Consider the following 54,971-nt stretch of genomic DNA (forward strand, 5'->3'; position numbering starts at 1 on the left):
CGGTCTCGTGCTGTACTACGTCGTGAACAACGTGCTGTCGATCGCGCAGCAGTACTACATCACGCGGATGATGGGCGCGGCGAAGAAGAAGCCGGCCTGACGCGACAGCCGTGGCCAGCGGGTAGACGGTGCGCCGTCTGCCTATTGCGACGGTTGAGCGCAGCAACAAACAAAAAGCCGCCCGGTTTGCGCCGGGCGGCTTTTTGTTTGCGTGTTCAGTTTCGGTGTTGTTGGAGACGGCGTGATCGAGTGGGAACCGGGTAGAGGGAGGTCGGCGGCTACGTCTTCGACAAACTTAGCGATCGGCCCCGTCGCCGTAGAACTGCTCGATCAGCTCTTGAACCAGGTAGCGGTGATGCGGCGATAGCGCTTCGATCTTCGATGCCAGCTCGATCGTCTCCTGCGTCAGCGGATACTTTTCGTCACGTGGGAGCGGCTTGGGCGTCGTGCGAGCTGCGGCGCTCGGCGGCGGGCCGTAGTGCAGCCAGTGCAGATCGACGCGCAGCCAATCGGCGAGCGTCGCGAGCTTGTCGGCGGTCGGGATCGTGCGGGCCGTCAGCCACTTGTGCGCGGTCTGCGGGGAGATCGGGTTCTCGCCGTGATGGCGCAGATTGAAGTGCAAGGCAAGCTCAGTCCCGCCCGAGACTTTCTCGGGGCTACGCAGCAGGGCGAACTTGAGGCGCTCGGAGAACGCCATTTTTTCATCGACGGTTGGCATCACAAAATTGTGCAGGTCAGCCAGCACCAATGAGACAACCAGTTAGGCTACATTTAACCAACGTAAGCGCGGTTTTAGCTGAGATACGCCGCATGAGATCGCTTTCTTTGATAGTCGTGAGGTAGCGCAAGTCCTTACCCATCAGGCATAGTTGGCCAACCGATGTCTCAATATCAAGCGCCACGCTTAAGAATGATCTTATCCCAATCAAGATAAATAGCCCACCCGTCAGATAACCGTTCTCCCCTGCTTGGCACATCGAAGCTGCACAACCGGCGCGCTACAATGCGCTGCGTTTTCAGCAAGCAAGCACGCAAGCTTTCGCCTACCTCCTCGTCCACTGCCGTCCTTCTCCGCCATGCTCGCTACCGATTCCGATCCGATCGTCGCCATTGCCACCGCCCCCGGACGGGGAGGCATCGGCGTCGTGCGGGTGTCGTTTGGGCGCGCCGGGGAGGCGGCCGCCCAAGCGTTGATCCAGGCCCTCTGCGGCCAGCCGCTCGCGCCGCGCCACGCGAGCTATGTGCCGTTTCTCGACGGCAGCGGCAACGCACTCGACCGCGGCATCGCGTTGTACTTTCCGGCGCCGCACTCGTACACGGGCGAGCACGTGCTGGAGCTACAGGGCCACGGCGGACCGATCGTCATGCAGTTGCTGCTGCAGCGCTGCGTCGGCGCTGGACGCTCCTTCGACCTGCGGCTCGCCGAGCCCGGCGAATTCACGCGCCGCGCGTTTCTGAACGACAAGCTCGATCTCGCGCAAGCCGAAGCCGTCGCCGATCTGATCGAAGCGAGCACGGAAGCTGCCGCGCGCTCAGCCGGGCGCTCCCTCGAAGGCGCGTTTTCGCGCGATATCCATGCACTCGTCGAAGACGTGATCACGCTGCGGATGCTCGTCGAAGCGACGCTCGATTTTCCCGAAGAAGAGATCGACTTTCTCGAAGCCGCCGACGCGCGCGGCAAGCTCGCCCATATCCGCGAGCGGCTCGAACACGTGCTCGGCGACGCGCGGCAGGGGGCGTTGCTGCGCGAGGGGTTGTCGGTGGTGCTCGCGGGGCAGCCGAACGTCGGCAAGTCATCGCTGTTGAACGCGCTGGCGGGCGCCGAGCTGGCGATCGTCACGCCGATCGCCGGCACGACGCGCGACAAGGTCTCGCAAACCATCCAGATCGAAGGCATTCCGCTGCACGTGATCGATACGGCCGGTCTGCGCGAAACCGAAGACGAGGTCGAGAAGATCGGCATCGCACGCACGTGGAGCGAGATCGAGCGAGCGGATGTGGTGCTGCATCTGCTCGATGCGCGCATTGGCTCGACGGTCGAGGATGGTGTGATCGCGGCGCGTTTTCCATCGGGCGTGCCCGTCGTGCGCGTGCTGAACAAGACCGATTTGACCGAACTAGCGCCATCGGTCGCGCGTATTTCCGATACGAACGACGACGATGTCTGCGAAGTGCGTTTGTCGGCAAAGAAGGGCGAAGGTATCGAGCTGCTGCGCGAGCAACTGCTGCGGATCGCCGGATGGCAAGCGGGCGCCGAAAGCGTCTATCTTGCACGCGAGAGGCACCTGATTGCGCTGCGCGCCGCGCAGGATCACCTCGCGCTCGCCGCTCAGCACGCGAATCAGAACGCGCAAGCGCTCGATTTATTCGCTGAGGAATTGCGGCTCGCCCAAGAGCAATTGAATTCAATTACGGGTGAATTCACGTCGGACGATTTGCTTGGCGTGATCTTCAGCCGGTTCTGTATTGGGAAATAACCGGCGCTCGGAGCCAGTCATCGCGTTTGCGTTTGCGTCGGCGCATTGCGCGGCCCGGGGCTTCTGCACCACCATAGCGGGGCATAGCCACTGAGCATAACCGAATGCCGATCAACTACCTTCGCGGTTTCACCACGCCAGAACGCACCGAGGCCACCAATCGCCGCCTCGGGCGCTCACTGGCCTTTGTCGCCGGCGCCGCCAATGCGGGCGGATTTCTCGCCGTCGGGCAGTACACGTCCCATATGTCCGGAATCGTGTCGTCGCTGGCCGACAATCTCGCGCTGGGCGAGTTGGGTTTGGTCGTTGCGGGATTTAGCGCGCTGCTGTCGTTCCTCGTCGGCGCCGCCACCTCGGCGATCCTGATCAACTGGGGCCGCCGGCGCCGCTTGCGCAGCCTTTACGCGACGCCGCTCGCGATCGAGGCCGTCCTCCTGCTTTGCTTCGGCCTGCTCGGTTCGCAGCTCGAGCAGCACCGGCTGCTGTTCCTGCCTGCCACCGTCTGCCTGCTGTGCTTCGTCATGGGCCTGCAGAACGCGATGATCACCAAGATCTCGCGCGCGGAAATCCGCACGACCCATGTCACCGGCCTCGTCACGGACATCGGCATCGAACTCGGCAAGCTGTTTTACTGGAATGGAAATGCGCGGATGACTTCGGAGCTTGGCGTCGTTCGGGCCGATCGCCAGCGGCTCGCGCTGCTCGGTTCGCTGCTCCTAGCGTTCCTGGCGGGAGGATTGGCAGGCGCAGCCGGCTTCAAGCACTTGGGCTACATATCGACCCTGCCGCTTGCGATCGTGCTGCTCGTGTTGGCTGCCGTGCCGCTTTTCGATGACATGCGCGGACGCCGTGCGTGACGGCAACTGGGCGCTCGCCACCCTGTGCCATTGTTGTGTTTCGGATAAAAGTGAATTCGGGATCCAGGTATTCACCCCAATCTCTTGTCCTCCTAGACTGTCGTCACTGGCTACACACCACGGTGTTCGTAGCTCTGAGCAAAACAATCTTTGGAGGTGGTCGTCATGAAATCGCTGATCAAGGCTGTCGCAATCGCCCTCGTTCTCTCCGCACCGGTCGTCTCCTTCGCACAGTCGAACGAGCCGGTCACCCGCGCGCAAGTTCGCGCCGATCTCGTCCAGGTCGAAAAGGCGGGCTACAACCCGCTCGATTGGATGCACTATCCGGAGAATATTCAGGCAGCGGAAGCGCGCGTAGCGGCGCAGAAAGGCGCTGCCGCCGAGACCACGGGCTACGGTCCGTCCGCGATCGCTGCATCGCAGTCTGGTCAACGTGGTGAAGTGACGATGAGCTCGTATTCGGCCCCGGTGTACGTCGGCCACTAAGTCGCGATTGCCGCGACGCTCGAGGCACGATTAGCTAGGCGTCCGTCGGCAAGACAGTTCAAAAAAACAGGCCCACGCTCCAAGGAGTCGTGGGCCTGTTTCGTTGTATTCGATGTAGCGCCAGGTCTTCTTCGGCGCTCGGCGGCCCGCTCCTGCTAAGGTCGGCTGCCGGCCGTTCCTTCTAATTCTTTCCGCGACTGAGCTAGCGCCGACCGCTAGTCCGGTAACGCGGCGATCGCGCTCAGCAGATCGCACACGAGCGATTCCTCCGCCGCGAGAAACTCCGGGGAATCTGGCTCGAATTCTTCGTGACACGGTTTGCCCTGCGCCTTGCGGATGGCTCTTACGCTCATCGCGACGGCGCGCGCCTTGCGGTACAGCGCATGATCCCATGCCAGCAGAGGTTCGTTTTCGCTTTCCATATTGCGGTTGTCGGCAACCGCAAGCAAAGCTTTAGCGCACCGCCGCAAATTGGAGGGGGGCGCCTAGGTGGGGGCGCATAACTCTCGAACGCACAGCGATAGATATCCCGCCGTCGGCGCCCAAGGTAAAAAAACGTTAACCCCGTCGAAGCGGGAAAGACAAGCGCGCTTCCTATCCTAGTCAAACAGTCTCCGTCGCCTTTTGCGTTTCGCTTTCGTTTATTACGTACTGCGATGGAATCTGCTCGACCGTAACGCCATATGACACATTGCATGGAGGAAGACATCATGACGACCCGTCTCAAGCTCGCGTTGCCGATTGCCTTGATGATGGCAAGCGCCGGAGCCATCGCGGCGAACCGGCTCACGCCGCAGCAGTGCAACGCCTATCCGTTCCAGCCGACGCACGGCGCGCTCACGCAGGACGACCTGGCGCGCGAGCTGGCCGAACTCGAATCGGTCGGCTATCGACCGAGTCTCGACAACTACTCGCTCGATATCAGCGACGCCCGCGCGCGGCTAAACGCCGAGTACGCCAGGGATTGTTTGCCGAAGGGGTCCACTGCCAGCCTGCCATCGACGAGCGGCTAAAGCAGGACGCGTCTATCGCCATCGACAACGCCGACCCGAAAAGCAAATAGCCCGGCCGAAGCCGGGCACTTCGCCCGACCCGCGTATCGCCGATCGAAACTCATGTGGGCCGCGCTCGCACCGCTGTCGATCGTTTCAGATTTGAAACCTGAGCTCGATCTAAGCGACGCGTCCCGATCCGTTTATCCACAGAATCCGTGCACAGAACTGTGGATAACCTCGGGAGCTTTCATTCAACTCATTGGGGCAAAAGCCATTTTTCGTTTTGCATAGCGCTATACAGCGAGCGCCAATCACGCTGGCGCTTTGAAGCGGGCCACATGACGCGCGTTAGCTTTTCCATTTGGCCCCGAGCTTATCGAGGTCCGCTTTCTGAAGATCGTCGAGCGTCATCGCGATCTGAACCTGGCACGTCGCGTCGAGCTTGAGAAACCAGGGTTCGGCGAGACGGGGAATATCGCTCGCGGTCGGAACCTCAAAGACGGCAATTGCGCCTCGGGCCCCGTCCTGCTCGGTGAAATAGATCGCCTCAGGCTGGCATTCCTCCATGATTCTTCCGATCACATCGCCCGCGGTCCCTTCTAGGACGAGCGTGTTAAACGGTTGATTCGGAATCCTGATGTTGAAAATCATACGCATGACGTGTCTCCTTTTCGGCTGCGCATTGGTTCACGACAAGACGCCCTAACGCTGGCCCATCCAGCATAGGAGTTATTCGAGTGGAAAAAAGACAGACCCTAGAAATTAGCGCCGGCGGCGAGTGAATATTGCAGGCTGGCGCGCTTCCCCTTGAAGTGCGCAGCGCGCCGCAATGCCCACGAAGAGCCTCGCTCTCAATCGGCACGAGCCTTGCTGCTTTGCTTGTATCGGCAAAGGCTAAGCAATAAGGGGACAGTCATGCAACGACTCAGGCAAATCGGAATGTTCGGCGCAATCGCCATGCTGGTGCTGTTCGGCGGCTGCACGCTCGGTGGGGCTGCCGTGGGCGGTGTCGCCGGCAATGAACTCACGCACCACAGCACCGCAGGCACGATCGGCGGCGCGGTTGTGGGCGGTGTGGTGGGTTACGAATTGGGCAAATGACGGCTGGCGCCGTCATGTATCGAACGATATAGCGCGGGATAAAGCCTATACGGCGTAACGAAAGCGCTTCGAGGAAATTGGCGAAGACGTGTGATCAGCGTTTCGACCGAGTGAAGTCATATAGCCGATGCCCGTGCAGGCTGTCGACGATACGGCTGCGCATCCGTTCGCGACGATAGTGCCCTGCAATGAAGATGGCCGCCAAGACCAAGACCGAGATTCCTATTGCCATGCCGACCACTGTCTCGTCCATGGTTGCTCCCTCGTTACGTCATGCTATGCGCATGAGAATACTTCGTTCGGGAGCATCCTGATAGGGTTAACGAGCGCCAATTTCTGCTGTCACGCTTTAGCATCGGCACTTTTTTTCAACGGCAACTTTGCGTAGGCTCGAGTAAGCGCTCTGCATGGGCCGGCTAAAAAAAGAAGCCCGCTCGCGGCGGGCTAATCGGTCCTCCCACATGCGCTGACCGAGGTCCGGTTCGCGCATGAAGACATCGTGCGCGGGTCCCTTCAAAGCGAATGTGCGACGAGAGACTTAGCGTCGAACATTCGTCTACATACAAACCCGCTGTCGATACCTAGGCGATGTTCGTATGCACTGCTTTGCGGTTTGGTTGTGTCGACTCGCCCCATCCGCCATCAAGCCGTCCACATCGGCCACATTGGGTGAAACCTCGTCCATTGATTCTCGCCATGCGGGAATTTGACTTTGTTTTGTCGGGAATAGTGGGGCATGCTTAGCGCCATCGAAAGTGGATGGACGCCAGCCCATGCAGGACAAATCGAACACAGGCGCCGAGCGGATTCTTCACGTGCTCGCATCGCTCGCACATCACGGGCGCCCGATGTCCGTGAAGGAGCTCGTCGCGCACACCGGCCTCGCGCAGAGCACGCTCTACCGGCAGATCGCGATGCTCAAGCGCTGGGGCTTCGTCTCCGAAGACGCCGGCCGCTATGCGCCCGGCCCCGTCAGCCTCCAACTCGCGCTGAGCTTCGATCTCGGCTCGCACCTCGTCGAAGCGAGTCGCGAAGCCATGCAAAAGCTCGCGCGGCTTTCGCAGGAAAGCGTCGGCCTCGTGGTTGCGGTCAAGGATCAGGCGGTGTGCCTCGACATGGTCGAGAGTTCGCAATCGCTGCGCTGCTCGTTCGAGAAGGGCCGCGCAGTGCCATTGAAAGCGGGCGCGTCGGCGAAATCGCTGCTTGCGTTCATGGGCGAGCGCCGTCGCAGCGACATTCTCGACAACGCCTACGCAGGCGACCCCGCTGGCCGCGCCGCGGCGGACACGCAACTCGAGCGCATCCGCGTCGACGGCTACGTCGTGAGCGATGGCGAAGTCGACCCGGGTGTGTGGGGTGTCAGCGCGCCCGTCCTTCATCGCTCGACGCGCGCAAGCCCAGACGCCGCGACGATCACGCTGATGGCGCCGTCGACGCGCGCCATCGGGCGCGAAGCGCAACTCATCGACGCCACGCGCCGCGCCGCTCGGGAAATCTCCGAGCGGCTTCAATCCCACTGATTAATGAGGGGCCGCCTGCGAGCGGCTCGCGGGCGAGGGGCCCGCCGGCGAGGGGGTCACCGGCTGATAGGAACCTGCAGCGCTGTTCCACCGCTTCGAACCGATGGCTGCGGGCGACCGCGGTCAATCCAGCCTGACCTCAGTGACGGTGCAGCAGACTGCGTAACGGATGACGCCAATCGATTCGCCGCGCATCCTCGCTTTGCGCTTGCTGTCGGTGTTCCTGCCACAGCTCGTCCGAAAACAGGAACGCGACGATCAATAAGGGCAGGACAAGAAACGCGCCAAGTATCAGGTGCTCGATCACGATGGCCTCCGCATCGCCGGACTACAGAAAACGTCGTTTTATTTTAGGCTCGCTCCGCCGCCGATAGTTTGCGATTCCGCTATGGGCGCGTGGGCTCGACCTCACTTCCGTTTATGCCCTGACTCCGTGCAAGCGGCGGGCCTGCGGCAATCAGCCACGCGAGCACCCGCACTCCCGCGCGGCGCCTGGCTCGACGCCCGGCCCTCCGCAGCGTGCCGAGCGTCTCAAAAAGAACTCGGACGAGTCTAGCCTGACTAAACGATGCTTGCTGAATACGGATGCATCGCTTTTTAACGGAGGTCGATTCGTTTCAAGCTCAGCACCTGGGGCCTGTTCACACGAATAGCGAGCCCTCGGAAAATCCGAAACTCAACGCCAAAGGAGAACCAAAATGGTCGTCGAACGAAACCACGCGCTGACAATTCGGCCACTGGAGCGCCACGATTTGCGCTTTGTCCACGAACTGAACAACGACGCGAAAATCATGCGTTACTGGTTCGAGGAACCCTACGAAACCTTTTCGGAGCTGTCGCAGCTTTACGACCAGCACGTGCACGACCAACGCGAGCGGCGCTTCGTCGTGATCGACGCCGTCGGCGAAACGGTCGGGCTCGTCGAGCTGATCGAGCTCGACTACATTCACCGGCGCGGTGAATTCCAGATCATCATCGCGCCAAGCGCGCAAGGCCGTGGCTACGCGACGATCGCGACGCGCCTCGCCGTCGATTACGCGTTCTCGGTGCTGAATCTGCGCAAGATCTATCTGATCGTCGACAAATCCAACGTGGCCGCGATTCACGTCTACGAGAAATGCGGCTTTAGCCATGAGGCGGAGCTGATCGAGGAGTTCTTCGGCAACGGCGCGTATCACAACGCGCTGCGCATGTGCATGTTCCAGAACGACTTCTTCGCGCGCCGCGCCGAAGCGGCAAGCCGCTGATTACGCCGCAGCCTTTTTCCACGCCGCGGCAAACACCGCCGCGCAAATCAGCAACGTCCCGCCGCCTCGATTTACCGCGCGTTGCACGTTCGTGCTGCGAATCGCGCGCCGCGCGCTCGACGCAAGCAGCGCGTAACCGAATGCGTTGAGCGTCGCGAGCACGATGAAGGTCGCCTCGAAAATCACGATCTGAGGCCAGACGGCGATGTGCGTGTCGATGAACTGCGGCACGAAGGCGACGAAGAAAATGATGCTCTTGGGGTTCAACGTCGTCACTGCATAGGCATGCGCGAAGATGCGGCGCGTGCGCGTCTCGGAGATATCGGCCGCGCCGGGGTCGCCGACGGGCGCGCGCCAGAGCTTGATGCCCAGATAGATAAGATAGACGGCGCCGACCCATTTGAGCGCCGTGAACCAGGCCGCAGACGCCGCGAGGATCACGCCGAGGCCCAGCATCGACGCGGTCATCGCCGTCAGGTCGCCGAGCGCGACGCCCGCCGTGGTCGCGAACGCGTAGCGGCGGCCGTGGCCGAGCGCATAGGAAACGACCAGCAGCACCGTGGGACCGGGAATGGCAACCAGAATCGCCGATGCAATCGCAAACGGCAGCCAATGAGCGAATGTCATAGAGAGTCTCCGAGGAACAGTCGGATTTATCCACGAAGCGCCGGGCGATGCAACGCGATTTTTCTTGCACGGGCTATCGGCTTTTGCCAATCCTCGGGCTGCCGAAGCTTCGCTCGCCGATATTCGTCTGCATAAATTGCCCCGGCGGGGGCATGTTAAGTGCTCAATAGTTGCTATAAGGCGCGCACGGCGAAAACCGTTGCACAAGCAGGCATCCTTTTTACTCTGTATTCAGCCCCTTATATCGCGGTGAGTGCAGAAGACTGGAAGTGACTTTATGTGCGGCGCGTCAAAATGGATTTCTCGAATTATTTGGCGGCTTAATTGTTGGTGAGTGTTTTCCCTAGCGATCCTAAAAGCCTTATCTGGTGGGCCATTCAGGCCGGCTTATTGAATTCGATGCGGTGCTGATCTGCGAAATTCGGAGGCTCGGAGGCTCAGGCTGGCCCCGCGCACAGGGTGCGACAATTCGCCACTATTGCGAGCGCACACAAGATGTGCTTGTTGTTTCTCGTGTTTGATCTAGATTAAAAGACGCGGGTTTTCTATTGCAGTTAAATACATAGCTAACCTGAGTAAACCCGCATGGAGGCAGACCATGATGAAGCGCGCAGGGATTCTCTTCTCACTCGTCGGTTTGTTTGCAGCCGCCTCGGTGGCGCAAGCACAAGACACGGTCATCAAGCCGGCACAGACCTTCCAGTTCAGGCCGAATTCCTACGGGTGCTTGTCCAAAGACAAACTCGATTCCGCCTATCAGCATGGTCAAGCTGGCGAGCAGCAGCAAATGCAGCAGTACTTCTCAGGCTACGAGTGCCTATCGACACCTGAGCACTCCGATTTCCGCGTCGTGCGCGTGGTTGGCCATGATGTCGAATTCGTGAATGCCAGCAACGGCGACACGCAAGGTCTCTGGACGAACGACCGCTTCATCAAGCAGTGACCCGGCGCCGCCTCGCGCGGCGCGATTGCGATTTGCTCGAGCGCTAGCAGCGTGAAGCCGGCGGCTCTTGTACGCGGTCCAAAAAGAACGGCTTGGCTTACTACGCCAAGCCGTTTTCCGTTTCTTCAGCTTCTCGGCCTCATTCTCGAGCTGCGCTGATGGCACGCGCCGCTGCCAATCGCCGACCCCATACCGTTCCGTTCAATTTCCCGCGCCGAACTCGTTCATTCGGTATCATCACGCGCCAACCCTAAACGCTGGCGCAACGCGCCGCACCGGCACGCGGCGTGCTTCATTCCACACCCGGCCTCCGTTCTCCTGACTCGCATGCGAGCGAGTCGTATCTGGTGCTGCATGGCTCTCAAATCGACGATCTACAAAGCAGAACTGCAAATTGCCGACATGGATCGGCATTACTACGGCGATCACGCGCTGACGATTGCGCGTCATCCATCGGAAACTGATGAGCGGATGATGGTGCGCGTCGCCGCGTTCGCGCTTTTCGCGCACGAGCGGCTCGAGTTCTGCAAGGGGCTGTCGGATACCGACGAGCCCGACCTCTGGCAAAAGGATCTGACCGGCGCGATCGAGAGCTGGATCGAAGTCGGCCAGCCCGACGAGCGGCGCATTTCGAAGGCGAGCGGCCGCTCCAATGAGGTCGTCGTGATCGCCTACGGTGGCAAGACGTCGGATATCTGGTGGCAGGGCGTGCGCAGCAAGGTCGAGCGGTTGTCGAACGTCACGGTGTGGTCGCTCGGCGATGGCGTCGCCGAAGCGCTCGGCCGGCTTGCGGCACGCACGATGCGCCTGCAGATGACGGTGCAGGACCACGCGGCTTGGCTCGGCAGCGCCGACGCCGATCCGGTGGCGATCGAATGGACCGTGTTGAAGGCGCCGGCGCAGGCGTGACGCGCGAAAAAGCGCTGCACTCTGGTGGATCGGCATCAACCGCGCCGCGCCACGCCTCCCGTCGCGGCGACTAGACTGCGCGCGCCGCCTCCGGCGGCCCTTTCAGCTCGACCATGTTGTGCTCCGGATCGAACAGATAGAGCGACGGGCCGTAGCCGTCGGCGCCGTAGCGGCGCCCGAGTTCGCCTAGTTCGACGCCTTGCGCGGAAAGATGCGCGCGCAGCGCGTCACCATCGAACGGATCGATGCGCAAGCAAAGGTGATCCATGTTGCGGCCGGCGCCGGGAGCGCCGCTGTCGGCACGATCGATCGGACCGCCGATTGCGAGCAGATCGATAAGCGAGCGGCCGGCACGAAGCTGAATCAGCCCGATGTCACGCTGTTCTTTTTCGACCTTGCAGCCAAGCACGCTGCAGTAAAAGTGAGTCATCGCTTCGAGATCGGCGGCACGAATCACGACGTGATCGATCTCGCGAATAGTGAACTTCATGTGGGGTGTCTCCTTCGTGGAAAGGCATTCGAAGTTTACCGCCAGCGTGTAACGTTCCGATGCACGTCGAAGGACGCGGAATGTACAGACGAAAAAAAGCCCGTTCACAAGGAACGGGCTTAATCCATATCAGGAGGAGACATGGAGGAGACAGGAACCACTATACACAATCGGATGGTGCGACGCAATAAAATTTGCGTTAAAAGTTGTTAAATGGACAAACTGTCGCGTTTTAGCACCTCGTAACTTCGTCACCGAGCCGTCACAAAGTGCACCGGACAAGTGCGTCGAATGACAGAGCAAGAACTGGGGCGTAGTGTGGTGAGATGAAGCCTACAGTCACATCGTCTACCTGTGATTCGAGGACGAGAGGGACGAGATGAAAACCGCATATTCGACCGATGCCGAACGCTGGAGCGCTGTCGCGAAGCACGACGCGCAAGCCGACGGCGAATTCTTCTACGCCGTGAAAACGACGGGCGTGTTCTGCCGGCCGTCGTGTGCGTCGCGCCAGCCGCGACGCGAGAACGTCGATTTCTTCGCTACCGTGGACGAGGCGCGCGCCGCCGGCTATCGCGACTGCAAGCGCTGCCAGCCTGGCGGCCTGCCGCGCGAGCTGGCGATCGTGAACCGCGCGTGCGCCGCGCTCGATGCCGATCCGCAGCAGCGTCTCACGCTCGCGCAATTGAGCGATGCCGTCCACGTGAGCCCGTTCCATCTGCAGCGGCTCTTCAAGCGCGTGGTGGGCGTGTCGCCACGGCAGTACCAGGCGGCACGGCGCGGCGCGGCGTTGCGCGACGCTTTGCAGCGGGGCGACGGCGTGACGCGCGCCGCCGTCGACGCCGGCTACAACTCGGCGTCGAGGCTCTACGACACCGCCGCGACTGAACTCGGCATGGCGCCGTCGACTTACCGGCGCAAAGGCGCGGGCTTGCGCGTGTACTACGCGAGCGCGCCGACGACGCTCGGCTTCGTGTTGGTCGCCGCTACGGCCAAGGGGATCTGCAAGATCGCGTTCGGCGACGACGCGCACGCACTGAGCGACGAGCTGCAAAGCACGTTCGCCAACGCGGAGCTGATCGAGGACCCCGCGCGCATCGCGCCGTTCATCACGCAGATCGACGCGTATCTGCGCGGCACGCGGCAATCGTTCGATTTGCCGCTCGATGTCCCATCGACGGCATTCCGGCAGCGAGTGTGGGACGCGCTGCAGCGCATTCCGTACGGACAGACGCGCAGCTACACGCAGATCGCCGAGGCGCTCGGCTCGCCGAACGCGGTGCGGGCCGTGGCGAGCGCGTGCGCGTCGAATCCGGTCGCGCTCGCGATACCGTGCCATCGCGTCGTTCAAAAGGGCGGTGCGCTCGCCGGCTATCGCTGGGGGCTGCCGCGCAAGGCGGCATTGCTCGAAGCCGAAGCGCAGCACGCGCGCGAGGCAGTCGCAAGCGTTGACCTGGATGACGCCGCTTGAGCGCCACCGCCCGACCCGCCACGGCGGACGCCGCCGCATCGGCCACGCTCGAGCTGCCGTTCAAAGCGCCGTATGACTGGCCGCGCGTCCTGCGCTTTTTCGCGGGACGCGCGAGCCCCGGCGTCGAAGCGGTGGAAGACGGCGCCTACCGCCGCGCGATCGAATGGCAGGGCGCGGCGGGCACGCTGACGGTGAAGCGCCACGCGCGCAAGCATTGTCTCGTTGCAACCATCGAAGGCGCCGCGAGCCAGCATGCCAATACCCTCGCGCCGCATCTCGCGAAAATGTTCGATCTTGGCGCGAACCCGGCCGAAATCAGCGGACACCTCGCGCGCGATCCGTGGCTCAAGCCGCTCGTCGAGGCCGTGCCCGGCCTGCGTGTGCCCGGCGCGTGGTCGGGTTTCGAGCTGGTGGTGCGGGCCATCGTCGGCCAGCAGGTGAGCGTGAAGGCCGCGACGACGATCATCGGCCGCCTCGTCACGCGCGCCGGCCAGCGCATCGACGATCATCCGCACGAAGGCACCGCGTGGCGCTTCCCAACGCCCGCCGCGCTCGCGGGCGCGGATCTGGAAAAGATCGGCATGCCGGGCAAGCGCGTGGCCGCGCTGCAGGGATTCGCGCAAGCGGTCGCATCGGGCGCGGTGCCGCTCGACGCAGCGAGCGCCGCGCCCGCCGATCCCACGGCGTTGCGCACGGCGTTGCTGGCGCTGCCGGGCATCGGCCCGTGGACCGTCGAATACGTCGCGATGCGCGCGTGGCGTGACGCCGACGCGTGGCCGCATGCCGACCTCGTCCTGATGCAATCGATCGTCGCGCGCGACGCCGCGCTCACACGGCCCGCTGCCCAACGCGCACGCACGGAAGCGTGGCGTCCGTGGCGCGCGTATGCGGCGATGCACTTCTGGAACGAGGTGACGGACCGCGCGAACGGCGCACGCGGCGGCTGACGGACACGCGCCGGAACGACGGCCGAAACCATCCCGAAAACACGCTGAATTCCCCGCAAACCCTTGCTGGCATTGGGTTCAAGCGAGCCTGTCGGGTAAATGTTAAAGTGCCCGCTACCCAAAAATTTCGGCCAGGCGCTTGCGTTAGTGCAGGGTGCCCGTCTCCGTCCGGTTCGCATCGATGTCCAATACCAAACCACCTCACCATTCCGCTGCACTGTCCCACCGGTTGTCCGTGCTGACTTCCGGCGCGGCGCGCGACGTGCTGGCGCAGGGCCTGCGCGGCATCGAGAAGGAGAGTCTGCGTGTCACGCGCGACGGCGCGCTCGCAATGACGCCGCATCCGCACGCGCTCGGCTCGGCACTCACGCATCCGTCGCTGACGACCGACTACTCGGAAGCGCTGATCGAGCTGATCACGCCGGCCGAGCGCGATCCCGCGACGACGCTCGAACGGCTCGACGATCTACATCGCTTCGTCTACAGCCAGCTTGGCGACGAATTGCTATGGAATCTGTCGATGCCGGGCCAGTTGCCGGAGGACGACGAAATCCCGATCGCCCAGTACGGCACATCGAACATCGGACGTCTCAAGACCGTCTACCGGCAAGGCCTCGCGCTGCGCTACGGCCGCACGATGCAGTGCATCGCGGGCATCCACTACAACTACTCGCTCGCCGACGACGTGTGGCGTCTGCTGCACACGGACCAGCATTCGACGGCAAGCGCCGTTGATTTCCAGTCCGAACGATATCTGGCGCTGATCCGCAACTTCCGCCGCACAAGCTGGCTCTTGATGTATCTGTTCGGCGCGTCGCCCGCGCTCGATCGCCACTTCCTGCGCGGCAAGCCGCACAAGCTCGAAACCTTCGACGCCGACACGCTCTACCGCCCCTACGCGACGAGCCTGCGCATGAGCGATCTCGGCTACTCGAACACGACGGCGCAAGCCGCACTGCAGGCCGACTACAACACGCTGCCGGGCTACCTCGATGCGCTCGCGAAGGCGGTGAGCCAACCGTATCCGCCCTACGAAGCGATCGGCACGCATCGCGACGGCGAATGGGTGCAGATCAACACAAACGTGCTGCAAATCGAGAATGAGTTCTACTCGACGATCCGGCCCAAGCGCGTGACGTATCCGGGCGAGCGGCCGCTGCATGCGCTTGCCGCGCGCGGCGTGCAGTACGTCGAAGTGCGCTGTCTCGACATCGACCCGTTCGAGCCGACCGGTATCGCGATCGATACCGCTCGTTTTCTCGACGCCTACCTGCTCGTCTGCGCGCTCGACGACAGCCCGCTCCTGCCGCCCGATGCCTACGCCGAAGCGAATGCGAATTTCGGCCGCATCACGCTCGAGGGCCGCAAGCCGGGTCTCGAACTGACGCGCGACGGGCAAACCGTGGCGATGCAGGATTGGGCGGCCGAGCTGCTGTCGAAGATCGATCTCGCCGCACAGGCGCTCGATGTGCTGCGCGGCGACGATGCACATACGCGCTCCGTCGCGGCGCAGCGCGACAAGCTCGCCGACGCATCGAAAACGCCGTCGGCCCGCGTGCTGCAAACGATGCGTGACAAGCAGCAAAGCTTCCTCGCATTCGGCCGCGCGCAAAGCGAAGCGCACGCGGCGTACTTCCGCGCTCACCCGCTCCCGGCGGACGCCGCGCGCGAAGCCGCTGGCCTCGCCGCACGTTCACTCGACGAGCAAGCCGAGCTGGAGCGCAGCGAAGTCGGCTCGTTCGACGCGTTCGTGGCCGCCTATCGCGCTTACACGCTGAACCGCTTCAGCGTTTGAGGCACGGAGTCAGCAGCCCTTACGATCACGCGCGAAACGCGCGTAGCCGCTGACGGTCCAACCTTGTGACATCGCATAAAGCGCGGCGCGACTATCGCGCCCGCGCTCACTCGATTTGTCCGCGATTCGCCGGACAAAAGGAGGGGAGTCCCGATGAAACGAGTGCTTTTGATCGCGCTGCTGGCGCTGCTCTCCGGTTGTTCGTCGACAGGTCAGGTCAGCCCCGACACGATGCAGACCGCCACCGAACCGCTCACGTGCCAGACGCCATCGGAATGCGCCGCTTGGTGGCAGCGGGCGCGAACATGGGTCGCGAATCACGCGAGCTACGCGCTGCAAACGTCCAATGATTCGCTGATTCAGACGGCGGGACCGGCCGGCGGTAGCCGGTCGCTCGCCTATGAAATCACGCTGACGCCGAATCACGACGGCACGGCGACAATCGGCTTCGCAGCGCATTGCGACAGCGGTTTCGGCTGCGATCCGAATCCGTGGCAGGCGGGCGCGGACTTCAAGCGCTACGTGAGAGCGGGATCGAGCGCGCCGGCCGCCGCACCGGCGAACCAGCCGGGCGGGCCCGGCAGCTTCGCACCGCCGCAATCGCGACCAACGCAGTTGCGCACGGATCGGTCCGCACGACTCAGTGCCCCATCGCCGGACCGGCGCCCTTGCGTGGCTTCGTGACCCAGACCAGCAAGGCGAGCGCAACGAAGCCGACGCACGAGATCCGGAAGAAATCGTTGGTCGCCATCATGTAGCCCTGGGTCGTGACGATCTGGTTGAGCTGGGCCGTGAGACTGCCCCCGGCAAAACCGAGATTCGAGAGGGCGCTGCTGAAATCGTTGGTGTTCTGCGAATACGTGCTCACCGATTCGGCCAGCACCGCGTGGTGATAGATCGCGTCGTTTTCCCAATACGTCGTGCTGACCGCGGTGCCGATCGCGCCCGACAGCGTCCGCAGAAAATTCGACAAACCCGACGCGCTCGCGAGCCGCTCGTCGGAGACGCTGGAGAGCGTGATCGTCGTCATCGGCACGAAGAAGCACGCGACGCCGATGCCCTGCATGAGCCGCGGCAGAATCACGTGGTTGAACGGCACATCGAGCGTGAACGTCGAGTTCCAGTACGACACGACCGCGAACACGACGAACGCGAAGCTCGCCACCATCCGCAAATCGAGCCGATGCATGTTGCGCCCGATCATCGGCGACAGCACGAGCGCGAGCAGTCCGACGGGCGCGGTCGCAAGGCCGGCGAGCCCGGCCGTGTAGCCCATCACGGTCTGCAGCCACAGCGGAAAGATCACGACCGAGCCGAAGAAAGCCATGAAGCCGAACGAGATGATCATCGCGCCGAGCGCGAAGTTGCGGTCCTTGAACAGCGACAAGTCGACGACCGGCTCTTTCTCGGTCGCCTCCCACGCGATCATGAACGCGAGCGACACGGCCGCGATGATCGCGAGCGCCAGGATGAAGTTCGAGTTGAACCAGTCGCGGTCCTTGCCGAGGTCGAGCATCATCTGCAGGCACGACACGCCGATCACGAGGAGCGCGAGGCCGATCGCGTCGATGCGCTGTTTGGTGGTCTTCGTCTCGCGCCCGCGCAGCAGGAAGTACGCGCAGACGGCCGAGAACAAGCCGATCGGCACATTGATGTAGAAGATCCACGGCCACGTGTAGTTGTCGGTGATCCAGCCGCCCATGACCGGCCCGAAGATAGGCGCGACGATCACCGTCATCGCCCAGAGCCCGAGCGCCAGACCGCGTTTGGCGGGTGGATAGCTGCGCATCAGGATCGTCTGCGAAAGCGGCACCATCGGGCCCGAGACGAGCCCCTGCAACAGCCGGAATGCGATCAGCGACTCGAAGTTCTGCGCGAAGCCGCACAGGGCCGAAGCGATCGTGAAGAGCAGCACGGAAATCGTGAAAAGCCGCACTTCGCCCACGCGGCGCGCGAGCCAGCCGGTCAGCGGCACGGCGATGGCCGATGCGACCGAATACGACGAAATCACCCAGGTGCCTTGGCTCGACGCGACCCCGAGACTGCCCGAGATCGTCGGCACCGCGACGTTCGCGATCGACGTATCGAGCACCTCCATGAACGTGCCGAGCGCGAGCCCGACGGTCAGAAGCGCGAGCGTGCCGCCTTGCAAGGGGGCCAAACCGGGCTCGGCGCCCGGCGATGCGTCAGGCGCCGGGGCGTCGGAAGCTGCGGTGCTGGTCATTCGAGTTACCTCCGTCCGTGCAAAGGAAACGTTGTCCTTGCACTTATTTCCCGAGCCTAAGAGGCTCAATTTTCGTGCCGCCGCATTAACTGCCCAGACAGCTAAGTACCTGACAGCGGCCCATAGTTCAGACGATACTTCGACGCCCGCAGCCCGTATATCGAGCGAATCGCCTACGCGCTGCGGCCGAAAGTGAACGCTGCGCGGGCCTCGCCTCTACGCCGGGTTCTGCTTGGCGTTCCCCGCTTGCGGCCCATCCTCGGCATCCGCCCGATCGCTCAGACACGACGCGGTCGAACCGTCCGGACCGTTAGCGATGAAACGCGCCAGCAGGCCGATCATCGTTCCCAGCTCATCCGCCGAAAAACCGCGCAACTGCTCGTTCAGCGCTGCGGCGCCCAATCGCGGCAACTGCCGCGAGGCGGCAAGCCCTTGTTCCGTCAGCGCGAGACACACCACACGCCGGTCGGCGGCGCTCCGGTTCCGCTCGATCAACCCCTTCTTCTCGAGACGATCGAGCATGCGCGTCATCGACCCGCTGTCATACGACAGCGTGCGAGAGAGTTCCTGCGAGGTCCGCGCGCGGCCGTTCGCAAGCAGCAGCACGACGCCGACCTGCTGCGAAGTCAGATCGAGCGGCTCGAGCGCGCGGTCCATCCGGTCCATCAGCACGTTGCGCGCCTTGGTCAGGTAGTAGCCGAGACTCGATTCGAGCTGGATCTCGTCGGGATCGTAGAGGTCGTCACTCATGGGACTCGTAATCCGGTGGCGGGAAGGCGGCGAGAAGTTTACCTGCCTAGACAGCAAACCCATTACCCGACGTGCCGATTAGCAACACTTCACAAATGCAGTGTGCGAAGTATCTTGAGATTTACTTGCATAGTCAATATTATTCTATGCAACCAGTTACGCGCGACACAGCGCCACAGAGACAATGTTCTAACCGCCTCACCGCGCGGCATCCCGCGCCGATGCACACAAGGATTTCCCATGCAGTACTTGAAGAACGCCCTGAACGGCCTTGGCCGCCACCTCCACGATTCGGCACTCCACGCCTTCCAAGGCCCGCATCGCTGGTGGAAGCTCGCGTTCTTCGCGGCGATGTTCGTGCTGCCGGGCGGGTCGGTCTTGGTTGCGCTCGTCGCGTGGTTCGATCATCGGCGCCACCAGCAAAGCCAAGCACAAAGCCAGGCTAAGGCCCGCCAGCCGCGCCTCGACGCTCCCGCGTCGTACACCCAAGCCCCGCTTCGGTCGTAACGCCTCGTAACCCGCCTCGCCGGCCCGTAACCGATCCGTAACACACGGCTCAGGGCTGGCACATTACCCTCTAGCTTTCGCTTGCCCCCGACCGCTCGGGGCCGCGCGTCTCTCAAGGAAATCGCCGGGCCGCCCCAAGATTTCCTTGCCCCCTCGGGGGGCCTGGCGCACGGCGCCAGGTCTGGGGGCACTCGTAAGTTACCATTCGTGGCTTTACCGTCCGTTGCCGCCCCAGCCGTGTTAAGCGTGCGGGCGCCGGCAAACTCGGCGGCAGCTGTCGTCGCTCATCCGCGTACTCGTCAGGCACATATCGGGCGACGGCCGAATCGACAGGAATCCATTGCATGCAGCGTCATCGAATCCCGCACTCGCGCGCGGGCATCCCGCGTGTCTTGACCCTCGCCATCGCGGCGGCAGCGGCGATCGCGTTCGCGGGCTGCGCCGTCGGTCCGAACTATCAGCGTCCCGCGGCGGCAGTGCCCGCCTCGTACAAGGAAACGCCCGAAGGCTGGAAGGTCGCGCAGCCGTCCGATCAGGCCGATCGCGGCGACTGGTGGAAGGTCTATGACGACCCGCAGCTGAACGCGCTGATCGACAAGCTCAACGCCGCCAACCAGACCGTCGCACAGTACGCGGCGGCCTACCGGCAGGCGCGCGCTCTCGTCACCGAAGCGCGCGCGGCGTACTTCCCGACCGTCGGGCTCGCGGCAAGCGGCTCGCGCTCCGGCCAGCCGTCGAGGTTCCAGGGCAGCACGCAGGTCGGCAGCGGGAACTCGTCATCGACGATCACCAACAACTACAGCGTTTCGCTCGATGCGTCGTGGGAGCCGGACCTGTGGGGCAAGGTGAGCCGTCAAGTCGGCGCGCAGAAGGCCGGGCAGCAAAGCGCCGCCGCCGATCTCGCGAACGCGCGCCTGTCCGCTCAGGCGACGCTCGCGCAAACCTACTTCTCGCTGCGCGCGCTCGATTCGCAGCAGAAGCTTCTCGACGACACCGTCGCCTCCTACCAGCAAGCGCTCAAGCTCACGCAGAATCAGTACGCTGTCGGCGTGGCCGCGCGCTCGGACGTGATCACTGCGCAAACGCAGCTCCAATCGGCGCAGGCCGCCGCGCTCGACAATGGCGTCGCCCGCGCGCAGGACGAGCACGCGATCGCGGTGCTGGTCGGCGAACCGGCGTCGACGTTCTCGATCCCGCCCTCGCCGCTCGCCGCCGTGCCGCCCGACATGCCGATGCAGCTCCCGTCCGCGCTGCTCGAGCGCCGTCCGGATATCGCATCGGCCGAGCGCAAGGCCGCCGAGGCGAACGAGCAGATCGGCGTCGCGATCGCGGCGTTCTTCCCGACGCTCACGCTGTCCGCGCAAGGCGGCCTCGAAAGCTCCGCGTGGTCGCAGTTGTTGACGCTGCCGTCGCGCTTCTGGACCGTCGGGCCGCAGCTTGCCGCGACGCTCTTCGACGCCGGCTTGCGCAGCGCGCAGACCGAAGCGGCCCGCGCCGCCTACGATCAGCAAGTCGCCGTCTACCGGCAGACCGTGCTCGCGGCGTTTCAGGACGTCGAGGACAACCTCGCATCGCAGCGCATTCTCGCGAATGAGGTGGTCGTGCAGAAGCAGGCCGTCGACTCGGCGCAACAGGCGCTCGCGATCACGACCAATGAGTACAAAGCGGGTACGGTCGCTTACGTGAGCGTGCTGACAGCACAGACCACCGCGTTTTCGGCCGAGCAGAAGCTCGTCACGCTGGGGGGCCAGCGGATGGTGTCGTCGGTGGGACTCGTGAAGGCGCTCGGCGGCGGCTGGGACACCGCGCAGTTGGATCGCGAAACGGGCGACGTGGCCGCGCCGGTGCCGGTCGCGCAGAAGTAGAAACAGGGACCGGGCGAAAGAGAACGGCCGTCATTGCGACGGCCGTTTTGCTTGATGGGTGAGCTTGATAGATGAGCCAGCCCGCGGCCCTAGTGCACAAATGTCAGCGCCACGGTGCCCGTGCCCGTCGGCCGTCCGAGCAAATTGAGCAGGCCCGCTAGATTGTCGCGCTGATCGGGCGTGGTGCTTGCCTCACCCTGAAACTGCGTCATCCCGCCTGCCATCGTGCCATGGCCCTGCAATTGCAACGGGCCTTTGAGCGTCGACAGATCGAGCGTCGACGATACCCCTTCGGCCTGAAACACCATCTTGTAGGACCCGAGCGGCTTCACGCGCGAAACGCGCGACGACATATCGGTGAGCGTAACGATCAGTTGACCGAACGGCTTATGCCCGAGAACCCGCCATTCGGACCAGGTCAAGTCCACGCCGCCTTGCAGGTCGAGCGTGTTGAACGGCGCGCCGAGTCCGGCCAGGAGCGCCGCCGGCACGGCGAGACTACCGCCCGACAGCCCCGCGCTATTGGATGTCGCCTCGACTGTCACCGCGTCCGGCATCGCGTCCGACTGCTTCATGCGCATCTGCAAACGGCCTGTCAACAACGGCCAAAACGACGTATGCCATTCGATGCGCCCCGGCAACAGCGTAGCCGTGCTCGAATCCGAGCCGGCCGCGAGCATCAGCGCGGCCGAGCCGTGCCAGAGCGAGCCGGACGGCTCGATCAAATTCACGTGCCCCTGCGTCTCTTTCGCGAACTGCGGCGTGATCCACGCCGCGGGCAGCATCACGATCAGCGTAATTCCGCACGACACGACGGCGATCGCCAGCCAGGGCGCCAACACCCGCAGACGCCACATCCATAACTTCATTGGTGATCCTTATCGGCGCTCGGTCATCGGGGCGAGCCGGAACCGGCCGCCGGCTGCAGCGACGCGGTCAGGTCCACCTGGCCGTCGGCCTTGAGCGCCGTGATGTGCGCTTCCAATACCTGCACTTTGTATTGCTTGCGCACGTCGTCGAGCCACATCGTCCAGGTCGGGAACGACGCGTTCTTCAATTGGACCTGGACGGCGTTGCCGGCCATTTCGACCTGCGTCGCATTCAACCCGTGATCGGTCAGCGACGCGGCCAACGCGCTCTTCAGCGCGCCGCCCGTCGGCGCCACGCCCTGCGCAGCGACGGCGAGCGCGCGCGCCTCGTCGGCCTGCGCCGTCATCGCCGCGACCTTGCGCTGCATCTCCGGCAACGTCTCGCGCAAGTGCGCGCGCCCGGCCTGCGCCGGCGCCCACAACACCGAATACGCGAGCGCGACGGCGAGCACCGCGCCGCCCCACGTGATGAGCGTCTTTTCGCGCGCGTTGCGCGCGTCCCAAAACGTTGCCCAGCTATCCGCAAATGCTGTCTTCATGGTGCGTTCCTGATCGTCCATTTGCCGGTGCTGCTGTCGATTTCGCCCGAGAGGCCGTTGCGCGCGAGGCGCTGGGTGAAGTCGGGATCGACCTTGGTTTCAGGCTTGAACGTGACGTCGAGCCGCCGGTCGTGATAGTCGAGCGCGGCCACGCCGTTGACCGGCACCGGCCCGAGCGAATGCGCGAGGCCGGCGGCAAGCGACAGGAAGTCGCTCGGCGACAACTCGCCCGCCGCGACGCGCAATTGATCGAGCTGGCGCGACATCTGATCGGGCGCGTCGAGCACGACCGTCGTCTTCGGGAAGGCGTTGAGCAGGAGTTCGGTCATCTGCGCGTTGAGCGCGTCGCGCTGACGCGCGAGCATCAGCCACTGCACGTTCATCCCGATCACGGCGACCACGATCGATGCCACCGCGAGCATCACCGGCAGGCGCAGCCGCCGCAGCGTCGCGCGATCGAGCCGCCACGGACGCGATTCGAACTCGAACTGGCACAGATCGAAACGGCAATCGAGGGCGCGGCGGGCGAGCGCCTCAAACGGCAGCGGCATGGCGCCGGGCAAACCCGCGCGAGACTGCGACGCTTGCGCGATCGATGCGAGGCGCGGCTCGCTGCCGGGCATGTCGGTGAGCTCGTAAAGCGTGACGGGCGCGTCGCCGGCCAACGCGGCCAGCGTCGCGCCGACCGCCGACGCGGGCACCGCGAGCCCCTCGCCATGCACGCCGCGCGCAAGCGCAAGCTCGACGCGCGGTTCGTGCGCTTCGATCGACGGCGCCGCGCCGGAGGTCTCAGTGACTTCGGCAAAGAGCGCCGCCGTATGCTCGACGACCGTCCCGAGCACCGCCGCCACAATCGGCACCATCGTCGGCACCACCGCGTGCGCGACGGCGGCGTCCGACGCGAGCGCCTCGACGCCCGGCGACATCCCGTCGGCCAGCGCCGGAACCGGCAGGCAACGCGTGACCGGCACGGCGCGCAAATTGCGATGCCCGGCCGCGCCGAACGCCTCGAAGATGAAACGGAACCAGCCGCGATCGATCACCGCGAGCACGCGCTCGCCGTCGCCCGGCGACTGCGGATCGAGCGCGATATGGCAAGTCTGCGGGTCCTGGATCAGTTGATCCTCGACGACGTTCGGCAGCGCCTGCCGCAAGCGCGGCCCCTTCAGCGGCGGCACGGCGGCACGCAGCATCAGTACGTCGCGCGCGGCGAGAACCAGCACCGTCGACGACGCGCGCGGCAACAGCGAAAGCGCCGCGCGTCCGGCGCGCTGGGTGCGGCCGCCCTTGTCGAGAAGCAGAAACGCCGTCTCCGGCAGTTGCCATTCCTGCGACGGCACCGCCGGATCACGCGGCGGCAGAAAGACGATCAAGGTGCTCAAAGTGCACTCTCTCCTGGTCTGGGGGCGTTCACGTTCATATTTATAGCTGGTCGCTCACGCGCACGATGCGGGTGGTGTGGGTCAGCGCATCGCGATACACGAGCGTCGTGCGGTCCAGTTCCGCGCGCTCGTGCTGCACGCGTCCGTGGACCAGAAAATAACTCGTCGTCACATCCATTAGGCTCGTATCGGCCGCCTGCGTCTGTGTGCCCGCAGCCTGAAGCGCAAGCGTGACATCGCCGATATTGCGGAAGAACACCGTCTCGCGCCGTGCGACGAGCGCCTGCGCGCTCGACAGGCTCATGCCCGGCACGATGGCCGCGATCACCTCGGCGCTGGCGGTGTTCATGTTGACCGCGGTTTGCGTCGGCAGCACGGTCACGAACGGGCGCAGCCGCGCGACCATCTCCGGCGAGAAGCCCGGCACGTTCAACAGCGAATCGACGCTCGTCATTTGCAGCGGCCCGACGCTGGCATTGTCGTCGGAGTCGGAAAGGCCGGGATTGTCGGTGAAGTTGCTGCCGCCGATCCCGCCCCCCGACGGCACCTGAACGCCGGACGCCGGGACCCCCACGCCGTTGTTCGCCATCTGAAAACGGGTCGCCGATTGCCGCAGGCTCGCGCGCATTTGCACCGCGGCGTTCTTTGCGAGCTGGCTGTTCAGGCTCAGAAGCGACATCAGCCGCTGCAGAGCCTGCACCTGTTCGATGTCGATTTGCAGTACGCCCGGTGCGGGAGTCGAAACGAGATTGCGCAGATTGAACTTCGCCTGCGCGTCTTCGATCGAGCCCGACAAATACGTTTGCGCGCCTTGCTCGGCGCCGTTTTGGCCGATCTGGCCGAGAAAGTCCGACAAGCGCGTTTTGGCGATCGGCACGGCCCAGACGCCGCCGAGATACGTGATGCCGGCCGCCGTATCGGCTTCCGAACGCAGAATCAGGCGTGTCCAATCGAGCGCGCCACGCGCGACCCATTGCGCCTGCGAGACGAGCCGCTGATTCTCGATGCGCCGGATCTGCACCTGCTGACGCCACAGAATCCCCGACACCAGAATCGCCGACAGCGCGACCACCAGCAGCGCGGTGATGATCGCGGCTCCGGTTTGTTGCGAGGGTTGGGATCGACGTGCGCGCATCGTTATTCCCCGATCAGAAACACACGCGTGATCGGCACGCGCAGCGAGGTCGCGCCGATGCTCACTTCGAGCCCCGTCACCGAGCGCGGCAGCGGCGCATTGCCGAGTTGCGGCACCTTGAGGTTGTTGTCGTTGCGGCGAACCTCGGCTTCGACGTCAGCCATCTGCGTCGTCCAGCCGAGCTTCGGCACATACATGCGCGCCGAAATCGTGCCGACACCGCCGATCAGCGGCACTGCGCTCCAATTGCCGGTGCCGCCTCGCAGCGCGTTCCGCAGCTCGCCGACATTGCCGAGCGGCGGCGAGGCGTAGCGCGTGACTTGGCCGTTGGCGACGCCGTAACGGACCACTTGCAGACGCGGCGGGTCGCCCGCGAAGCCGAAGTTGCGCACGATCTGCAGCGTCGCGCCGCCGACCGAGATGGCCGGCTGGCCGACTTCGTCGTCGGTGGCGGCCTGGCGCGTGTCGACGCGCATTTGGTCGAACAATTGCGCGAACACGCGCTCGTCTTCCATCGCGTTCGAGATGGTCTGCCGGCCGCGGATGATCTGGTCGAGCCCGCGCCACGACAGCACCGCGATCACGGCGAGAATCGCGATCGCGACCATCAGCTCGATCAGCGTGAAGCCGCCGATCGTGCGGCGCCGAAGGTGACGCATGATGCGACGCTCAGAGCGCACGGTTGGTTTCATTCGGGACCACCGTGACCAATTGCGCGAGCGTGCCGGTGCCGCCCGGCGTCGTCACCGACACCTCGACGCGCCGGAACACCGGGTTCGGCGTCGCGCTGACGCGCTGCGTGCAGGTCAGCGGCAGATTGCCTTGCGAGCAGTCGAACGTCTGCGTGCCGATCTCCGGCCAGGTGTGCGCGAGATACAGTTGGGCGAGCGTGTTGTCCGCGCTCCAGCCGGCAAGGAGCCGCTGATGCAAGTCGGACTCGCTCGCCGCGAGTGCGCCGACCGCGCGCAGCGACGCCGCCAGCGCGACCGCGATGATCGCGAGTGCGACTAGCACTTCGATCATCGTGAAGCCGCGATCCGGCGCTCTGGGGGCCGGCCGTCCGGGGGCGGCGCGATGCACGCGATGTTTCATGTCAGCGCACCTGGTAACGGCCGTTGCCGGTGCCGACGATCGTCGCGCGGCCGACTGCGGAGTAAAGCGTGATGGTCACCGGCGCGTCGATGCTCTCGACGCCGAACACGACACGATTCGCGCGCAAATCGGAACCGGGGTAATCGATCGACACGTCCGTCACGCCGCCTTCCCAGCCGCGCGCGGCGAACAAGTCGTCCCGCAGCGGACGCCAGCCGTCCTCCGTGCGGACGTCGAAACGATAGCCGCCGTTGACCGGCTGCCACGCGATGGGCCGCGCGCGCACTTGCGCCTCGTCGCCCGCGGACTCGAAAAGCAGGGCGAGACGCTGCGCCTGCTCATTCAGATCGGTGCGCGGATTGCGCGAAATCGTGACCGCCGCCAGCGAGACCAAAAGCCCCGCGATCACGAGGACCACGAGCATTTCCAGCAGCGTGAAGCCGGGGTCCGGCCGTCCGGCGGCGGGCAATCCGAGGGTCCGGCCATCCGGGCTACGGCCAGCGCGAGTTCGCGAGGATAGGCGCATGATCGAAAGCGGTGCCGGTCGCGACAAGGCCTAGACGTGCCGGGCGCAGCTTACTGCCACGAGCCGATATCGGCGTCGTTGCCCTCGCCGCCGGGCTTGCCGTCGGCGCCGTAGCTGAACACGTCGATTTCGCCGTGCACGCCGGGGTTCAGATACTGATACGGATTGCCCCACGGATCGTTCGGCAGGCGTTCCAGGTAGCCGCCGTCCTTCCAGTTGTTCGGGATCGGGTCCGTGGTCGGCTTTTCGATCAGCGCGCGCAGGCCCTGCTCCTGCGTCGGATAACGGCCGTTGTCGAGGCGGTACAGCTTGAGCGCCTGCATGACGGTGCCGATGTCCTGCTTGGCCGCCACACGGCGCGCTTCGTCCGGTCGGCTCATGATCTTCGGCACGATCAGCGCGGCGAGAATGCCGAGAATCGCGATCACCACCATGATTTCGATCAGCGTGAAGCCGCGTTGGCGGCGTTCTCGCAGTGCCACGGCTTCCTTACGGCGAATGGTCCACATATGCATTTCTAACTACCTCTATCCAAGATGAATGCCGGTCGCGCCCGCTAGACACTACGCGTTCGACCAGGCTCGTTGCGCTTTTGCGCCTCGTTGTCCCCGGCGGCTCGGGCGTCCGGGCCGCTCATTGTAATGTCACGCAGTTGGAGGGTTGCGACACATCGCAATATTCACATTAGTCCGTACAATGACGCACATGAACGCTCTCCAAATTCGCCTTCTGTCCTTGGCGCTGTTCGCGGTGTTCTGCGCGACCGTCACCTATTGGGCCATCACGCTCACCTCGCATCCGGCGCCGCCGCTGCAGGCGGCTTCGGTGCGCGCGCCGGTGGCCGTCGAGGACGCCGCGACGATCTTCGGCGGACAGCTCACCCACGACGTGAACCGCAGCATCAAGCTGTTCGGCATACTCGCGCTCGGCGAAGGCGCCTCGGCCATCGTCAGCGCCGGCGACGAACCGCCGCGTGCTGTGTCGCTCGGCAGCGCGATCATGCAGGGCGTGAAGCTCGACGAGGTCAAGGCCCGCTCGATCATCGTCGACCGCAACGGCGCGCGTTCCGAAATCTTCCTGCCTGCGAACCCCATCGGTCCGACGATCTACGTGCGCTGAGTTTTGCCGAGTGTCGCGGCGTTCGGCGCGACAGAGCGCTGAACACGCCGCCGCGCACGACATACCCGCCCGTCTACTGCACCATATTGTTCAGATCGATGATCGGCAGCATCACTGCCAGCACGATCACGAGCACCACACCGCCCATCGCCAGAATCAAAAGCGGCTCCAGAAGGCTCGTCAGGAACATCGTCCGGCGCTCGAGCTCGCGTGCTTCACCATCCGAGGCACGGTCCAGCATCGTGGTCACGTCGCCGGTCGCCTCGCCCGAACGAATCAGGTGAACGAGCACCGGCGGAAACGTTTTCGTATTGCCGAGCGCGCGTGAGAGCGATGTGCCCTCGCGCACGCGCACGATTGCATCATCGATATTGACGCGCATCGCGCGGTTGCTGAGCGTTTCGCCGGCTGCCTGCAGCGCGCGCAGGATCGGAACGCCCGCCGCGGTCAGAATGGCTAGCGTGCTCGCGAAGCGCACCGTGTTGTAGCCGCGCACGAGCTTGCCGGCAAGCGGCGCGGTGAGCAGCCACCGGTCGAACGCGAGGCGCGGCCCGGGCTGCTTGAGAATGCCGCGCACCACGTAGACCACCACCACCACGGCAAGCAGGATCGCCCACCACCAGTGCCGGACGAAATCCGAAAGCGCCATCATCAGCACCGTGAGAAGCGGCAGCTTCTGCTTCGTGCTCGCGAACACGTTGACCACCTGCGGCACGACGTAGCTCAGCAGGAAGGTCACGATGCCGAACGCGATGATCGTAACGATCGTCGGATAGGTGAACGCAAGGACGATCTTCTGCTTGAGCGCATTGCGCTGCTCGATGTAGTCAGCCAGGCGCGACAGCACGAGGCCGAGCCTGCCGGTATGTTCGCCGGCGGCGACGAGGGCGCGGTAGATGTCGGGAAAGTCCTTCGGGTGCTGCGTGAGCGCATTCGCAAGCGAATGGCCGCCGAGCACTTCGGCGCGGATCGAGGCCATCAATTCGCGGATGTAGTCGCGTTCGGCCTGATCGGTGAGCACCGCGAGCGCTTCGTCGAGCGGCAGCCCGGCCGTGAGCAGGCTCGCGAGCTGCCGCGTGAGGATCGCCTGCTCGCGCTGCGAGAGCTTGCGGCCCAGCGAGAGGCGCTGGCTGCGCTCGCCGCGCGTACGCGTGGCGGCCGGCTCGACGACGAGCGGCGTCAGACCCTGCGAGCGCAACTGGCCGCGCGCGCCGCGCGCGGTGTCGGCATCGAGGACGCCCTTCTGCGCCTTGCCTGCGGCGTCGATCGCTTCAAAACGGAATGCCGGCATGACGTCACGCTCCGCCAGTCACACGTATCACTTCCTCGAGCGACGTGAGGCCGGATGCGAGCCAGCGCTCGCCGTCCTCGCGCAGCGTGCGCATGCCTTGCGCACGGCCGGCGGTGAGGATCTCGGCGTCCGCCGCATTGCGGTGGATCATCGTGCGGATCGTATCGTCGATCAAGAGCAGCTCGTAGACGCCGCGCCGACCCGTATAGCCCGATTGTCCGCACTTGTCGCAGCCGACCGGATGCCAATGCGTATGACCGTTCTCGGCGCGCTCTTCCTTGCACACCGGACACAGGCGCCGCACGAGCCGCTGCGCGAGCACGCCGAGCAGCGACGACGCAAGCAGATATGGCTCGACGCCCATGTCGGTGAGACGCGTGACGGCGGAGGCCGCGTCGTTCGTGTGCAGCGTCGCGAGCACGAGGTGACCGGTCAGCGACGCCTGCACGGCGATCTGCGCGGTCTCGAGGTCGCGGATTTCGCCGATCATGATGATGTCCGGGTCTTGCCGCAGGATCGAGCGCAGTGCGCGCGCGAAGGTCATCCCGATCCGCTCGTTGACCTGCGTCTGGCCGATGCCGGCGAGATCGTATTCGATCGGGTCTTCGACCGTCATGATGTTGGTCGTCGCGGTTTCGAGCCGCGACATCGACGCATACAGCGTCGTCGTCTTGCCCGAGCCCGTCGGCCCCGTGACGAGCACGATGCCGTGCGGACGCGAAATCAGCTTGTCGAATTTCCCGAGCGTGTCGGGCGCCATGCCGAGCGCTTCGAGATTCAGGCGCTGCGAATCCTTTTCGAGCAGACGCAGGACCGCGCGCTCGCCGTGTCCGGTCGGCAGCGTCGAGACGCGCACGTCGACAGGCCGCCCGCCCACGCGCAGCGTGATGCGGCCGTCCTGCGGCAAGCGTTTCTCGGCGATGTCGAGCTGCGCCATGATCTTGATCCGCGAGATCAGCGCGCCGTGCAGCGCCTTCTTCGGGCGCACGACGTCGCGCAACGTCCCGTCGACGCGAAAGCGCACCACCGATGCGTTCTCGAACGGTTCGATGTGAATATCCGATGCCTGCTCGCGCGCCGCCTGCGTCAGCAGCGCGTTGATCATGCGGATGATCGGCGCGTCGTCTTCGGATTCGAGCAGGTCTTCGACTTCGGGGATGTCCTGCATCAGGCGCGACAAGTCGACTTCGCCTTCCACTTCGCCGACCACCTGAGCGGCGCTGCCGTCGCTGCGCGCGTACGCTTGATTGATCGCTTGCGAGAGATCGTCGGCGGGCAGCCGCACCACCTTCAGTGCGCCGAAATTGCGCGCGACTTCGGCAAGCGCCGCATCGCTCGTGCGTTCGCTGATCCAGACTTCGAGGCCGTCCGCATGCTGATGCGCGACGAGAATCTGGCCGGTCTTCGCAAAGCCATACGGCACGAGCCGGGCAGCGAGCTGCGAAGGCGGCTGGCGTTCACCCGGCGCGCCTTCGTGGGCGGACGCGAGCGTGTCGATCACTGCGATGCTCCCGGCGCGGCCGTCCCCGGCTGCTGCGGAACGCCTTGCGGCTGCGCTTCCGGGGCCGGTTGCTGCGGCGCGGGCGCCTGTTGCCCCGGTTTCGGACGGTTCATTTGCCTGAGGTCGAACAGGTTCGTCACCGCGCCACCCTGGCTCGGGCCCTGCGGCATCGGCGGCACAACCGGATCATCCTTGTCGCGCATCACGTTATTGTCGGAGCGATACGCGCCCGTCACGCCCTGGACGTAGTCGTAGCGGTTTTCCGTGATCGCCTGCGCGGTCGCGTTGTCGTTGATGATTACGGGGCGCAGGAACACCATCAGGTTGGTCTTCTGACGCTGCTTGGTTTCCGACCGGAACAGCTGACCGATCCATGGAATATCGCCCAGGAGCGGCACCTTGCTGTTCGACACCTGATAGTTGTCCTGCATCAAGCCGCCGAGCACGAGGACCTCGCCGTTGTCCGCGAGGATCGTCGACTGGATCGAACGCTTGTTGAACGTCGGGCCCGTCGGGTTCGTCGTCGCGTTCTGCGTACCACTGACGATCGACGAGTCTTCCGTATAGATCTGCAGCTTCAAGATCCCGCCGTCGGTGATCTGCGGCTTCACGTGCAGCGTCAGGCCGACGTCGACGCGGTCGACGGTGTTGAACGCGCTGCTCGGCGTGGAGCTGGTCAAGTTCGAGTACGAGCCCGTCGTGATCGGCACGTTCTGGCCGACCACGATCTTCGCGTCTTCGTTGTCGAGCGTGATCAGGTTTGGCGTTGACAACACGTTCGCGTCGCTGACGCCGGCGAAGTACTCCAGCAGCGCGCCGAGACCCTGCACGCCGAATAGGTTATGCAGCCAACCGATGTTCAGGCCCTGGGTGAGCGTGTTCGGCAGCGACGCCACCCCGCCCCCGTTCGCAACGGGCGCGGCCAGCCCCGCCGTCACGCCAAGGATGTTGGAGCCGGCCACACTGCCCGCGCTACTCGCGAGGTTGGTGCCCGCGAGGAGATTGCCGCTCGCCACCTGCCACTGGATGCCGAGGTTGCCTGCGGTCGTCGAATTGAGCTCGACGATCAGCGCTTCGATATAGACCTGCGCGCGTCGCGCGTCGAGCTGATCGATCACGGCGCGCAAGTTGCGATAGACGGGATCGGACGCGGTGATGACGAGCGAGTTGGTTGCCGCATCGGCCTGGATCATGCCGCCGGGCTGGTTCTCCTCCTCGTTGCCTTGCTTCTCGAAGGAGCCGCCGCTGCCCGAACTGCCGCCGTACGAGCCGCCGCCACCGAGCGGGCTGCTGCCAAGCGACCCCGACGAGCTGCCGCCGAACGAAGACGGCAGCGGCGGCGTACCCGAGGTTCCGGTAGACGTCGAGCTTCCGCCACCCGATGTGCCGTACGAGCCGCCTTGGTTGAACGAATTCGCGTTGTTCGACTCGGCCGACGCCCCCTCGCCGCCCTTGCCCAACATGCCGCGCAGCGTCTTCGCGAGCTGCACGGCATTGGCGTTGCGCAGCGGCACGACGTGCATGTTGCCGGGCTGGGAGCTCGGCGCGTCGAGCTTTTGGGCAAGCGACTTCGCGGCGGCAAGCCGCGCGCCGTTACTCGCGCGCAGCAACAGCGAATTGGTGCGCGCGTCGGCTTGGACCGAGACCTTGAGCGTCGCATCGGTGCTGCCGATCGAGCCCGGGTCGAGCATCTTCGAGAGCTGCTGCGCGAGATCGATCGCGTTCGCGTTCTTCAGCGGCACCACGGCGACCTGTTGGCCGGCCGCGCTGTCGACGCCCGCGATGATCGACGCGATGCGCCGCACGTTGTCGGCGTAATCGGTCACGACAAGCGTGTTGTTGGCCGGATAGGCCGCGATCGTGTTGTTCGGCGAAATGAGCGGCCGCAGCACCGGCAGCAGGTTGTTGGCCGACTCGTTATGCAGCTCGAATACTTGCGTGATGACCTGGTCGCCGCGCGCTTGCGGGCTGTTGCCGACATAGGTCGGCACGCCTTGCAGCTTCGCGTCGGCCTCGGGCACGACTTTCAGGACACCATGGTCCTGCACGAGTGCGAAGCCCTGCATGCGCAATGCCGATTGCAGCGTCTTCAGCGCCTGATCTTCCGGCACCGGATTTTCTGAGACGAGGTTGAGCTGACCCTTGACGCGCGGGTCGACGATGATCGTTTTGCCTGTCGCCGCGCCGATTGCTTTTGCCACCTGATCAATATCGGCGTTGACGAAATTGAGCGTTACTTGCGCGTGTGCGGTGCTCGCGGCCAGGAGGCCAGCCACCAGCAGCGCCGAGGCGATGCGACGCAGTGCCATACGATTTCTAGTCATGGAAAGTGAGGTCGATGTCGGAAGCGGCCACTCCCGGCGGTCTTGCAAAGCGGGCGCGTTCGCGGCAACGGAAAGCCCGCCGACTCGCGCGCGTCTTGGAAGGTCCGGTAAGCAGGACATCCATCCGCCATTCCTGAAGTCGGAACATTAGCAGCTTTTCGTGTCTGTATCGTCACAAAGGATGGAAGTTCACTTCGCTTTTCCAAAAAAATTTCGCGTCGATGAAAGTTTTCGAAAGTTTCTATACCGACAATACGCATTGAAGCAACTACTGCAGCTTGTCCGCATACAGCTGGTTTATGTCCGTTAGCCAACTTTGCGTGATTTGCGGCAGCCGGTATCATACGGGCACCCGAGTAAACTGAAGTTATTTGCAAGATGGGGTTTTCCCGATATTGCAAGCATGCCGGTAACAGAAACGGCGTTGACCTATATTTAATTGCCGCGTTTATCCGGCATCTGTTATTTAGCCAACCTCACCGATGAAAATAGCCTTCCTGATTCTTTCCGCAACACTCGGCGCTTGCCTCGCAAGCTCGCCGGCGCGCGCGGACTGCTTCGACGAAGCAGCCAAGTATCAGAAGGTGAATCCGTTGGTGCTGCGCGCAATCGCCTGGCAGGAATCGCATAACACGCCCGACGCGCAGCACAAGAATGCCAACGGCTCGACTGACTACGGCCTCATGCAGATCAACTCGATTCATCTGCCCACGCTCGCGCAATATGGCATTTCGAGCGGCACGCTGATGGAGCCCTGCAAGAACGTTTACATCGCGGCGTGGCACCTGCGCCAGAAAATGAACAAGTACGGCAACACTTGGCAGGCCATCGGCGCCTACCACTCCGAGACGCCGTCGCTGCGCGACAAGTACGCACGCCAGATCGCCGACATCCTCACGCGGTGGAAGCTGCTGCAAGCGCAACGCTGACGCTTACCCCTGTCTCGAGCCCTCCGCGCTTAGCGCCCCGAGCGGCTATTTCCCTCCTCCCCCGAATCGAACGAATCGCCGACGTTTGATGCACAATGCGGGCATCATGCGCCCGGCCGGCGGCCAAACTGGTTTGAACCGGTTTGATATGCCGCGCCGCTTCCCCCCTCTCATTTGTCTACTGCGATGAACCAGCCGCCACTGCCCGTCACCGTGCTGTCCGGTTTTCTCGGCGCGGGCAAAACCACGCTCCTGAACCATATCCTCGCGAATCGCGCGGGCCTGCGGGTCGCGGTGATCGTCAACGATCTCGCCGCCGTCAATATCGATGCGACGCTCGTGCGCGACGCCGCGTCGCTATCGCATGTCGAGGAGCAGCTCGTCGAGATGTCGAACGGCTGCATCTGCTGCACGCTGCGCGACGACCTGTTGACCGAAATCCGGCGTCTCGCCGATGAGCAGCGTTTCGACGCCATCCTGATCGAATCGACCGGCATCGCCGAGCCGATGCCGATCGCCGAGACCTTCACCTTCGTCGACGACGACGGCGTGTCGCTTTCCGATGTCGCGCGCCTCGACACGATGGTGACCGTCGTCGATGCATTCAACTTCCTGCGCGACTACGCTTGCGCCGACGCCCTCGCTGAACGCGGCCTCGCCGCGACCGAGGAGGACGACCGCACGCTCGTCGAGCTCCTGATCGAACAGATCGAATTTTGCGACGTGCTCGTCGTGAACAAGGCCGATCTCGTCAGCGCGGACGATCTCGCTCGCCTGCAGCACATCCTCGCGCGCATCAATCCGCGCGCCGTGCAAGTCGTCAGCCGCTTTGGCGACGTGCCGCTCGATGCCGTCCTCGATACCAAGCGCTTCGATTTCGACGAGGCGTCGAACGCGCCGGGCTGGCTCCAGTCGCTCGAGCACGAACACGATCACAGCGGCGAAGCTGATGAATACGGCATCGGCAACTTCGTTTATCGTGCGCGCCGGCCGTTTCATCCGGAGCGTTTGTGGGCGCTGTTGCACGAAGAATGGCAAGGCGTGTTGCGCAGCAAGGGCTTCTTCTGGCTCGCGACGCGCAACGACGTCGCGGGTTCGCTGTCGCAGGCGGGCGGCGCGTGCCGGCATGGTCCGGCGGGCTACTGGTGGGCGGCGCAAGACAAGAGCGAATGGCCGCAAGATGATGAGCTCGCCGAGGAAATCGCCGCCGATTGGCACGGCGATCCGGATGACGCCACGATCGGCGACCGCCGTCAGGAGCTGGTGATGATCGGCATCGGACTCGATGCGAAGGCGTGGCGCGAGAAGTTCGACGCGTGCCTGCTGACCGACGACGAATTCGCGCAAGGTCCGCACGCGTGGTCGCACTTCCCCGACCCATTCCCCGCCTGGGATCTCGATGCCCACGACGACGAATCCGGCGATGCCGAAATCGTGCATCGACATTGAAGGCTCGCGCTTACCGTACGTTGCCGGCGCATTGCCGGCATAACCAAGCGGATATGCGTTAAGTCGAACTGACTGAAAACACCAACGCCCAGGCGAAAAAAAACCCGCCATGGGCGGGTGTCAACAATCAGGCAGCTGAGTGCTTAGCGCTTGTTGACGGCGTCCTTGAACGCCTTGCCAGCCGTGAACTTGACAGTCTTCGCGGCCGGAATCTTGATGGTCTCGCCGGTCTTCGGGTTGCGGCCGGTGCGTGCTGCACGCTTGCCCGAGCCGAAGCTGCCGAAGCCAATCAGTTGAACCGCGTCGCCCTTCGACACTGCCTTCTTGATCACTTCGAGCAGCGTGTCCAGCGTTTCGCCGGTTTGTGCCTTGCTGGCGCCCGTCTGAGCAGCGACGGCGTCGATCAGTTCCTGTTTGTTCATTAAGGTTCCTTTCTCAGGTTAAGGTGATACGAACAGCGCGAACGCGCCGATTATACGTGCGCGGGCTTTGCCGTCGAGCCCTTGCCGCCGAGCGCGCCGACTATCGCCGCGCTTGGCGTCATCACGCGACGGCCTAGCTTTCCGCTTTGCCCTGCGGCGCTTGCTATGATAGCGCAGCGCAAACCCAATAACGGCAAGGCTTTCAAAGAATTTAGCCTCTCAATGCCTTGTCGCTGCTGGGTTTCGCGCGATCGAGCCCGCGCGAATCGAACATGCTAAGCGAGTTGACGGGTCGCCGCATAGAGGCGTTGGTTTTTGCCAACGCTCCGCAAACGCCCGCCAGACGGGGCTTTGCGGCATTTACGCCAGGTCCGTGAGAGCGTTTTCGGACGACTTGCCCCGAGGCTCGGCATGCGCGATTTCGCCGTATTTCGTCGTAACGAGGCGGCATGTTTCGAGTGCTCGGTGTTTTTCCCAAGACCCGCAGCCGCCTTCCATCTTCCGCATGACCGACCCGCTCATCCCCGCCACGCTTGCGTTTCGCGACGACGGCACGCTGTTCTCCCCGGCTTACGACGACATTTATCACAGCGCCGTCGGCGCTCTCGCGCAAGCGCATCACGTGTTCATCGCGGGCAATGGACTGCCGCAACGCTGGCGTGAGCGGCGCATCTTTACGATCGTCGAGACGGGCTTCGGAGTCGGCGTCAACTTCCTCGCGACCTGGGCAGCGTGGCGCGCCGACCCGGCGCGTTGCGAGCGGCTGCACTTCGTATCGATCGAAAAGCATCCGTTTTCGCAGCAGGATTTGCGCGCAGTTCACGGCCGGATCGTTGCAGATGCAACCATAACGCCGCTTGCGCAGCAGCTCGATGATGCATGGCCAATGCTCGTGCCCGGCATGCACCGGCTCGAATTCGAAGGCGGGCGCGTGACGTTGACGCTCGCATTCGGCGACGCGCTCGACGTACTGCCGAAGCTGTGGCTGCGCGCCGATGCCTTCTATCTGGACGGATTCTCGCCCGCGAAGAATCCGGACATGTGGTCGCTTCCGATCTTCAAGTCGCTTGCGCGTCTGGCCGGGGATGGCGCGACGTTCGCGACTTACACGAGCGCCGGCGACGTCAAGCGCTCGCTCGAACAGGCCGGTTTCAACTTAAGGAAAGCTGAAGGCTTCGGCTGGAAACGGGAGATGCTGGTCGGGGAATTTGCGCCTCGCTGGCGCGTACGACGTCATGAACCGCCGTTGCCGCTTACCGTCGGCGAGCGGCATGCCATCGTGATCGGCGCAGGCCTTGCGGGTTGCGCGCTGACCGAACGGCTCACCGCGCGCGGCTGGCGCATCAGCTTGATCGACCAGCACCCGGACGCCGCGCGCGAAGCGTCGGGCAATCCGGCTGGTGTATTCCACCCGCTGATTTCACGCGACGACAGCGTCGCCTCACGCATCACGCGTGCGGGTTTTCTCTATGCACTAAAACATTGGAGTGCGCTTGAACAAAGCGGCTATTCATTCCAGCGCAGCACACTCGGCCTTTTGCATCTCGCCGTCGATGAAGACGAAACGCGTGCGATGACCGACGCCATCACATCGCTCGGCTACCCGGCGGACTTCGTCACACCGGCGTCACAAACGGACGCACAAGCGCTTGCGAACGTTGCGCTCACGCGCGGCGGCTGGCTCTATCCGCGCGGCGGGTCGCTCGATCCTGCCGCGCTGTGCCGCGCGCAATGCGACGCCGCCGGCGACTTGCTCACGCGGCACTTCGGTGTGGAGGTGCAGCGCATAGAACGTGTCGACGATCACTGGCGCGTCATCGATGCGGCAGGCAGGCCGCTTGCGTCCGCGCCGGTGGTGATCTTCGCGAACGCCTGCGATGCCGCACGCGTCGCGGGACTTCACCAAGCCCCGACGTGCATCGTGCGCGGCCAACTGACGCTGTTGCCCGCACGCGTCGCCTCCGGCCTGCGCGTACCGTTGATCGGCGAGGGCTATGCCGTGCCGCTCGCGGACGGCATCACGCTGACCGGCGCGACATACGAAGTCGACGATGACGAGCGCGCGATGCGCGCATCAGGCCATGTCGAGAATCTCGAACGGCTTGCGCAACTGATGCCGGATGTCGCAAACGAACTCGCAGCGACCGATCCGAGCAGGCTCGAAGGACGCGTCGCGTTTCGCTGCGTCGCCAGCGACCGCTTGCCGATGGCCGGCGCGCTGGCCGACGAACGCGCAGCGTCGCGCGATGCCGCGGCGCTGCGTGGCGCATGGCCCCTCGACCTGCCGCGCGCCGATGGTCTCTATGGCGCCTTCGCCTATGGTTCGCGCGGCCTTGTCTGGGCGACGCTTGCCGCGGAGTTGATCGCCTCGCAGATCGAAGGCGAACCTTGGCCGATCGAACGGGATCTTGCCGAAAGCATCGACCCCGCGCGCTATCTATTACGCGCGCTGCGTCAAGGCACACTCGATTGAGCGAAAAAGTTATCCACTCGATGTTGTGGACAACCTAGCGAAAGTCACGCGAAATTCGTGTGGACTCGGTGTGCACGTATACGGGGTAAGTCAGCTGTACCGCGTATACGGCAAAAAGTTACTCAACGCTGCCGGTCGCGGGCGCACATGCTCCGCATCCGGTTATGCGTTCGGTAAACGTCTGATTTGGATCGGGAAAATGGGGTTATCCACAGAAAAGTGGTGCCTTTGTTAACTTCTACTACGTATACATACGGTAAACCAGTAAACCAAGACATCGGGACCGCCTCGGCTGCGTATACCCCGAAGCGCGTCAAAGCATTCAAGGCACAAAGACCGAAGCGAAAATCCAATTCGCATATCACAGGAATCGGTCGATTCTTCCGTCTTGTCTGAGGTTAGTGCTCGTTTTTACCGAGATAAAAGCAAATTCGCGTAGATTCGTGTCGTATACGCGTTCGCTGTGGCACAATCCGGCTTCTTCCCGTATCGGTGGCGAACAGCTCACCGATGCATCGACGGAACGGTGCGCCCGCTTCGGAATCTGATCCATCATCAAGACGGCAGCAGTTCAACGCGTCTTGCCGAACGCAACACCTTGCACACTGGCTGCGTGCCAGGGTCCGTCCAACGCACCCGCCCGTGCCGGCGCATCCGTTTCAGCTTTCATTCGATCATCGACCACTCGCCTAGCGTTGCGAGTCAGAACACAGCGGCCTCCCAGGCTGGCTGGTCGTGATGTGGCCATGTGCCGCTCGGTTGTTCGCAAAGGAGAAGCCATAACGATGAAATCGGCGTTTTCATTCTTCCCCGGTTGGCCGCTCGTGCCGGACGCCATCTTTTGGGCGGGCCTCGCCATGCTCGCCGCGGGTTTGCTCGGCGAACTCTGCTATCGGGCCTGGCATTTGCCGCGCATCTCGGGCTATGGCGTGATCGGGCTGATCGCCGGGGCCGCGGGCTTCGGCGCGATCGATGCGAGTGCCGGAGGCACCTCGCGTCTGTTGCTCGACGTCGCGCTCGGCTTGCTGCTGTTCGAACTCGGCGGCCGGCTCGACTTGCGGTGGATCCGCCGCAATCCATGGCTCATTGCCTCGAGCCTCGCGGAAGCCACACTGACTTTCATCCTCGTGTTCGTCGTGCTGATGCTCCTGCACGTGCCGGTGATCGTCGCGGTCGTGCTCGCGTCGATCGCCATGGCAACGTCGCCCGCGATGGTGATTCAACTGAAGACCGAGCTGCGCGCCGAAGGGCAGGTGACGCAACGCCTCCTGACGCTGACCGCGCTCAACAGCATGTATGCCGTGGTCATCGAGAAGCTCGCATCGGGCTGGGTGCACCAGGAAACGTACGGCAACGTCTTCGCGACGATCATCCAGCCGCTCTATCTGCTCGTCGGCTCGCTGATTCTCGCGTTCTTGCTCGCGCGCGCCTGTACCTTCCTGTATCGGCGCTTCAATTTGCAGGATGAGCATTCGTTCGTTGCGCTGTTCGGGCTCGTGCTGCTCGCGATCGCGATTGCGCATCTGTTCAAGCTCTCGACGATCCTGAGCCTGTTGGCCGCCGGCATCATCGTGAAGAACCTCGTAGCGAAGCCGCAGTTGTGGCCGCAGCATTTCGGCACGGCGGGGTGGCTCTTGACTGTCATCTTGTTCGTGCTGACGCTGACGTCGTTCGAATGGCAGGACATCGCGCTTGGCGGCATCGCGGCGATTGGGCTGATCGTCGCGCGGTTCGTCGCGAAGCTCGTCGGCGTGCTCGCGTTCGCGAAGCCGAGCGGGCTCAATTTGAAGCAGGGCGTTGCGCTCGGTTTGTCGCTTTCGCCGATGTCGGCGCTCGCCTATCTGCTCGTCCAAGATACCTACGACCTGTACCCGAAGTTCGATCCGATGCTGAGCGCGGTCATCATGTGCTCGATCGTGGTGTTGCAGATCGTGGGTCCATGGCTCGTGTATCGCAGCCTGACGCTCGTCGGCGAACGCCGCGACATTTGATTTGAATTGCAGAGGACGCCATGTCGCTCGAAGCCTTCATCAACTCCAAGCCTTTCACCTTCGGCGTGGAGCTCGAGATCCAGGTCGTCAACACGCACGACTATGATCTGACCAAAGCCGCATCGGATCTGATGCGGCTTGTCAAGGACGAAAAAATCCCGGGCAACATTACGCCCGAAATCACCGAAAGCATGATCGAGCTGTCGACGGGCATTTGCACGTCGCACGAACAGGCCGTGGCCGATCTGCGCAAGATCCGCGACACGCTCGTCGCGGCGGCCGATCACCTGAACGTCGGCCTGTGCGGCGGCGGCACGCATGCGTTCCAGCAATGGAGCGAGCGGCAGATTTTCGATACGCCGCGCTTTCAATACCTTTCCGAGCTTTACGGATATCTCGCGAAACAGTTCACGGTGTTCGGCCAGCACGTGCATATCGGCTGCCCGGACCCGGACAGCGCGCTGTTCATGCTGCATTCGATGTCGCGCTTCATTCCGCATTTCATCGCGTTATCGGCCTCGTCGCCGTACGTGCAGGGCGTCGACACCGGCTTTCATTCGGCACGCCTGAATTCCGTGTTCGCGTTCCCGCTGTCGGGCCGCGCGCCGTTCGTGCTGACCTGGGACAGCTTCGAGGAATATTTCTCGAAGATGGTCAAGACGGGCGTCGTCAACAGCATGAAGGACTTCTACTGGGACATCCGGCCGAAGCCCGGCTTCGGCACGATCGAGGTGCGCGTGATGGATACGCCGCTGTCCGTGGATCGCGCCGCGGCAATCGCGTGCTACATCCAGACGCTCGCTCGCCATCTGCTGCTCGACAAGCCCGTGACGCCGAAAGAGGACGATTACCTCGTCTATACGTTCAACCGGTTCGAGGCTTGCCGATTCGGTCTGGCCGGCATGTGCATCAACCCGCAAACGGGCGAGCGCCGCTCGATTTCCGAGGACATTCTCGAAACGCTGGACGCGATCGCGCCGCATGCCGAGGTGCTCGGCTCGAAGGCGGCGCTCACCGAGGTTGCCGCGATCGCGCGTGGGCAGGTCAACGATGCGACCTGGCTGCGCGGCGTATTCGATAAGGAAAAGTCGCTGCACGAAGCCGTCCGGCAGCAGTGCTTGCAGTGGCGCGGCTAGAGGTAGCAGGCGAGGGCGAGGCAAGCCGCACGGCAGTTTTAAGGAACTGCATCAGGTTTTTTTTCGGTTCCGCGTATACCGACAGCCGTTCCCTTAGGTTTTCTTAAAGTTTACGTATACATACGTAGTAATAGTTAACAAGGGCCGTGCCCGCCTGTGGAAAACCGCAAAATTCGGCGTAAACTCAATGGGCTGCGTAAACGATAACCTCGTGGGCGAAGCGCTTGATTGCGGCCTGACGACGGGATAACTTCGATGACGTTTACGTCGCACCTTGACGTTATCAAGAATTCACGCACAATCAGTCCCAGCAGTTGTCCCAAGGTTATCCACAACTTTCACTGAATAACTTAGCTGTACGATTCTCCGCTCTCGAATAGAATGACGGTTTTGTTGCGGCGTGAAGTCATGCGGATGACTCGGCGATCGGGTATAACGCAAGGCGCATCGCCGAAGAGTGCGGCGCGCAGCGAGCCTCAAAGCGCAGTTTTTGAAGCTCAAGCAGCGCAAAATTTATGAGATAGTAAAATCGGTCCGCCCGCGAAAAAACCGCGGCGAGCCGCCCCACGGCAGGCCGTAGGCGCGAGGCGCCACGCGGTCGACTAAACAGCAGCACGCTGTCAATAGCGAACGAAAGACTATGAGCGAAGGTGTATACGGAGAGCAAGCAACCGGGCGCGTGACGCACAGCCTGTTACGGTTGAGCACGGCCATGCGCAGCCAGGCATGGGAGTGGGCCGAAGGCGCCGGCCTGACGCCGACCCAGGGCGAGATCCTCGTTTTGCTGATGCAACGCAAGGGTCCGATGCGCTTGGGGGAGATCGCACGTGAAACGGCGTTGACCGCCGCGACCACGAGCGATGCGGTCAGCACGCTCGAAACCAAGGGCCTGGTCGAAAAGCGCCGCGCGCTCGACGACGGCCGCGCACTGGCCGTGCGTTTGACGGCCCGTGGCCGTACCGCGGCCAAGCGCGCGGTGCAGTGGCCGGACTTCCTGTCCGAAGCGATCGGCACGCTGCGCGACGAAGAACAGGCGGTGTTCTATCGCACGCTGCTGAAGATGATTCGCCAGCTGCAAGTGCAGGGCGACATTCCGCAGCACCGGATGTGCGTGACTTGCTCGCACTTCGAGCCGAGCAAGAATCCGAAGAAGACGCCGCATCGCTGCAAGCTGCTCGAGCTGTCGTTTGCGGATACGGACTTGCGACTCGATTGTTCGGTCCACGAAGAAGCCGACGTCGGCACGCAGAAAAAGACCTGGAAGATTTTCGCGCAGCAAGGCTGATGGCGCTTGGTCGCAGGCGAGCCGGTCGCGCGCCGGCCGCCTGGCTGTCGGCGCCGTCGCTCGAATGCTCGTTCGAACTCGTCGCGGGGAGCTGAGCCTTGAAGAATCGCGAAGCGTTGGCTATTCGCCATGTGTACTTCGAGGATTTAGGGACGCTCGAACGCGTGCTGGGTGAGCGCGGCGTGGCGCCGCGCTATCTGAACGTCGGCCTGGCGCGCCTCGATGCGCCGGACCCGGTCGCGGCAACGCTGACGGTGGTGCTCGGCGGGCCGATCAGCGCGTTTGACGACGCCGCTTACCCGACGCTCAGGCCGATTCTTTCCCTGCTCGAAAAACGCATCGCCGCCGGGCTTCCGACGCTCGGCATTTGCCTCGGCGCGCAACTGATCGCGCGCGTGCTCGGGGCGCGCGTCTATCCGGCGGCAACCAAGGAGCTCGGCTGGAGCCCGCTCACGCTGAGCGCCGCTGGACAGGCTTCGCCGCTGCGCCATCTCGACGGCGCGCATACCTCAATGTTCCATTGGCACGGCGACACCTTCGACCTTCCGGCCGGCGCCACGCATCTTGCCTCCACGCCAGTTTGTGAAAACCAGGCGTTCTCGTGGGGCGATCACGTGCTCGGGTTTCAATGCCATCCGGAAATTCGCGCTGAACGGTTCGAGCCCTGGCTTATCGGCAACGCGGGAGAAATCGCCGCGACGCCGGGTGTCGACGCTCAGCAACTGCGTGCCGACATGGCCCGTTTCGGCCCTGAGCTCGAGGTCGCCGCGCGCAAAACCTTCGATGAATGGCTCGACACGGCGGGCTCGGCGAAGCACGGCAAATAGGCGCCGGGACCGCGGTCAGCAAGCATAAAACTCGCGTGCTATGCTCGGGCGCTTCTCTGTCCCATCGGGTGAGTCCCGCCGGAGATTTCCATGGCCGCGTTGTTTTCTCCGCTCACGCTGCGTAGCGTGACGCTTCCGAACCGCATCGTTGTCTCTCCGATGTGCCAGTACTCCGCCGAACGCGGCGAGGCGACTGAGTGGCACATGATCCATCTCGGTCATCTCGCGATGTCGGGCGCGGGCATGTTGTGCATCGAAGCGACGGCCGTCGAGCCTGACGGGCGCATCACGCCCGGCTGTCTCGGTCTGTGGGACGACGTGACCGAGCGGGCGCTCGTGCCGGTGCTCGCGGCAATTCGCAAGCACTCGAAGATATGCGTCACGATGCAGCTCTCGCACGCCGGGCGTAAGGCTTCGAGCCATGTTCCGTGGGATGGCGGCCAACTGATTCCGGTGGCCGAGGGTGGCTGGATGACGCACGCACCATCGGCGATTGCCCACAAGCCCGACGAGCTGCCGCCGCTCGCGCTCGATACCGCCGGCCTCAATCGCATCCGCGAAGCCTTCGCCGCCACGGCCCGGCGCGCCGCGCGTCTCGGCATCGACGCGCTCGAAGTGCACGGCGCGCACGGCTATCTGCTGCACCAATTTCTCTCGCCGCTCGCGAATCAGCGCACTGACGAATACGGCGGCTCGCGCGAAAACCGCATGCGCTTCCCGCTCGAGATCTTCGAGATCGTGCGCGCGGCGTTTCCGGCCGACAAGCCGGTCGGCGTGCGCGTGTCGGCGTCCGATTGGGTCGACGGCGGCTGGACGCTCGACGATACGATCGCGTTTGCGCACGAACTGAAAAAGCGCGGCTGCGATTGGATCGATACGTCGTCGGGTGGCGTATCGCCGCTGCAGAAGATTCCGCTGAGCCCCGGCTATCAAGTGCCGTTCGCTGAAGCCGTCAAGAAGGAGACCGGCATCACGACGATCGCCGTCGGCCTGATTACCGATCCGGTGCAGGCGAACGAGTTGATCGAATCGGGCAAGGCCGATTGCGTCGCGATGGCGCGCGCGATGCTCTACGATCCGCGGTGGCCATGGCATGCCGCTGCGCAGCTCGGCGCGACGGTCGAGGCGCCGCCGCAATACTGGCGTTCGCAGCCGCGTGATCAGAAGGCGTTGTTCGGCGATATTTCGTTCGGGCAGCGTTGACGTTCAATCGTGTTGGGCCGCGCTCGCAGGAAGCGGCGCACAAGGTTGAATTAAGCTGTCTCGACCGTGTACGATGCCGGTTGTGACGCGCTCGCGTCGCACGTTCACGCGGCGCCCGCTCGGCGCCGCGTTTTCTATGTCCATCCGAGTTAGCGCTTCAGCAGTCGGTCGGAGCGAGTGCTTCAGCACTTACTGCGGCCCCACGCAGAGCACTCACGCGCGGCACATGCCGGCCGGCGGTGGCCGGTTGCAGTTTTACAAAGGATTCGTCGATGAGTTCACGCAGGACGGTCGTGCGCCAATCGGGTGTGCACGGCAAGGGCGTGTTCGCCGTGGAGCCGATCAAGGCCGGCGAACGTTTGCTGGAATACAAGGGTGAACGGATCTCGTGGAAGGAGGCACTGCGTCGGCATCCGCACAACCCTGATGAGCCGAATCACACGTTTTACTTCGCGCTCGAAGACGGTCGTGTGATCGACGGCAAAGTGAACGGCAACAGCGCGCGCTGGATCAACCACTCGTGCGCGCCGAACTGCGAAGCGGAAGAGCTGGACGGACGCGTGTTCATCCACGCGCTGCGCAACATCGATGCGGACGAAGAGCTGTTCTACGACTACGGTCTCGTGATCGATGCGCGTCAGACGAAAAAGCTCAAGCGCGAGTACGAATGCCGCTGCGGCGCGCGCAAGTGTCGCGGCACGATGCTCGCTGCGACGGAAGAGAAGGACAAAGAGAAAGAAAAGAAGCGCAAGAAGAAAGAGTAGCTTCGCGCCAAGGTTGCTCGCTCACGAAGCTGAGCGGGTTTCTCGCGTTTTTCTCGTTGGCTGCTCGAATCAGGCAAGCGTGATTCAAGCAGCGGCTTCACAGATCGATCGGCGCATGTTGCGCCGATTTTCTTTTGGCGGCCGCCGTATCGTCCGCGCGTGCGGACGCGACAAGCGGCACACGCAGGATAAAGCGCGCTCCGCCTTCGGGCGCGTCGGCATACTGCACGCTGCCGCCGTGCAAGACCATGATGTCGTGGACGATCGCCAGCCCGAGGCCCGCACCGCCATCGACGCCGGTTCCGATCACGGTCTGCCCATCGCCGCGGAAAAAGCGCTTGAAGAGATCGGCTTGCTGATTGCCGGGCACGCCCGAGCCGTTGTCCTCGACGATGATTTCCGCGTACGCGATGGCGTCGATCGTCACCTTCGCGACGCTGACGGTGATCCTGCCGCCATCCAGGCGTGCCGGCGGGACGTACTTCAACGCGTTGTCGAGCAGATTCGCGATCACCTCGCGTAGCAAGACGGGATTGCCGCGCGCGACGAGCGGGCTGTCGTTCGCGGGATCGTCGAGGCGCTGGAAGCCGAGGTCGACATGCGCCGCAAGCGCGCGCGGCACCCATTCCGCGCCGGTTTCGAACGCGAGGGCGGCGAGGTCGACGTCGACGAAGCGCGCGGCCTGCGCGCCCGGTTCCGCGCGTGCGAGCGAGAGAAGCTGGTTCGACAGGCGCACGGCGCGATCGGCCGCGGCGCGCAGCTCGCACACGGCGGCGATCGTCTGCGCCGGGTCACGTGCGTTCGCGGCCTGTTCCGCATGCAGCTTCACGGCGGTGAGCGGCGTGCGCAGTTGATGCGCGGCGTCGGCGATGAATTTGCGCTGCGCGTCGAGCGCGGTCTTCAGGCGTTCGAGCAGCGCGTTCAGCGCACTGGTCAATGGCCGGATCTCGACCGGCACGTAGGTTTCGTCGACGGGTTCGAGCGACGTGTGGGTCTGTCGGTTGAGCGAGTCGGCGAGATCCGTCAGCGGATTGAGCTGCTGATTGACGACACGCCAGACGATGACCCAGCCCGCGAGCAGCAACAGCAACAGCGGCATCATGATCGCGACGAGAAACTCGGCGGCAATCCGGAAACGATGCCGCACCGGCTGTGCAACCTCGACGATCATCGGATTGCCGCCTGCCTGATTCACTCGAACCTGCGCGACTCGCACGCTCACGCCCTGATGCTGCGCCTCGAACGCGTACGCATAGTGCATGCGCCGCACGTTCGAGCCGAATAGCGGCAGCTTCGGGTCGCCGGCGATTTCGTTTTCGCCGTCGCTGATCCGGTAGATCAAGTTCTCAGTCGGGTCGGAGAACATGGCCTGCGCAAGCGGCGGAACGGTGATCGGCGCGTCGGGACCGGCGATCTGAATCTGCTTCGAGATCGCGGTGGCGAGATCGGCGAGCGATCGGTCGATGACGTGCTGCGTGTACTGCCACGCGAGCCAATACGCGATCAGGCCGCTCATCAGTGCGAGCAGCGACAGCGGGGCGGCTAAGCGCCGCAGCAGCGAGCGGCGCAGGCTATTCGCGGCGGCGTGGGGCATGTCAGTAAGCACCGGCCTCATGCACAGCAAGCAGTGAGCGCGGGGGCTGTTTCATTTCAGTCTTGCGAAGTAGAAAACCCCGGAGGACCCTGTGATTCGCGACGGCGCCGCGCATGAAATACGCGGCGCAATGGCGGGCCAAGGCTCAATCCGGGGTTATAACGGTCTGCCGGCTCAAGAAGCCTGGCGGATTTCCTGCAGCAGATAGCCGAAGCCGCGCACCGTGACGATTTCGACGCGGCAGTTTTCGAGTTTCTTGCGCACGCGGTGCACGTAGACTTCGATCGCGGTGTCGCCGAGATCGCCGCCGAAATGCGTCAGGTGATCTTGCAGCTGGGCCTTGCTCACGACGCGGCCATGGCGCAGCAGCAGCATCTCGAGCACGGCGAATTCGCGCGGCGACAGTTCGAGCGCCTTGTCGTCGTTGAAGATGCGGCGATCGACGCCCGACAAGCGCACGCCACCCAACGACACTTCCGGACGCGGCATATCGCTGTGCGGGCCGCTGCGGCGCATCACCGCGCGGATGCGCGCTTCGAGTTCGGCCGGCTCGAACGGCTTGAGCATGTAGTCGTCGGCGCCTGAATTGAGGCCCTGAACGCGGTCGTTCAACTCGTCGCGCGCGGTCAGCACGATCACGGGGGTGTGGCGGTTGCTCTGGCGGAAACGCGACAGGAGCGTCATGCCGTCGATGCCCGGCAGGCCGAGATCGAGAATCACCAGCTCGTGGCGGTTTTGCGTGAGGGCTTGTTCAGCAAAGATGCCGTCGTGGACCATGTCGACGGTGAAGCCGGCTTGTTCAAGACTGCTTTGAATACCGCGCGCGATGGGGCGGTCATCTTCGATCAGAAGGAGTCGCATGGATTTCGCTCAAGTACAATGGGTTAGGCCTTAGAAGCACGCGGTTCGCCGGTGCGCCGTCTCTGCTGGGAGCACGCCGCCGCGCGTCGGTTTCGAGCAGGCGGCCAAGGAACGATCTCAAAAATCATGTCCAATATTACGATCAACGAACTAGAAGCCGCGATCAATTTCTGGCGCACCCGTTCGCCTTCGAGCGGCGATGAACTCAGCTTATGCAAAGAGGCAAGCGCGCTCTCCAAGCCGTATGCGCTGATGATTGTACAGCGTCAGACCACTCTGTCGCCGGAAGGTTTGGAGCCGTTTGCACGCGAGGCGTGGGAATCTTACGTCCGCCTTAAGAATGGCCTATAGAAAGCGGCGTTTCGACCCCGAATTACCTGCAAATCGCTTTCACGGCTGTGTGCCGACGATGCGGCGTGATCTCATGCGCGTTGCATCGATTTCGCGACTTCGTCGATAAAACGCGCGAGCGCCACGTCCCGTTCGGTGAGACCGTTCGCTTCGTGCGTCGACAGCGTGATGTCCACCGTGTGGTAGACGTTGAACCATTCCGGGTGGTGATTCATCTCCTGCGCCTTGATCGCCACACGCGTCATGAAGCCAAACGCTTCGTTGAAGTCGGCGAACTTGAATTGACGATGGATCGCATCGCGGCCCGTGACAGCCTGCCAGCCGTGCAGTTGCGCGAGTTGCGTGGAACGTTCTTCGGAAGTCAGCTTGTGGATCATTTCGTCACCTCTATGGGCTTTGATGGGGTGCGGACGCTCTCAGACGTCCGCAACGGTCCAAACATTTTTTCACAGAAGGCAGGCGCCTGCAGGGCTGCGCCTCAGATGTCGCCGTCGGGCTTCCAGCCTTCCTGCGTGCCGCGGGTGATTAAGCGATCGGTGGCGAGCACGTCGCCCGCCGCAAGCGCGGGGGCATCGGCGAGCTTGGCCAGGAGCGGCGTGAAGTCGGTGCGTGCAACGTCGAAGAGCTGCTCGAAATCGTCGATGACGAAATAGGTCTTTTGAAACGTGTCGATGCGATAGCGCGTACGCATGACGCGTTCGAGATCGAACGCGAGCCGGTTAGGCGCGGCGCTTTGCTGGCTGTAGATCGTTTCCCCTCGGCTCGACACGATGCCCGCGCCGTAGATCTGCACACCATTGGGACTGTCCGAAGCGCGGATGAGACCGAATTCCACCGTGTACCAGTAGAGCCGCGCGAGTAGCGGCAGGGCGCCGGCGTCGCTTGACGCGAGCGCGGCGCGGCCATAGGCGTGCATGTAATCGGCGAAGATCGGCTGGATCAAGAGCGGCACGTGACCGAACAGGTCGTGGAAGCAGTCGGGCTCTTGCAGGTAGTCGAGCTGGTCCGGGCGGCGCATCCACCAGGTGACGGGAAAGCGGCGGTTCGCCAGATGTTCGAAGAACACGCGGTCCGGCACGAGGCCGGGCACCGCGACGATTTCCCAACCCGTCGCCGGCTTCAACTGACGATTGATCGATTCGAACGAGGGCACGGATTGCGCCAACACATTCAGCCGCGCCACGCCTTCCAGAAACGCGTCGCACACGCGGCCTTCGAGCAGCGCCGTTTGCCGCGTATAAAGCTGGCGCCATACCGCGTGGTCGGCGGCGGAGTAGCGGTCGATCGGCTGGTCGATGGTGAAGTCGGCGCGGGTTTCGAGTCCGGCTTCAAATTGTTCTTGGAGTTTGGCGGTGACGGCGGCGGACATGGTCTTGCTGCATTCGTGAAATCGAGTGCATGCAAGTGTAGTGCGGGCTGTTCGCGGAAAGGGCGCAATCGAAGCGTGTTATCGCCTTGATATGCAATAATCGCGCGTTATTTTCGAATTCATGCGGGAAATGCTCATGGTGGAACTCGATCACTTCGATTTGGCGCTGCTGGATGTGCTCCAGCGCTTCGGACGCGCCACGCATCAGCAACTCGGCGAGCAGGTTCCGCTGTCGCCGTCGCAGATCGGGCGGCGGCTGCAGCGGCTAGAGGCGGCGGGGGTGATCGACGGCTATCGGGTCGTGCTGCGCCCCGAAAAGCTCGGGCTCGGCGTCACGGCGTTCACGAGCCTGAAACTCAAGCATCACGGCGATTCGATCATCGAGAAGTTCCAGCAGCAGATCGACGTGCTGCCCGAAGTGCTCGAATGCCATGCGGTGGTCGGCGACGCGGACTATCTGCTGCGGATCGTCGCGCCGGATTTGAACGCGCTCTCGTCGTTCGTGATGAAGAAACTGATGCAGGTGCCGGGTGTCGACAGCGTGCGCTCGAACATCGTGCTCACCACGTTCAAGCGCAATGGGCCATTGCCGCTCGGCCACTTGTCGCCGGGGGCCGGAGCGGCGTGATTGATATGAACACTCAAGCCGCTTGGTCCACCTGTGCCGGATTGAGCAAATCGACGTAAGCGACCGCGACAAGATCCGACGTCGGCACCCCGAGCTTCGCAAACACTGCGTGCGCTTCGGCCTCGCCGCCTTCCTCGTCATCGTCGGGTGCGAGCACCACTTCGAGTTCGACGAAATCGCCTAGTCCGTCGACGCGATCCAAATGGATACGTGTGCGTCCCGCCAAATAGACGTGACGTTCTTTCGTGACGATGCCGCGCGTCGTGAGCGCCGTGGCGAGCAGCGAGTGCATCGCCTCGGGGTTCGTGACCGGGCTCCGCGTGTAGTACGACGCCTTCGGGCCGTCGCGATCGTCGCGCTGATAGAAGATCAGCTCGGCCGGCGTGCCGTCGTCGAATTGGCGCAGCTTCAGGCGCCCGCGCGGCACATCGTAGAAGAAGTCCTGCTGGCGGAAGATCAACGGAGCCTCGGACGAAAGTTCGGCGGCGCGTTCGCGCAGTTGTTCGAACTGCTGGGCGCGGGCTTTGATTTCGATGTTGCGTGCCATCTGAGGCTCCTGACGAGAAGGGGAAGGAGAACAACGCGAGGGGGGACGCGCGAAGCGCGAACCACGAATCTAGCAAATATTGCCGATGCTCGTCGTATTAGTCGGTGCCGGACGCCTCATTCATCAGCGCGGCTCATATCGCCCATTGCTGCTCGATGAGCTTGAACGCCGCGGCGATCGCCGGCTCGTCCTGACGCTCGGCGAGCGTGACGAACGTGAGCTGGGTCGGCACCGTCACGCCTTCGACGATCGTCAGCGCGTGCGCGTGCGCCTCGGCGAGCGCGATCGAGTCGCGCGCTAGCGTGAGTCCGACGCCCGATTTGACGAGGTCGAGCATCGACGGCTCCTGATCCACTTCCGCGACTTTGACCGGCGTCACGCCCGCTTCGGCGAAACGCCGCGACAGCAGCCGGTGATGCGCGGACGCGGGCGGCGTCCAGATCCACGGCAGCGCGGCGAGCGCGCGCCAGTCGCGTGCGCGGCTCACTCGGTCCTTCCAACCGGCCGGCGCGAGCACGCGGTATTGAAAGCGGATGAGCGTCGCGGAGCGAAAGAGATCGTGCTCGCGGGCGTCGTCTTCAGCGGGGTCGCCGATGTAGTAGCCGACATCGAGCTCGCGCGAGCGGATCTGGTCGAGCACCCAGCCCGACATGCCGTGCCTCAAGGCGGTTTCCATCTGCGGATAGGTTTCGACCAGCTGTCTGAGGAAACCGCCGAGCCGCAAAAACGCGGGATCGAGGATCGTGCCGATGCGCAGACGCCCGCGCACTTCCTGACGCAGCGTGGCCGCTGCGCGCTCGACGTCGCCGGCCGCCGCGAGCGCGCGTTCGGCGTGCGGCAGGAGCGCCTGGCCGTCGCGCGTGAGCGTGAGCCCATGCGACGTGCGCGAAAACAGCGCCACGCCCAGCGCTTCCTGCAGATTCTTGATTTGCAGGCTGACGGCGGGCTGCGTCAGGTGCAGCTGCACGGCGGCGCGCGTCAGGTTGCCGGTGCGCGCGACCGTCGCGAAGGCGCGGAGCAGTATCAGGTCCATCCGCTGATATTAGCGCGCCTTATATCGCAATTGAGCATTACTCATTGGATTTCGCGGCGCGATGCCGCGTACGCTTGGATTCAAACGGATCCGGCGGACAGCCTTTAATGACGCGGCGCAGCAGGCGGCGTGTCCATTTAATGCACCCAGTGAGGAGACACATGAGCGAGGCAGACAAAGGCGCACGCGTGCGCGAGTTGACCCATTTCATCGGCGGCAGCACGGTGGCCGGCAAGAGCGGCCGTTTTGGCGATGTGTTCAATCCGGCGCTCGGCTCGGTTGCCACGCGCGTGCCGCTGGCGGGCGTCGACGAAGTCGCCGCAGCGGTGGCTGCCGCGAAGGCGGCGTTTCCGACGTGGAGCGAGGTCGCGCCGATCAAGCGTGCGCGCGTGATGTTCAAGTTCAAGCAGCTGCTCGACGAACATCACAACGAGCTCGCGGAACTGATTACGAAGGAACACGGCAAGGTGTTCTCCGACGCGCAAGGCGAAGTGATGCGCGGCATCGAGATCGTCGAGTTTGCGTGCGGCATTCCGAATCTCTTGAAGACCGATTTCACCGATCAGATCGGCGGCGGCATCGATAACTGGAATCTGCGTCAGCCGCTTGGCGTCGTCGCCGGCATCACGCCGTTCAATTTCCCGATGATGGTGCCGTGCTGGATGTTTCCGATCGCGATCGCGTGCGGCAACACGTTCGTGCTGAAGCCGTCGGAGCGCGATCCGTCCTGCTCGATTCGTCTCGCCGAATTGCTCAAGGAAGCGGGCTTGCCCGATGGCGTGTTCAATGTCGTGCATGGCGACAAGGCGGCCGTCGATGCGCTGCTCGAACATCCCGATGTCGAAGCGCTGTCGTTCGTCGGCTCGACACCGATCGCGCAATACATCCACAACGAAGGCACGAAACACGGCAAGCGGGTGCAGGCGCTCGGCGGCGCGAAGAACCATCTCGTCGTGATGCCCGATGCGGATCTCGACCAGGCCGTCGACGCGCTCATCGGCGCGGCCTACGGTTCGGCGGGCGAGCGCTGCATGGCGATTTCGGTGGCGGTGGCGGTCGGCCATATCGCCGACGAGCTGATCGACAGGCTCACGCCGCGCGTGAAGGCGCTCAAGATCAAGAACGGCATGGAAGCCGACGCCGAGATGGGCCCGCTCGTGACGGGCGCGCATCGCGCGAAGGTGTCGGGCTATATCGACGCGGGCGTGGCGGCGGGTGCGAAGCTCGTGGTCGACGGCCGCGGTCACAAGGTCCCAGGTCATGAGGAAGGCTTCTTCCTTGGCGGCTCGCTGTTCGACGATGTGAAGACCGATATGACGATCTATCGCGAGGAGATCTTCGGGCCGGTGCTGTGCGTCGTGCGCGTGCCGGATTTCGCGTCGGCGGTCGAACTGATCAACGCCAACGAGTTCGCCAACGGTGTCTCGTGCTTTACGTCCGATGGCGGCATCGCGCGCGCGTTCTCGCGGCAAATCCAGATCGGCATGGTCGGCATCAACGTGCCGATTCCGGTGCCGATGGCGTGGCATTCGTTCGGCGGCTGGAAGAAGTCGCTGTTCGGCGACCATCACGCGTACGGCGAGGAAGGCGTGCGGTTCTACACGCGCTACAAGAGCATCATGCAACGCTGGCCCGACAGCATCGCGAAGGGTGCGGAGTTCACGATGCCGGTGGCGAAGTAAGGCTAAGGCGCTCATATGACAACCCAAGCGCCTACGCTAGAAGGCGAGTTCGACTACATCGTGGTCGGCGCGGGCACGGCTGGATGCGTGCTCGCGAATCGCCTCACCGAAGACCCGGATGTCAGCGTGTTGCTGCTCGAAGCGGGCGGCAAGGACGACTATCACTGGATTCATATCCCCGTTGGCTATTTGTATTGCATCGGTAATCCACGTACCGATTGGCTCTACAAGACGCAGGCGGAAGCAGGATTGAACGGGCGCGCGCTGTCGTATCCGCGCGGCCGCGTGCTCGGCGGCTCGTCGTCGATCAACGGCATGATCTACATGCGCGGCCAGCGCGAAGACTACGACGAGTGGGCGCGTATCACAGGCGATGCATCGTGGAGCTGGGATGCCGTGCTGCCGGTTTTCAAGCGCAGCGAGGATCATCACGGCGGCGCGAATCAGTGGCATGGCGCGGGCGGTATGTGGCGCGTCGAGAAGCAGCGTCTGAAATGGCAGATCCTCGAATCGTTTGCCGACGCTGCGCAGCAAGCGGGCATTCCCGCCACCGACGATTTCAATCGCGGCGACAACACCGGTGTCGGCTACTTCGACGTCAATCAGAAGCGCGGCATTCGTTGGAATGCGTCGAAAGCGTTTCTGCGTCCAGCTTTGCAACGGGGCAATCTCACGATCATCACGGGTGCGCTGACGCAGCGCCTTGTGTTCGAAGGCAAGCGCTGTGTTGGCGTCGAGTATCGCGGCGGCGTGGCGGGCGATATCGACTTCGTTGCGAAAGCGCGCTGTGAGGTGGTATTGAGCGCGGGTGCCGTGAATTCGCCGCAGTTGCTCGAGCTATCGGGCGTCGGCAATGGGGCGCATCTGCATAAGCTCGGCATCGATGTCGTGCAGGATCTGCGCGGCGTCGGCGAAAACCTGCAAGACCATTTGCAATTGCGCGCTGCGTTTCAAGTAAGCGGCGTACGCACGCTCAACACGATGGCCGCGCATTGGTGGGGCAAGCTGATGATCGGCATGCAATACGCGCTCACGCAAAGCGGTCCGATGTCGATGGCGCCGTCTCAGCTCGGTGTGTTCGCGAAGTCCGATCCCGACGATCCAACGATTACGCGCTCCGATATCGAGTACCACGTGCAGCCGCTTTCGCTCGATCGCTTCGGCGAGCCGCTGCATCGCTTCAATGCGTTCACGGCGTCCGCGTGCAATTTGCGTCCGACTTCGCGCGGCACGATACACATCGATTCACGCGATCCGCGCAAGCCGCCGTTGATCGCGCCGAATTATCTGTCGACGGAACGCGATCGTCATGTTGCCGCCAACGCGTTGCGTCTTACGCGGCGCATCGCCGGTTCGCCCGCGCTCGCACGTTACGCTCCGAAAGAAATCCTGCCGGGGCTGCAGTTCCAAACGGAAGAGGAGCTCGTCAAAGCCGCGG

Annotated in this window: 57 protein-coding genes (2 of these 57 cut by a window edge); 30 read left to right on the plus strand and 27 right to left on the minus strand. The window is 63.6% G+C overall.

What is annotated here, in order from left to right:
* Positions 1-100: the final stretch of a membrane protein insertase YidC gene (gene yidC, locus AAHK20_RS06750; protein WP_449180685.1), read on the plus strand. It extends 1,574 nt beyond the left edge of the window; 100 of the gene's 1,674 nt are visible here — the last part of the coding sequence; the start codon falls outside the window, past its left edge; the stop codon is at positions 98-100.
* Between the two features lie 195 nt (positions 101-295).
* On the opposite strand, the gene AAHK20_RS06755 is transcribed toward yidC, so the two are convergent.
* A complete protein-coding gene (locus AAHK20_RS06755; RefSeq protein ID WP_449180686.1) occupies positions 296-718 on the minus strand; it encodes a transcriptional regulator in 423 nt (140 codons plus the stop codon).
* A 358-nt stretch (positions 719-1,076) separates the two neighbouring features.
* Between AAHK20_RS06755 and mnmE the strand changes: the two genes are divergently transcribed.
* The 3 genes from mnmE to AAHK20_RS06770 all read left to right on the plus strand — a co-directional run bounded on the left by mnmE (position 1,077) and on the right by AAHK20_RS06770 (position 3,820).
* Positions 1,077-2,477, plus strand: coding sequence for a tRNA uridine-5-carboxymethylaminomethyl(34) synthesis GTPase MnmE (gene mnmE, locus AAHK20_RS06760; protein WP_449180687.1), 1,401 nt, complete (start codon positions 1,077-1,079; stop codon positions 2,475-2,477).
* Positions 2,478-2,581: 104 nt separating this feature from the next.
* Positions 2,582-3,334, plus strand: coding sequence for a YoaK family protein (locus tag AAHK20_RS06765; RefSeq protein WP_449180688.1), 753 nt, complete (start codon positions 2,582-2,584; stop codon positions 3,332-3,334).
* Between the two features lie 165 nt (positions 3,335-3,499).
* The gene (locus AAHK20_RS06770) at positions 3,500-3,820 is read left to right on the plus strand and encodes a DUF4148 domain-containing protein (protein WP_449180689.1); all 321 of its coding nucleotides are present in this window, start codon (positions 3,500-3,502) and stop codon (positions 3,818-3,820) included.
* Positions 3,821-4,035: 215 nt separating this feature from the next.
* Here AAHK20_RS06770 and AAHK20_RS06775 read toward each other — a convergent pair whose 3' ends face one another.
* Positions 4,036-4,269: a hypothetical protein gene (locus AAHK20_RS06775; RefSeq protein WP_449180690.1), complete on the minus strand. Its 234-nt coding sequence runs from the start codon at positions 4,267-4,269 to the stop codon at positions 4,036-4,038.
* A 261-nt stretch (positions 4,270-4,530) separates the two neighbouring features.
* Between AAHK20_RS06775 and AAHK20_RS06780 the strand changes: the two genes are divergently transcribed.
* A complete protein-coding gene (locus AAHK20_RS06780; protein ID WP_449180691.1) occupies positions 4,531-4,833 on the plus strand; it encodes a DUF4148 domain-containing protein in 303 nt (100 codons plus the stop codon).
* 330 nt (positions 4,834-5,163) lie between these two features.
* Here AAHK20_RS06780 and AAHK20_RS06785 read toward each other — a convergent pair whose 3' ends face one another.
* Positions 5,164-5,472 (minus strand): panthothenate synthetase, encoded by a 309-nt coding sequence (locus tag AAHK20_RS06785; RefSeq protein WP_449180692.1) that lies wholly within the window; start codon positions 5,470-5,472, stop codon positions 5,164-5,166.
* A gap of 282 nt (positions 5,473-5,754) precedes the next feature.
* Between AAHK20_RS06785 and AAHK20_RS06790 the strand changes: the two genes are divergently transcribed.
* The gene (locus AAHK20_RS06790) at positions 5,755-5,916 is read left to right on the plus strand and encodes a glycine zipper 2TM domain-containing protein (RefSeq protein ID WP_449180971.1); all 162 of its coding nucleotides are present in this window, start codon (positions 5,755-5,757) and stop codon (positions 5,914-5,916) included.
* A gap of 94 nt (positions 5,917-6,010) precedes the next feature.
* Here AAHK20_RS06790 and AAHK20_RS06795 read toward each other — a convergent pair whose 3' ends face one another.
* A complete protein-coding gene (locus tag AAHK20_RS06795; protein ID WP_449180693.1) occupies positions 6,011-6,169 on the minus strand; it encodes a hypothetical protein in 159 nt (52 codons plus the stop codon).
* A 520-nt stretch (positions 6,170-6,689) separates the two neighbouring features.
* On the opposite strand from AAHK20_RS06795, the gene AAHK20_RS06800 reads away from it, so the two are divergent.
* A complete protein-coding gene (locus AAHK20_RS06800) occupies positions 6,690-7,436 on the plus strand; it encodes an IclR family transcriptional regulator (protein WP_449180694.1) in 747 nt (248 codons plus the stop codon).
* 139 nt (positions 7,437-7,575) lie between these two features.
* Here the strand turns inward: AAHK20_RS06800 and AAHK20_RS06805 are convergent, their stop codons facing one another.
* Complete coding sequence (locus AAHK20_RS06805; protein ID WP_175425668.1) at positions 7,576-7,743, minus strand: hypothetical protein; 168 nt, start codon at positions 7,741-7,743, stop codon at positions 7,576-7,578.
* Positions 7,744-8,134: 391 nt separating this feature from the next.
* Here AAHK20_RS06805 and speG point away from each other — a divergent pair, with 391 nt between their 5' ends.
* Positions 8,135-8,683 (plus strand): spermidine N1-acetyltransferase, encoded by a 549-nt coding sequence (gene speG / locus AAHK20_RS06810; RefSeq protein WP_449180695.1) that lies wholly within the window; start codon positions 8,135-8,137, stop codon positions 8,681-8,683.
* Here speG and AAHK20_RS06815 read toward each other — a convergent pair whose 3' ends face one another.
* A complete protein-coding gene (locus AAHK20_RS06815; RefSeq protein WP_449180696.1) occupies positions 8,684-9,310 on the minus strand; it encodes a LysE family translocator in 627 nt (208 codons plus the stop codon).
* Positions 9,311-9,908: 598 nt separating this feature from the next.
* On the opposite strand from AAHK20_RS06815, the gene sap1 reads away from it, so the two are divergent.
* Together sap1 and AAHK20_RS06825 are read left to right on the plus strand one after the other, a co-directional pair.
* On the plus strand, positions 9,909-10,253 hold the full coding sequence (sap1, locus tag AAHK20_RS06820) for a surface attachment protein Sap1 (RefSeq protein ID WP_449180697.1): 345 nt from the start codon (positions 9,909-9,911) through the stop codon (positions 10,251-10,253).
* A 354-nt stretch (positions 10,254-10,607) separates the two neighbouring features.
* Positions 10,608-11,162 (plus strand): YaeQ family protein, encoded by a 555-nt coding sequence (locus tag AAHK20_RS06825; protein ID WP_449180698.1) that lies wholly within the window; start codon positions 10,608-10,610, stop codon positions 11,160-11,162.
* A gap of 70 nt (positions 11,163-11,232) precedes the next feature.
* Here the strand turns inward: AAHK20_RS06825 and AAHK20_RS06830 are convergent, their stop codons facing one another.
* Positions 11,233-11,652: a VOC family protein gene (locus tag AAHK20_RS06830; protein WP_449180699.1), complete on the minus strand. Its 420-nt coding sequence runs from the start codon at positions 11,650-11,652 to the stop codon at positions 11,233-11,235.
* A gap of 379 nt (positions 11,653-12,031) precedes the next feature.
* Between AAHK20_RS06830 and ada the strand changes: the two genes are divergently transcribed.
* The 4 genes from ada to AAHK20_RS06850 all read left to right on the plus strand — a co-directional run bounded on the left by ada (position 12,032) and on the right by AAHK20_RS06850 (position 16,549).
* Complete coding sequence (gene ada / locus AAHK20_RS06835; RefSeq protein WP_449180700.1) at positions 12,032-13,123, plus strand: bifunctional DNA-binding transcriptional regulator/O6-methylguanine-DNA methyltransferase Ada; 1,092 nt, start codon at positions 12,032-12,034, stop codon at positions 13,121-13,123.
* Positions 13,120-14,070: a DNA-3-methyladenine glycosylase family protein gene (locus tag AAHK20_RS06840; protein WP_449180701.1), complete on the plus strand. Its 951-nt coding sequence runs from the start codon at positions 13,120-13,122 to the stop codon at positions 14,068-14,070. The genes ada and AAHK20_RS06840 overlap by 4 nt, the downstream gene beginning before the upstream one ends.
* A 181-nt stretch (positions 14,071-14,251) precedes the next feature.
* Positions 14,252-15,865 (plus strand): glutamate--cysteine ligase, encoded by a 1,614-nt coding sequence (gene gshA / locus AAHK20_RS06845; RefSeq protein ID WP_449180702.1) that lies wholly within the window; start codon positions 14,252-14,254, stop codon positions 15,863-15,865.
* A gap of 153 nt (positions 15,866-16,018) precedes the next feature.
* A complete protein-coding gene (locus AAHK20_RS06850) occupies positions 16,019-16,549 on the plus strand; it encodes a hypothetical protein (protein WP_449180703.1) in 531 nt (176 codons plus the stop codon).
* Here AAHK20_RS06850 and AAHK20_RS06855 read toward each other — a convergent pair.
* Together AAHK20_RS06855 and AAHK20_RS06860 are read right to left on the minus strand one after the other, a co-directional pair.
* Complete coding sequence (locus AAHK20_RS06855) at positions 16,506-18,089, minus strand: DHA2 family efflux MFS transporter permease subunit (protein ID WP_449180704.1); 1,584 nt, start codon at positions 18,087-18,089, stop codon at positions 16,506-16,508. The genes AAHK20_RS06850 and AAHK20_RS06855 overlap by 44 nt on opposite strands.
* A gap of 216 nt (positions 18,090-18,305) precedes the next feature.
* Entirely contained in the window at positions 18,306-18,839 is a 534-nt protein-coding gene (locus AAHK20_RS06860; protein WP_449180705.1) for a MarR family winged helix-turn-helix transcriptional regulator, read from the minus strand.
* A 240-nt stretch (positions 18,840-19,079) separates the two neighbouring features.
* Here AAHK20_RS06860 and AAHK20_RS06865 point away from each other — a divergent pair, with 240 nt between their 5' ends.
* Both AAHK20_RS06865 and AAHK20_RS06870 read left to right on the plus strand, forming a co-directional pair.
* A complete protein-coding gene (locus AAHK20_RS06865; RefSeq protein ID WP_449180706.1) occupies positions 19,080-19,346 on the plus strand; it encodes a hypothetical protein in 267 nt (88 codons plus the stop codon).
* 344 nt (positions 19,347-19,690) lie between these two features.
* A complete protein-coding gene (locus AAHK20_RS06870; protein WP_449180707.1) occupies positions 19,691-21,211 on the plus strand; it encodes an efflux transporter outer membrane subunit in 1,521 nt (506 codons plus the stop codon).
* Positions 21,212-21,300: 89 nt separating this feature from the next.
* On the opposite strand, the gene AAHK20_RS06875 is transcribed toward AAHK20_RS06870, so the two are convergent.
* From AAHK20_RS06875 to gspG, 8 genes are read right to left on the minus strand one after another with little or no spacing between them, the layout of a single operon-like run.
* Positions 21,301-22,080: a type II secretion system protein N gene (locus AAHK20_RS06875; protein WP_449180708.1), complete on the minus strand. Its 780-nt coding sequence runs from the start codon at positions 22,078-22,080 to the stop codon at positions 21,301-21,303.
* A gap of 23 nt (positions 22,081-22,103) precedes the next feature.
* Positions 22,104-22,619, minus strand: coding sequence for a type II secretion system protein M (locus AAHK20_RS06880; protein WP_449180709.1), 516 nt, complete (start codon positions 22,617-22,619; stop codon positions 22,104-22,106).
* On the minus strand, positions 22,616-24,001 hold the full coding sequence (gene gspL / locus AAHK20_RS06885; RefSeq protein ID WP_449180710.1) for a type II secretion system protein GspL: 1,386 nt from the start codon (positions 23,999-24,001) through the stop codon (positions 22,616-22,618). Before gspL ends, AAHK20_RS06880 begins: the two co-directional genes overlap by 4 nt.
* Positions 24,002-24,041: 40 nt before the next feature.
* Positions 24,042-25,136, minus strand: coding sequence for a type II secretion system minor pseudopilin GspK (gspK, locus tag AAHK20_RS06890; protein WP_449180711.1), 1,095 nt, complete (start codon positions 25,134-25,136; stop codon positions 24,042-24,044).
* Between the two features lie 2 nt (positions 25,137-25,138).
* Complete coding sequence (locus AAHK20_RS06895) at positions 25,139-25,828, minus strand: PulJ/GspJ family protein (protein ID WP_449180712.1); 690 nt, start codon at positions 25,826-25,828, stop codon at positions 25,139-25,141.
* The gene (gspI, locus tag AAHK20_RS06900) at positions 25,806-26,228 is read right to left on the minus strand and encodes a type II secretion system minor pseudopilin GspI (protein ID WP_449180713.1); all 423 of its coding nucleotides are present in this window, start codon (positions 26,226-26,228) and stop codon (positions 25,806-25,808) included. Before gspI ends, AAHK20_RS06895 begins: the two co-directional genes overlap by 23 nt.
* Before the next feature lies 1 nt (position 26,229).
* Complete coding sequence (locus AAHK20_RS06905; RefSeq protein ID WP_449180714.1) at positions 26,230-26,754, minus strand: GspH/FimT family pseudopilin; 525 nt, start codon at positions 26,752-26,754, stop codon at positions 26,230-26,232.
* 50 nt (positions 26,755-26,804) lie between these two features.
* Positions 26,805-27,269, minus strand: a complete 465-nt coding sequence (gene gspG / locus AAHK20_RS06910; RefSeq protein ID WP_449180715.1) for a type II secretion system major pseudopilin GspG — start codon at positions 27,267-27,269, stop codon at positions 26,805-26,807.
* A gap of 190 nt (positions 27,270-27,459) precedes the next feature.
* Here gspG and AAHK20_RS06915 point away from each other — a divergent pair, with 190 nt between their 5' ends.
* The gene (locus tag AAHK20_RS06915) at positions 27,460-27,873 is read left to right on the plus strand and encodes a type II secretion system protein N (RefSeq protein WP_449180716.1); all 414 of its coding nucleotides are present in this window, start codon (positions 27,460-27,462) and stop codon (positions 27,871-27,873) included.
* Positions 27,874-27,946: 73 nt separating this feature from the next.
* Here AAHK20_RS06915 and gspF read toward each other — a convergent pair whose 3' ends face one another.
* Genes gspF through gspD form a run of 3 tightly spaced genes read right to left on the minus strand, consistent with a single transcriptional unit; the run spans position 27,947 to position 32,989 of the window.
* Positions 27,947-29,164 (minus strand): type II secretion system inner membrane protein GspF, encoded by a 1,218-nt coding sequence (gene gspF / locus AAHK20_RS06920; RefSeq protein WP_449180717.1) that lies wholly within the window; start codon positions 29,162-29,164, stop codon positions 27,947-27,949.
* A gap of 4 nt (positions 29,165-29,168) precedes the next feature.
* Positions 29,169-30,665, minus strand: a complete 1,497-nt coding sequence (gene gspE / locus AAHK20_RS06925; protein ID WP_449180718.1) for a type II secretion system ATPase GspE — start codon at positions 30,663-30,665, stop codon at positions 29,169-29,171.
* Positions 30,662-32,989, minus strand: coding sequence for a type II secretion system secretin GspD (gspD, locus tag AAHK20_RS06930; RefSeq protein WP_449180719.1), 2,328 nt, complete (start codon positions 32,987-32,989; stop codon positions 30,662-30,664). Before gspD ends, gspE begins: the two co-directional genes overlap by 4 nt.
* A gap of 482 nt (positions 32,990-33,471) precedes the next feature.
* Here gspD and AAHK20_RS06935 point away from each other — a divergent pair, with 482 nt between their 5' ends.
* The gene (locus AAHK20_RS06935; protein WP_449180720.1) at positions 33,472-33,918 is read left to right on the plus strand and encodes a lytic transglycosylase domain-containing protein; all 447 of its coding nucleotides are present in this window, start codon (positions 33,472-33,474) and stop codon (positions 33,916-33,918) included.
* A gap of 186 nt (positions 33,919-34,104) precedes the next feature.
* The gene (gene zigA / locus AAHK20_RS06940; RefSeq protein WP_449180721.1) at positions 34,105-35,367 is read left to right on the plus strand and encodes a zinc metallochaperone GTPase ZigA; all 1,263 of its coding nucleotides are present in this window, start codon (positions 34,105-34,107) and stop codon (positions 35,365-35,367) included.
* A 143-nt stretch (positions 35,368-35,510) separates the two neighbouring features.
* On the opposite strand, the gene AAHK20_RS06945 is transcribed toward zigA, so the two are convergent.
* Positions 35,511-35,789 (minus strand): HU family DNA-binding protein, encoded by a 279-nt coding sequence (locus AAHK20_RS06945; RefSeq protein ID WP_006401505.1) that lies wholly within the window; start codon positions 35,787-35,789, stop codon positions 35,511-35,513.
* A gap of 505 nt (positions 35,790-36,294) precedes the next feature.
* Between AAHK20_RS06945 and mnmC the strand changes: the two genes are divergently transcribed.
* From mnmC to AAHK20_RS06980, 7 genes are all read left to right on the plus strand, one after another.
* The gene (gene mnmC, locus AAHK20_RS06950; protein WP_449180722.1) at positions 36,295-38,262 is read left to right on the plus strand and encodes a bifunctional tRNA (5-methylaminomethyl-2-thiouridine)(34)-methyltransferase MnmC2/FAD-dependent 5-carboxymethylaminomethyl-2-thiouridine(34) oxidoreductase MnmC1; all 1,968 of its coding nucleotides are present in this window, start codon (positions 36,295-36,297) and stop codon (positions 38,260-38,262) included.
* Positions 38,263-39,047: 785 nt separating this feature from the next.
* Positions 39,048-40,253, plus strand: coding sequence for a cation:proton antiporter (locus tag AAHK20_RS06955; protein ID WP_449180723.1), 1,206 nt, complete (start codon positions 39,048-39,050; stop codon positions 40,251-40,253).
* Between the two features lie 20 nt (positions 40,254-40,273).
* The gene (locus tag AAHK20_RS06960) at positions 40,274-41,389 is read left to right on the plus strand and encodes a YbdK family carboxylate-amine ligase (protein ID WP_449180724.1); all 1,116 of its coding nucleotides are present in this window, start codon (positions 40,274-40,276) and stop codon (positions 41,387-41,389) included.
* A 640-nt stretch (positions 41,390-42,029) separates the two neighbouring features.
* Positions 42,030-42,674, plus strand: a complete 645-nt coding sequence (locus AAHK20_RS06965) for a MarR family winged helix-turn-helix transcriptional regulator (protein ID WP_449180725.1) — start codon at positions 42,030-42,032, stop codon at positions 42,672-42,674.
* 98 nt (positions 42,675-42,772) lie between these two features.
* On the plus strand, positions 42,773-43,501 hold the full coding sequence (locus tag AAHK20_RS06970) for a glutamine amidotransferase (protein ID WP_449180726.1): 729 nt from the start codon (positions 42,773-42,775) through the stop codon (positions 43,499-43,501).
* A 90-nt stretch (positions 43,502-43,591) separates the two neighbouring features.
* Entirely contained in the window at positions 43,592-44,704 is a 1,113-nt protein-coding gene (locus AAHK20_RS06975; protein WP_449180727.1) for an NADH:flavin oxidoreductase/NADH oxidase, read from the plus strand.
* A gap of 272 nt (positions 44,705-44,976) precedes the next feature.
* Positions 44,977-45,468 (plus strand): SET domain-containing protein, encoded by a 492-nt coding sequence (locus AAHK20_RS06980; protein ID WP_449180728.1) that lies wholly within the window; start codon positions 44,977-44,979, stop codon positions 45,466-45,468.
* A 97-nt stretch (positions 45,469-45,565) separates the two neighbouring features.
* Here the strand turns inward: AAHK20_RS06980 and AAHK20_RS06985 are convergent, their stop codons facing one another.
* Both AAHK20_RS06985 and AAHK20_RS06990 read right to left on the minus strand, forming a co-directional pair.
* The gene (locus AAHK20_RS06985; protein WP_449180729.1) at positions 45,566-47,062 is read right to left on the minus strand and encodes a sensor histidine kinase; all 1,497 of its coding nucleotides are present in this window, start codon (positions 47,060-47,062) and stop codon (positions 45,566-45,568) included.
* A gap of 174 nt (positions 47,063-47,236) precedes the next feature.
* The gene (locus AAHK20_RS06990) at positions 47,237-47,923 is read right to left on the minus strand and encodes a response regulator transcription factor (protein WP_449180730.1); all 687 of its coding nucleotides are present in this window, start codon (positions 47,921-47,923) and stop codon (positions 47,237-47,239) included.
* A gap of 126 nt (positions 47,924-48,049) precedes the next feature.
* Here AAHK20_RS06990 and AAHK20_RS06995 point away from each other — a divergent pair, with 126 nt between their 5' ends.
* Positions 48,050-48,274 (plus strand): DUF3717 domain-containing protein, encoded by a 225-nt coding sequence (locus AAHK20_RS06995; protein WP_449180731.1) that lies wholly within the window; start codon positions 48,050-48,052, stop codon positions 48,272-48,274.
* A 71-nt stretch (positions 48,275-48,345) separates the two neighbouring features.
* Here AAHK20_RS06995 and AAHK20_RS07000 read toward each other — a convergent pair whose 3' ends face one another.
* Positions 48,346-48,651, minus strand: coding sequence for a 4a-hydroxytetrahydrobiopterin dehydratase (locus tag AAHK20_RS07000; RefSeq protein ID WP_449180732.1), 306 nt, complete (start codon positions 48,649-48,651; stop codon positions 48,346-48,348).
* A gap of 101 nt (positions 48,652-48,752) precedes the next feature.
* Positions 48,753-49,643 carry a phenylalanine 4-monooxygenase gene (gene phhA, locus AAHK20_RS07005; RefSeq protein WP_449180733.1) on the minus strand — a complete coding sequence of 297 codons (891 nt, stop codon included), beginning with the start codon at positions 49,641-49,643 and terminating at the stop codon, positions 48,753-48,755.
* Positions 49,644-49,779: 136 nt separating this feature from the next.
* Here phhA and AAHK20_RS07010 point away from each other — a divergent pair, with 136 nt between their 5' ends.
* Positions 49,780-50,271, plus strand: a complete 492-nt coding sequence (locus tag AAHK20_RS07010) for an Lrp/AsnC family transcriptional regulator (RefSeq protein ID WP_449180734.1) — start codon at positions 49,780-49,782, stop codon at positions 50,269-50,271.
* A gap of 13 nt (positions 50,272-50,284) precedes the next feature.
* On the opposite strand, the gene AAHK20_RS07015 is transcribed toward AAHK20_RS07010, so the two are convergent.
* On the minus strand, positions 50,285-50,818 hold the full coding sequence (locus tag AAHK20_RS07015; protein WP_449180735.1) for a class IV adenylate cyclase: 534 nt from the start codon (positions 50,816-50,818) through the stop codon (positions 50,285-50,287).
* Between the two features lie 133 nt (positions 50,819-50,951).
* A complete protein-coding gene (locus AAHK20_RS07020) occupies positions 50,952-51,851 on the minus strand; it encodes a LysR family transcriptional regulator (protein WP_449180736.1) in 900 nt (299 codons plus the stop codon).
* A 161-nt stretch (positions 51,852-52,012) separates the two neighbouring features.
* On the opposite strand from AAHK20_RS07020, the gene AAHK20_RS07025 reads away from it, so the two are divergent.
* Both AAHK20_RS07025 and AAHK20_RS07030 read left to right on the plus strand, forming a co-directional pair.
* Positions 52,013-53,533, plus strand: a complete 1,521-nt coding sequence (locus AAHK20_RS07025; protein WP_449180737.1) for a CoA-acylating methylmalonate-semialdehyde dehydrogenase — start codon at positions 52,013-52,015, stop codon at positions 53,531-53,533.
* A 15-nt stretch (positions 53,534-53,548) separates the two neighbouring features.
* Positions 53,549-54,971, plus strand: partial view of a GMC family oxidoreductase gene (locus AAHK20_RS07030; RefSeq protein WP_449180738.1) — the 5' portion only. The gene runs 284 nt beyond the window's last position; 1,423 of the gene's 1,707 nt are visible here — the first part of the coding sequence; it begins with the start codon at positions 53,549-53,551; its stop codon lies beyond the right edge, outside the window.

This window comes from Trinickia camelliae, from assembly GCF_053525655.1.

What these genes read in the sequence shown, in the direction of transcription:
- AAHK20_RS06975 (WP_449180727.1), top strand. Translation starts at nt 43,592, where the DNA reads ATGGCCGCGTTGTTTTCTCCGCTCACGCTGCGTAGCGTGACGCTTCCG.
- AAHK20_RS06935 (WP_449180720.1), top strand. Translation starts at nt 33,472, where the DNA reads ATGAAAATAGCCTTCCTGATTCTTTCCGCAACACTCGGCGCTTGCCTC.
- AAHK20_RS06825 (WP_449180698.1), top strand. Translation starts at nt 10,608, where the DNA reads ATGGCTCTCAAATCGACGATCTACAAAGCAGAACTGCAAATTGCCGAC.
- AAHK20_RS06880 (WP_449180709.1), bottom strand. Translation starts at nt 22,619, where the DNA reads ATGAAGACAGCATTTGCGGATAGCTGGGCAACGTTTTGGGACGCGCGC.
- AAHK20_RS06790 (WP_449180971.1), top strand. Translation starts at nt 5,755, where the DNA reads ATGTTCGGCGCAATCGCCATGCTGGTGCTGTTCGGCGGCTGCACGCTC.
- AAHK20_RS07015 (WP_449180735.1), bottom strand. Translation starts at nt 50,818, where the DNA reads ATGGCACGCAACATCGAAATCAAAGCCCGCGCCCAGCAGTTCGAACAA.
- AAHK20_RS06785 (WP_449180692.1), bottom strand. Translation starts at nt 5,472, where the DNA reads ATGCGTATGATTTTCAACATCAGGATTCCGAATCAACCGTTTAACACG.
- AAHK20_RS07010 (WP_449180734.1), top strand. Translation starts at nt 49,780, where the DNA reads ATGGTGGAACTCGATCACTTCGATTTGGCGCTGCTGGATGTGCTCCAG.
- AAHK20_RS06755 (WP_449180686.1), bottom strand. Translation starts at nt 718, where the DNA reads ATGCCAACCGTCGATGAAAAAATGGCGTTCTCCGAGCGCCTCAAGTTC.
- AAHK20_RS06980 (WP_449180728.1), top strand. Translation starts at nt 44,977, where the DNA reads ATGAGTTCACGCAGGACGGTCGTGCGCCAATCGGGTGTGCACGGCAAG.
- AAHK20_RS06765 (WP_449180688.1), top strand. Translation starts at nt 2,582, where the DNA reads ATGCCGATCAACTACCTTCGCGGTTTCACCACGCCAGAACGCACCGAG.
- AAHK20_RS07020 (WP_449180736.1), bottom strand. Translation starts at nt 51,851, where the DNA reads ATGGACCTGATACTGCTCCGCGCCTTCGCGACGGTCGCGCGCACCGGC.
- AAHK20_RS06945 (WP_006401505.1), bottom strand. Translation starts at nt 35,789, where the DNA reads ATGAACAAACAGGAACTGATCGACGCCGTCGCTGCTCAGACGGGCGCC.
- AAHK20_RS06965 (WP_449180725.1), top strand. Translation starts at nt 42,030, where the DNA reads ATGAGCGAAGGTGTATACGGAGAGCAAGCAACCGGGCGCGTGACGCAC.
- AAHK20_RS06955 (WP_449180723.1), top strand. Translation starts at nt 39,048, where the DNA reads ATGAAATCGGCGTTTTCATTCTTCCCCGGTTGGCCGCTCGTGCCGGAC.
- gspK (WP_449180711.1), bottom strand. Translation starts at nt 25,136, where the DNA reads ATGCGCGCACGTCGATCCCAACCCTCGCAACAAACCGGAGCCGCGATC.
- gspD (WP_449180719.1), bottom strand. Translation starts at nt 32,989, where the DNA reads ATGACTAGAAATCGTATGGCACTGCGTCGCATCGCCTCGGCGCTGCTG.
- AAHK20_RS06990 (WP_449180730.1), bottom strand. Translation starts at nt 47,923, where the DNA reads ATGCGACTCCTTCTGATCGAAGATGACCGCCCCATCGCGCGCGGTATT.
- AAHK20_RS06985 (WP_449180729.1), bottom strand. Translation starts at nt 47,062, where the DNA reads ATGCCCCACGCCGCCGCGAATAGCCTGCGCCGCTCGCTGCTGCGGCGC.
- AAHK20_RS06995 (WP_449180731.1), top strand. Translation starts at nt 48,050, where the DNA reads ATGTCCAATATTACGATCAACGAACTAGAAGCCGCGATCAATTTCTGG.
- AAHK20_RS06865 (WP_449180706.1), top strand. Translation starts at nt 19,080, where the DNA reads ATGCAGTACTTGAAGAACGCCCTGAACGGCCTTGGCCGCCACCTCCAC.
- AAHK20_RS06855 (WP_449180704.1), bottom strand. Translation starts at nt 18,089, where the DNA reads ATGACCAGCACCGCAGCTTCCGACGCCCCGGCGCCTGACGCATCGCCG.
- sap1 (WP_449180697.1), top strand. Translation starts at nt 9,909, where the DNA reads ATGATGAAGCGCGCAGGGATTCTCTTCTCACTCGTCGGTTTGTTTGCA.
- AAHK20_RS06815 (WP_449180696.1), bottom strand. Translation starts at nt 9,310, where the DNA reads ATGACATTCGCTCATTGGCTGCCGTTTGCGATTGCATCGGCGATTCTG.
- AAHK20_RS06905 (WP_449180714.1), bottom strand. Translation starts at nt 26,754, where the DNA reads ATGCGCCTATCCTCGCGAACTCGCGCTGGCCGTAGCCCGGATGGCCGG.
- ada (WP_449180700.1), top strand. Translation starts at nt 12,032, where the DNA reads ATGAAAACCGCATATTCGACCGATGCCGAACGCTGGAGCGCTGTCGCG.
- mnmC (WP_449180722.1), top strand. Translation starts at nt 36,295, where the DNA reads ATGACCGACCCGCTCATCCCCGCCACGCTTGCGTTTCGCGACGACGGC.
- AAHK20_RS06870 (WP_449180707.1), top strand. Translation starts at nt 19,691, where the DNA reads ATGCAGCGTCATCGAATCCCGCACTCGCGCGCGGGCATCCCGCGTGTC.
- AAHK20_RS06875 (WP_449180708.1), bottom strand. Translation starts at nt 22,080, where the DNA reads ATGAAGTTATGGATGTGGCGTCTGCGGGTGTTGGCGCCCTGGCTGGCG.
- zigA (WP_449180721.1), top strand. Translation starts at nt 34,105, where the DNA reads ATGAACCAGCCGCCACTGCCCGTCACCGTGCTGTCCGGTTTTCTCGGC.
- AAHK20_RS06770 (WP_449180689.1), top strand. Translation starts at nt 3,500, where the DNA reads ATGAAATCGCTGATCAAGGCTGTCGCAATCGCCCTCGTTCTCTCCGCA.
- AAHK20_RS07000 (WP_449180732.1), bottom strand. Translation starts at nt 48,651, where the DNA reads ATGATCCACAAGCTGACTTCCGAAGAACGTTCCACGCAACTCGCGCAA.
- phhA (WP_449180733.1), bottom strand. Translation starts at nt 49,643, where the DNA reads ATGTCCGCCGCCGTCACCGCCAAACTCCAAGAACAATTTGAAGCCGGA.
- AAHK20_RS06915 (WP_449180716.1), top strand. Translation starts at nt 27,460, where the DNA reads ATGAACGCTCTCCAAATTCGCCTTCTGTCCTTGGCGCTGTTCGCGGTG.
- AAHK20_RS06795 (WP_449180693.1), bottom strand. Translation starts at nt 6,169, where the DNA reads ATGGACGAGACAGTGGTCGGCATGGCAATAGGAATCTCGGTCTTGGTC.
- speG (WP_449180695.1), top strand. Translation starts at nt 8,135, where the DNA reads ATGGTCGTCGAACGAAACCACGCGCTGACAATTCGGCCACTGGAGCGC.
- AAHK20_RS07025 (WP_449180737.1), top strand. Translation starts at nt 52,013, where the DNA reads ATGAGCGAGGCAGACAAAGGCGCACGCGTGCGCGAGTTGACCCATTTC.
- AAHK20_RS06780 (WP_449180691.1), top strand. Translation starts at nt 4,531, where the DNA reads ATGACGACCCGTCTCAAGCTCGCGTTGCCGATTGCCTTGATGATGGCA.
- gspF (WP_449180717.1), bottom strand. Translation starts at nt 29,164, where the DNA reads ATGCCGGCATTCCGTTTTGAAGCGATCGACGCCGCAGGCAAGGCGCAG.
- AAHK20_RS06800 (WP_449180694.1), top strand. Translation starts at nt 6,690, where the DNA reads ATGCAGGACAAATCGAACACAGGCGCCGAGCGGATTCTTCACGTGCTC.
- gspI (WP_449180713.1), bottom strand. Translation starts at nt 26,228, where the DNA reads ATGAAACATCGCGTGCATCGCGCCGCCCCCGGACGGCCGGCCCCCAGA.
- gshA (WP_449180702.1), top strand. Translation starts at nt 14,252, where the DNA reads ATGTCCAATACCAAACCACCTCACCATTCCGCTGCACTGTCCCACCGG.
- AAHK20_RS06850 (WP_449180703.1), top strand. Translation starts at nt 16,019, where the DNA reads ATGAAACGAGTGCTTTTGATCGCGCTGCTGGCGCTGCTCTCCGGTTGT.
- AAHK20_RS06830 (WP_449180699.1), bottom strand. Translation starts at nt 11,652, where the DNA reads ATGAAGTTCACTATTCGCGAGATCGATCACGTCGTGATTCGTGCCGCC.
- mnmE (WP_449180687.1), top strand. Translation starts at nt 1,077, where the DNA reads ATGCTCGCTACCGATTCCGATCCGATCGTCGCCATTGCCACCGCCCCC.
- AAHK20_RS06895 (WP_449180712.1), bottom strand. Translation starts at nt 25,828, where the DNA reads ATGAAACCAACCGTGCGCTCTGAGCGTCGCATCATGCGTCACCTTCGG.
- gspG (WP_449180715.1), bottom strand. Translation starts at nt 27,269, where the DNA reads ATGCATATGTGGACCATTCGCCGTAAGGAAGCCGTGGCACTGCGAGAA.
- AAHK20_RS06860 (WP_449180705.1), bottom strand. Translation starts at nt 18,839, where the DNA reads ATGAGTGACGACCTCTACGATCCCGACGAGATCCAGCTCGAATCGAGT.
- AAHK20_RS06960 (WP_449180724.1), top strand. Translation starts at nt 40,274, where the DNA reads ATGTCGCTCGAAGCCTTCATCAACTCCAAGCCTTTCACCTTCGGCGTG.